Origin of the sequence: Kribbella sp. CA-245084 (genome assembly GCF_050942355.1) — a bacterium.
Lineage (GTDB): Bacteria > Actinomycetota > Actinomycetes > Propionibacteriales > Kribbellaceae > Kribbella.
Window position 1 is genome coordinate 2,762,132 of the sequence record NZ_CP192053.1, and the last position, 57,671, is coordinate 2,819,802.

Below are 57,671 nucleotides of genomic sequence, written 5' to 3' on the forward strand. Positions count from 1 at the left end.
CTTGAAACGCGCATTTCTGATCCCGCAACGATTCCTTTTCAGGCTCAGATTTGTTGCCTTGGTCAACGAGTTGTGTGACCCAGGCCGCATCCCGGACGCCGGTCGACCCCCGCACGCGGGCCCCCGTCACGCTATGTTGTGACAGGAACGTGGGGCCTCCAGAGGGGTGACGTGCTGTGTCGGACACGGATGGCCGGGCTGACGGTCGGCGGGGGTTCGCCGATCTGTTGCTCGACCTCAGGGTCCAGGCCGGCCTCTCCCAGGAGGAGCTGGCCGACCGGGCCGGGCTGAGTGTGCGCTCGATCCGCGAGATCGAGGCCGGCCGGGTCGCGCGGCCGCGGAAGGATTCGGTCCGGCTGCTCGCATCCGCGCTCGGTCTGCAGGACCCTTCGCAGTTCCTCGCTGCGGCCGGCCACGGTACTGCGCGTCGCGTCGTCCAGCCGCCTGTCGTATCGGTCGCCGATGCCGCCCCGACCGGGCTGCGCTGGCGTGGCACGCGACCGATCCCGGACGGGCTTGTCGGCCGCGAGCAAGAGCTGCTCGAGCTTGAGACGCTGCTGCGGCAGAACCGGCTTGTCACGCTCGTCGGCCCCGGTGGGGTTGGCAAGACCGAGCTCGCGCTGGCAGCGGCCGATCGCTTCTCCGGTGCGGACACGACCGTGGTGGTCGTTGATCTGACCACAGTCCAGCGCGATGCCGCCGTACCGTCTGCCATCCTCGACGCCTTCGGCACAGCCCCAGGTACGTCGGACTTGGACGACGTGCTGTCCGGTCGCCAGCCGGGTGATCTGGTGATCGTCGAGGACAACGCCGAGCACGTGCTCGACGGTGTCGCGACGGTCGCCAACCGGATGGTCCGCAGCTTCCCGGGTGTCGGCGTGCTGGTGACGTCGCGGATCCCGCTCGGCCTGCCGGATGAAGTAGTACGCCGGGTGCAGGTGCTCGGCGTACCGGCTAACGACGAGAACTTCGAGGAGATCGCGGCGTCGCCGGCCGTCGAGATGTTCTGCCGCCGGGTGGCCCGGGTACGGCCGGACTTCGTCCTGACTCCTGCGAACGCTCCGACCGTGGCGCGGTTGTGCCGTCGGTTGGATGGTCTGCCGTTGGCGCTGGAGCTGGCGGCTGCGCGGGCTGGGTCGTTGTCGGTGGAGACGATCCTGGCGGCGCTGGACGACCGGTTCCGGTTGCTGTCGGGGCCGCGGCGGTTCGGTGCACCTCATCAGCGGACGTTGGCGGACACGATCGCGTGGAGCGTCGACGCGCTGTCCGATGCGGCGCGGCAGTTGCTGTACCGGTGCTCGGTGCTCGGTTCGCCGTTCACGCTCGAGGCGGTGGCCGGGGTGTGTACGGGCGACCCGATCGACGGTCTCGACGTAGCGATGCTGCTGGCCGAGCTGGTCGACAAGTCGCTGCTGCAGCCGGTGCTCGAGTTCGAGCAGTTGTACGGCGCGCGGTACAAGCTGCTCGAGACGATCCGGGAGCACGCGTACGCCGGTCTGTCGTCGCAGGGCGGCGATCTGGTCGAGTTCCGGGACCGTGCGGTCGCGTGGTGTTCGACGTACGTCGCTGGGCTGGAGGGCGCGTGGTCGTCGCCGGACCGCGACCGGCAGTACCGGGCAGCGCATGCGAACTCTGCGCTCTTTGAGGTGGCGTTGGAGCGTGCGGCCCAGCTGGGGGAGTGGGACGCGGCCGCCCGGATCGTGCTGGGGTTCCGGATCGCGTGGCAGTATCAGGCGAGTGTGGCCGAGAGCGGGATCCGCTGGGCGACGCTGTGCGCTTCGCAGGTGTCCGACAAAGAGGTCAGCGGTCGGCTGCTGGCAATCGCGGGGCGGTTGTCCAGTCTGACCGGTGACATCCGTGGAGCGCGCCTGCACTACGAGGAGGCGCGCACGCTGATCCCGGGCGAGACCGAGATGGGTCTGGTCGCTCGTGGCGGCTGGGTGTCGTCTGGCTCGCACCTGCTCGATACACAGAGCCTGGCCGAGATCCCGGCGCTAGTAGATGACGCTCGCAAGCACGGCGACGTACAGCGGTCTGCGACCGTGCAGGCGACCTGTGGGCTGGCGTTGTTGCGGTGGGGTCGTTTGGTCGAGGCCAAGGAGCTCCTGCTCGCGTGGGAGGCCGCACTGGTCAATCCGGGCGTCTACCCGGACGAGATCGCGTACATGGCGCTCAGCCGGGTCGACCTCGAGCTGGGGAACCTGTCCGAGGCACGTCACTGGGCCGTGCTGGCCCGCGACAGCCAGGCGTCGGACGATCCGGAACGGACCAAGGTCGCCGGCTGTCTGGCGATGGTCGAGTTCCACGACGGCCGATACGACGAGGCACGGGCGCTGCTCGACCAGGCGGACGCCGACATCCGTGGACACCGCGGGTACTTCGACTATCTGGTGATGCTGTACCGGTCCCGGCTGGCGCGTGCCGCCGGAGAGGTCGAGCAGGCACGGGTGGCGATCCGGGACGCCGTGAACCGGCTGCTGCTCGAAGGGCGGGTCGTGTACCTGCTCGAAGTACTGCCGGAGGCTGTGGCGGTGCTGCACGCGTTGGGTCGCTCGGACGCGGGAGACGCGCTGTGCGGGCAGTTGCTGGCGTGGCAGCGGTCGATGGACCCGCCGATGCTTCCGACCGCGTGGGCGATCTTGCAGGAGTCCTGCGAGAGCGCTTCGGTCGCGGACGGATGGCCCGAGCCGGATCCGGCGGCCGCGGTGCAGCGGCTGGCCAACGACGTACTCGCTGCGCTTTCCTGACGCGGATCCGCGGAAGCTGCCGGGTAACTGCCGGTTGATCTGCCTCGTCCTGACATGGCTGCCGGACCAAGAATTACAGCCGTAGGGCAGGTTCCACGAAGCAGAGTCCGACACCGGGCGGCGGCAGCGAAAGGGGTGGTGAACCATGAAGAGGCCATGGGGCACCGCCGGACTGCCGAGGAGCACGGCGAAGGCGACGCGGAGGGCATCCGGCGGCTGTTCGGTGGGGGCGCCGGACGGCTGTCGAGAGCTCCGGGGTGCTGTGGAGTGTGGATCTGTCCTGCCTGTACCGGACGCTGTGCACCGTCAGGGCACCGCTTCCGGGGCGGGGTCCCAGCAGCGGGTCAGGCACACGACACAGGGGACGAGTGCCACGACCCGGCCGGCACGGGTAACCGACGGGTTTGGTCACCCGTCGGCGGGCCGGCCGCTGGGGCCTCCCGGAACCTCGACGAGCTCGCGGTCAAGCCGGTCCTGCGCGGTACCGGACACGGGGAGTAGCTCGTCGAGGCTCCATCAACTTCAGCTGACAACCAGGGGGAGTCAGCAGGACAAGCCGGGCTGATGACGCACGTGGGGACGCCACCAGCCCGGCGTAAGTCCCGAGCGAGGTGAAGGCTTCGGAGGGGTGGCCTTCACCTCGCTACTCTTTCAGCACCGCCGACTTGTCGAAGGCGTAGCCGACCATCCAGTGGGGCTGTAGGCGCAGGTAAACGATGTCGTCTCCCCAGCTCGACGGCGAACTGCCGTAGTGATTGGTGAGGTGCTCCTCGATCTGCGCGAAGTCAGGGTGCTTTGGGGTCAGGAACTCGACATTCCCATGGCTGAACACCCCGATCCGCTCCCCATCGACGTACGAGACGCTCGCCGCCGGCCGCCTCCTCAGCTGCTTGGCCTTCGCCGCCGACCCCGACGTCGTGAACACCCACCGCCCGTGCAGGAAGTGCCCGTCCACCGCACTGATCCGCGGCTCACCCCGCGCTGTCACCGTGGCGAGATTCAGCGTGCACATCCCGGTCAGAACCCGCACCAACTCCCCGGCATCCAGCCGGCGCGGATCCGTGATGATGTTCCGCAGATGCTCAGTCGACTGCGCGTACGCCGCGTCCAGCAGCCCCTGCAACTCGGTCACTTCCGCCTCTGTCTCCTTCATGTTGTGGAGTTTGGCACTGCGCTCGGACAGTTCAGGACGTGTCGCCCGGTCCAGCGCCTACCGCGCGGCACTCGGCGCGGCACCTCGCCGCATCGAGCACCTGCTCGCGGCGGCGCTGGACCGGGCGACACGTCCTGAACTGTCCGGTAACCTCGCTGCATGTCAGCCCGCGTGCAGGTCGTCACCGACTCGACGGCCGGTCTGTCCACGCACGAGGTGCTCCGCCACCCGCTGACCGTCGTACCGCTCCAGGTCGTGATCGGCGGCACGTCGTACGACGACGGCGCGACGTCGGCCGATGCGGTCGCGGAGGCGCTCAAGACCTTCACGCCCGTCTCGACCAGCCGGCCCGCGCCGCAGACGTTCGCCGACACGTACGCCGCCTGCGCTGCCGACGGCGCCGAGGCGGTGGTGTCGATCCACCTGTCCGGCGACATGTCCGGCACGTTCGAGGCCGCGATGATCGGGGCCAAGGAGTCGCCGATCCCGGTCCGCGTGGTCGACTCCCGCTCGCTCGGCATGGGCCTCGGCTTCCCGGTCCTCGCCGCGGCGGCCGCAGCCTCCGCCGGGGAGGACGCCGCCGCTGTCGAGGCAGCGGCACGCGCCACGATGAAGTTCACCTCGGCGTACTTCTACGTCGACACCCTCGAGTACCTCCGCCGCGGCGGCCGCATCGGCGCCGCCCAGGCCCTCTTCGGTACGGCGCTGGCCGTCAAACCGCTCCTCACGATCAGCGGCGGCCGCATCGTCCCCCTGGAAAAGGTCCGAACCTCCAGCCGAGCCATCGCCCGCCTCGCCGACATCGCCGTCAAACGCGCCGGCGACACCCCCGTCCAACTAGCCGTCCACCACCTGTCCAGCCTGGAAAAGGCCCAATCCCTAGCCGACGACCTATCCAACCGCCTCCCCAAGGCCGAAGAGATAGTCCTCCGCGAAGTAGGCGCCGTCATAGGCGCCCACGTAGGCCCCGGCCTCCTAGCAGTAGTAGTAAGCCCCCGCTAACCCGCGCCTACCGCAGGCGGTTCTCCACAGGTTTGAATTCGTGGGTTCACGGGCGTCGCGAACTCGTACTTTCTCTGGGTGTGAAGGTCTTCCGCCGTACCTCGATCCCCGAACCGGGCGCCCGAGAGCGAGCCCTGTCCCGCCTCACCGCCCACCCGCAGCCCCACCCCCGGCCGGCCCCCACGGACCTCTCGCCCGCCCAACCCTCCGTCGTCCGCGACCTCGACCAACCCGCGTACGCCGGCGGGCCCGGTGCTGACCTGCCCGCACACGCCGTCGTCCGCGACGCCGACCGACCCGCGCACACCGCTGTCCGCGACACCGATCAACCCGTGTACGCCGTTGAGCCTGGTGCCGACCAGCCCTCGCACGGCGACGCGTCCGGCTACGGCGAATCCCTTCACAACCTGACCGACCCCCGCCGCGATCACCCTCGCGACGACTACCTGGAGGAGCGTGATGATGAGGTGCGCGGTGGATGGATACCCGAACAGATCCGACCCGAACGACTCCGAGACGCCCGCTGGACCCTCACCCCACGCCACGTCCTGGTCCTACTCGCGGTACTCGCCATCGGCCTGTCCTGGGCCGCCTGGACCTTCCTCCGAGCCCGCCCCGAAACCCTCCCCACCACCCAACCCACCATCGCCACGACCGGCTCACCCGTCGCCCAACCAACCCCCAACCAGCCCCAATCCGGCACGAACCAATCCCCAGGAGCGAACCCGTCACCCGGCCCCACCCAACCGTCAGCCACGAACCAGCCCTCAGCCACGAACCAGCCCTCAGGCACCAATCAGCCCTCAGGCACCAATGAATCGCCGGGCACCAACCAGTCGCCGGGCACCGTCGGCTCGCCCGGCCAACCCCTCGTCGTCGTGTACGTCGCCGGCAAAGTCCGCCGCCCCGGCCTCGTCCGCGCACCCACCGGTTCACGCGTAGCCGACGTACTCGCCCTAGCCGGCGGCCCACTCCCCGGCGTAGACCTCACCACCCTCAACCTCGCCCGCCAGATCACAGACGGCGAACAAATCACCGTCGGTCTACCAACCCAACCCCCACCGACCACCCCACCAGGCGCAACCACCTCATCCACCCCGACCGCAACATCCACCGACCCCGTCAACCTCAACACCGCCACCCTCGCCCAGCTCGACGCCCTCCCCGGCGTCGGCCCCGTCCTGGCCCAACGCATCCTCGACTACCGCACCCAGAACGGCCCCTTCACCACCATCGACCAACTCCAAGAGGTCCCCGGCGTAGGCCCCAAAAAGTTCGACTCCCTAAAACCCCATGTCCACCTCTAACCCCACCTCCGACCCATCCGCCAAGCACCCCGCCACCCAACCGGCCCACGATCCACCCGCCGCCCAACCCGTCTGCGACCGACCCGCCGTCCAACCCGCCGCCGCCCCATCCGCCCCTGACCCCGCCACCCAACCTCCCTTTGACCGATCCGCCTCCCATCCGCAAGCAGCCGAACCCCGCGACCCGCAGACCGCTGAGCCGCACAACCCGTCAGCCGCTGGACCCCAGGACCCGCCAGCCGTGGAACCCCACGATTCGCCGACAGCCGGAACGCATGCCCCGGGGGCTGTCGAACCTCACGCCCCGCCGACTGCTGGATCGCATGCCCCGCCTGCCACCGAACCCGACGCCCCGCCGACCGCTGGACCGCATGCCCCGCCTGCCACCGAACCCGACGCCCCGCCGACCGCTGGACCGCATGCCCCGCCTGCCACCCAACCTGACGCCCTGCGGGCCCTGGAACCTCGCGACTCGACGGCCGCTGAGCTGCACGCGCGCGCCGCTGAAGCGCTGGATGCGAGGCTGTTGATTCCGGCTGCCGCGGGCTGGCTGGCGGCTGTCGTGCTGGTCGGGCAGCGTCCGCTCATCGCCGCTCTCGTCTCTGCCGTCGCGCTTGCCGTTGCCATCACCCTCGGCCTCGTCCTGCGCAACAACCCCACCCACCCGCGACGAACGATCGGCTGGGCAGCAGCCGGCTCCCTCGTCGTCATCGCCGGACTCGGCGTTGCAGCCGCCCTCCAATCCGCCACCCTCCGCAGCGGCCCGATCCGCGACCTCGCCGCCGCCTCCGCGACCGTCAACGTCCGCCTCAAAATCGAAGGAGACCCATCACTCCGCCAAAGCACAACCAGCCGCCGCCCGCCGTACGTAGTCGTCAAAGCAACCATCGAGGAGGTACGCACCCACTCGGGCTCAGCCGGCACAACCACAACCCGCATCCGTACGCCGGTCTTCGTCATCGGCACCACCAAGTGGCAGACCGTCAGATACGGCCAGCACGTCGACGCCACCGGGAGGTTGGAGGGTGTCGAAGACGGCTCGGACGTAGCCGCCATGCTCTCGACCCGCTCACCACCGCGAATCGTCGACGAACCACCTTGGTGGCTGCGCGCCGCCGAGCAGGTCCGCGCCGGCCTCCGCAAAGCCGTAGCCGACGAGCCTGACGACGTCCGCGGTCTCGTGCCCGCACTTGTGATGGGCGACGTCTCCGGGGTCTCCGCCGAACTGAACGCTGACTTCCAGGCCACCGGACTAACTCACCTCTCGGCCGTTTCCGGAACGAACCTCACGCTGTTGCTCGCGTTCGTTCTCCCGTTGGCGCGGCTGGCCGGGGTGCGTGCCCGCGGTCTGACCGTGGTCGGCGTGGTGATGGTCGTGGTCTTCGTCATCCTCGCCAGACCACAGCCGAGCGTTCTGCGAGCCGCCGCGATGGGACTGATCGCGCTGGCCGCGATGACCAGCGGGGGATCCGGGCGCCGCGCCGTACGCAGTCTGTCGGTTGCGGTGATCGTGTTGCTCCTGCTCGATACGTCATTGGCACGATCGGCCGGGTTCGCGTTGTCGGTGCTCGCGACCGCCGGCATTGTCCTGCTCGGACCAGGTTGGCGTGACGCGTTGGCGAGGTGGTTGCCGGGCTGGTTGGCGGATGCGATCTCGTGCCCGCTCGCTGCTCAGCTCGCATGTACGCCGGTCGTCGCGTGGCTCTCGGGACAGGTATCGCTGGTCGCGGTCGCCGCCAACCTGTTGGCCGGACCAGCCGTTGGTCCGGCGACGATCCTCGGCTTCATCGCGGCCGGAGTCGCCTTGCTGAGCACCGAACTGGCTCAACTCGTCGGCTGGGCCGCGGGATGGCCCGCTCGCTGGATCATCCTGGTCGCCCGCGAAGGCGCGGACCTCCCAGGGGCAGCCAACGCCTGGCCGGCAACCGCGGTCGGGATCGTCGTCCTCACCCTGCTCTGCCTGGCACTCGTGCTCGGCCTGCACCGCATCCTGGCCCGTCCGATCGCGATGATCCTGGCGGTCGTCGTACTGGCCGTCGTCGTACTGCGTCCCGTCGGCTCGCTCGGTTGGCCGCCCGACGACTGGCTCTTCGTTGTTTGTGACGTGGGCCAGGGAGACGGCCTTGTGCTCAGAGCAGGTGAAGATACGGCGGTCGTCGTCGACACCGGGCCGGATCCGGCCGCGATGGATCGATGCCTGCGGGACCTGGGGATCAAGCACATCCCGGTGCTCGTACTCAGTCACTTCCATGCCGATCACGTCGGCGGGCTGGCCGGCGTACTGAACGGACGGAAGGTCGACGAGATCGAGGTGACGCCGTACTTCTCGCCACGGGCGGAGTACAACCGGGTGGTCGAGCTCGCGGCTCACCATGGGATCGGCGTTCGGACAGTCACGTTCCACGAGAAGCGGGTGGTTGGTCAGCTGAGTTGGACGACGCTCTGGCCGGCTCGGGTGCCGGCGCTACCTCCGCCCGGTACGTCGTCGGCGACATCGTCGGATGAAGGTTCGCCGGAGAACAACGCCAGCATCGCGATGATGGTCGAGGTCGCCGGTCTCCGCATCCTGCTCACCGGAGACCTCGAACCCGAGTCCCAGCGAGCCGTCCTCGCATCAGGCGTCGATCTGCGGGCAGACGTGCTGAAGGTCCCACACCACGGTTCAGCACAGCAGGAGCCGGAGTTCATCTCGGCGACCCACGCCCGCCTGGCCCTCATCTCCGCCGGCCGCGACAACGACTACGGCCACCCGGCCCCCAGGACCCTGGAACTCCTGTCCCACGACGCCATCCGCACCGCCACCACCAACATCAGCGGCCCCCTCACCGTCACCAACACCGACAACCACCTAGCCCTCACCACAACCCATCCCGCCCCATGACCACACCAGCCGGGCGGTTGGGTCTACGAGAAAGTGACGGCGGAGGTGGGGACTGTGTTTTCGGGTTGGTTGCCGAGGGACCAGGCGGCTACTCGGGAGACTACGTGGGCTGGGATTTGGTCTGAGACTCCTGGGACTGCGGGGATGTTGTAGGTGCCGTGCGCGTCGTGTGGGAGGACTACGCGATAGCCACGGGCCAGTGCCGTCTTCGAGGTTGCGGCTACGCACATCTCGGACATGACGCCGCAGATGGCCAGCGACCGTACGCCGGCCGACACCAGGATCTCCCCGAGTGCCGTCCCATCGAAGCCGTCATCCCGCGGCTTCCGGACCACGTGCTCGCGCGACCCGGGCTTCACCGGCAGGTACAGCTCCCAGCCCGGCGTCTCCGGCTCGTCATCCGCACCAGGAGGCCCGTCGTTCTGCAGATGTACGACGACCGCGCCCGCTTCACGCGCTCGCTCCAACAACTCACCCACCCGCGCCAGCAGTTGCTCCGCTCCAGGTACGGCATCCGGGCCCGAGACGAACGCGGTCTGCAGGTCCACGACGATCAACGCGTCGGCAGGCTGGGTCATGGGGTCATCCTGGTTGATTTGGCGAGGGTGCGCATTCGGATTGTCGGGGCGGCGTGGGATGCTGGCTCGGTGGCTGCTCGTAGGGGTTCTGCGCCGAAGCTTGGTGATGTGTTGCTGGTGACCGGGGCCGAGTCGTTCCTTGCGGATCGGGCGGTGCGGTCGGCGATCGCGGCGGTGTCGAAGGACGCTCCCGGGGTCGAGGCGACCGACGTCGATGCGGCCACGTTGGATATCGGGGTGTTCGCCGAGCTCACCGGGCCGTCGTTGTTCGCGAGCGAGCGGGTGCTGGTGATGCGATCGCTGGAGAACCTGCCGAGCGAGATGGTGCCGCACCTGCTCGAGTACGCCGGGTCGCCGTCGGACGACGTACTCGCGGTGCTCGTGCACTCGGGCGGTCAGAAGGGCAAAGGCGTTCTCGACAAGTTGCGGAAGGCATCGGTCAACGAGGTCGTCGCGACGGCGCCGAAGGCTTGGGAGTTGCCGCAGTTCGTGGCTGGGGAGATCCGGTTGCACGGCGGGACTGTCGACGAGGGCGCGGCGTCGGCGCTGGTGGACGCGGTCGGGCATGACCTGCGGGCCTTGGCCGGGGCGTGTTCGCAGCTGGTGTCAGACTCTGGCGGTCAAGCGGTGACGGCCGAGCTCATCGGGCAGTACTTCGGTGGGCGTGCCGAGGTTACGAGCTTCGCGGTCGCCGACGCGGCGATTGCCGGGCGGACCGAGCCGGCGCTGGAGCAGCTGCGCTGGGCGTTGGACTGCGGGGTCGCGCCGGTGCTCGTCACGAGTGCGATGGCGGGCGGGTTGCGCGGGCTGGCGAAGTACTCGAGTGCGCCGAGTGGGATGCGCGAGGCGGATCTGGCGCGCGAGGTCGGCGTACCGCCGTGGAAGCTCAAGCAACTCAAGCAGCAGTCCCGTGGCTGGACTCCCGGCGGACTCGCGACCGCGATCAAGGCCGTTGCTCAGGCCGACGCCGACGTCAAGGGTGCCTCCGGCGACGCCGGGTACGCCCTGGAGCGCATGGTCCTCACCATCACCCGAGCCCACGGCCGCCGCTAACCGCGACCCCGCCGCCGCCGGGAGACCACCCGTCGGGAGACCGGCACCCGGCGCCCGGGGACTGCTGGCCGGAGGCCGCCGCTAACCGCGCACCCTCCTCGCGGCCGGGAGACCAGCGCCCCGGCGCCGGGGCTGCCGGAGGCCGATGCTAACCGCGCGCCTTCGTTGCCCGGGAGACCACTGCCTGGCGCCAGGCGCCTTGGAGGCTGCTTCCCGGTGGCCGCTGGCTTGAGCTCTGGTCGTGGCGCGGAGGCCGCCGTCGCGGGTGAACTCGCCGCTGGTCGGCGTTCGGAGACCGGGGTTGAGCTGGGGTTGGGCATGCAAAAACGATCGGCCGGTCGTTGGGGACGGGCCGATCGTTCTGGGGGCCGCGCGGCAGGCGCGCGGCCGGGGCCTCAGAGGGAGGCGGCCTTCTTGAAGAGGGCCGACTTCCGGTTGGCAGCCTGGTTGGCGTGGATGACGCCCTTGCTGACGGCCTTGTCGAGCAGGCGGCCGGCCTTGCGGGCGGTCTCCTGAGCCTTGTCGGCCTCACCGGCGTCGACGGCCTCGTGGAAGCGGCGCACAGCCGTCTTGAGGGTCGACTTCACCGACTTGTTGCGAAGTCGCGCAGCCTCGTTCTGGCGGTTGCGCTTGATCTGGGACTTGATGTTCGCCACGAAGAAGAGCCTCGATCAGGTGTGTGCGGTCAATACGGAAGGTGTCGCGGCGCACGGCTATACACCGCCCCGTGGGCGCGCGAACAGCCAGATTACCAACAAGCTGACCCCAGCTCCAAACTCACTCCGCCTGGAGCGCCGACTCGGCGGCGGATTTCAGCCGTACGAGAGTGGTGTGGATCCCGTCCACGTTGCGCGGAGTGCGGTTTCCGAAGACCGGGCGGAAGACCGCTCGAAGGACCCTCGGGCGGTGGTCGGTCCACGATTCGGTGACCTCGCAGCCGCTCGCGGTCGGGGTGAACGAGTAGTCCCAGAGCGAGATCGGGATCGGCCCGAAGTGGATGGAGAACGCGAACCGGCGGCCCGGCTCGGCGGCCACGACCCGCCCGAAGGTGAACCAGCGCACAAAGCCCACCCGGTTGTGGCCGATGAAGCGCTCCCCGGCGACCGTCCAGGTGACGCGGGTGCACTCCGGGCTCCACTCGCCCATCCGAGGTAGATCGGAGACCAATGAATAAAGGGATGCGGGCGTGGCGGCCACCGAGATCGACTCGGTCAGATCAGGCATCGGGTTTTCCCTTGCTGTTGGCATCGGCCTGCTGGAGTGAGGGTGACACTGTCGGCGGCTGACGGCATACTCAGGGCCCCGCGAGCCAACGCTCCACCATCGCGCCGTCCAGCCCTGGAGGATCTCCGTGACCCGCAAACGCCAGGCGATCATCGTCGCCTCAGCGCTGATCGCCGCAACCGCCGGCGTGCCGCTGCTGGTGAACGCCGCCAACGCCAGCCAACCGGCGAGCCAGGCGAGCCGAACCGCCGACCCCGACGTCAAGCGCTCCGAGACCGGTTCGTACATCGTCCAGCTCGACGACTCCCCGGTCGCGGAGTACGACGGCGACATCGCCGGCCTCGCCGCCACCAAGGTCGCGCCCGGCGGCAAGCTGCTGAAGACCGCCGCCCCGGTGATCAACTACGTCAAGCACCTGGCGAGCGAGCGCGACGAGCTGACCAGCAACAGCAACGTCAAGAAGCTCTACGACTACAACTACACGTACGCCGGTTTCTCCGCCGAGATGTCGTACGACGACGCGGTCAAGCTGGCGAAGTCGTCCGGGGTGAAGAGCGTCGAGCCGAGCGAGATCGAGCACGCCGACACCGTCGACACGCCGCGCTTCCTCGGCCTGTCCGGCAAGGGCGGCGCGTGGCAGCAGGCCGGCGGTGTCGACAAGGCCGGTGACGGCGTGATCATCGGCATGATCGACTCCGGGTACACCCCGGAGCGCCCGAGCTTCGCGCCGATCAAGACCACCAAGCAGTCCGACGCGATCATCGCGAAGAAGTGGAAGGGCACCTGCCAGGCCGGCGAGGAAGCGCCCGTCACCTGCAACAACAAGGTGATCGGCGCCCGGTACTTCGACAAGGGCATCGGCACCCGCCCGATCCCCGAGGAGTACAAGTCGCCGCGCGACTACGGCGGCCACGGCACGCACACCGCAAGCACCGCTGCCGGCAACTACGGCGTCGAGATGAGCGTCATGGGCCGCGACTACGGCAAGGGCTCCGGGATGGCGCCGCATGCCCGCCTCGCGATCTACAAGGCCTTGTGGGCGGTCGACGCGACTGGTGGCGGCAGCGGTACGGACGCCGACATCGTGGCCGCGATCGATGCCGCGGTCGCGGACGGCGTGGACGTCATCAACTACTCGATCTCCGGCAGCGGATCGTCGTACGTGAATGCGACCGGGCTCGCTTTCCTCAGGGCCGCCAAGGCGGGGGTGTTCGTCGCGACCAGCGCCGGCAACACCGGTCCGGGCGAGGCGACGGTCGGCAAGACGTACCCGTGGGTGACATCGGTTGCCAACGGCACCCATGATCGCGACATCCAGACCACGGTCACGCTCGGCAACGGCAAGTCCTACACCGGCGCGGGCATCGGCGCCGGCGTGCCGCAAACCCCGGTGATCCTGGCCAAGGACGCAGGCCTCGCAGGCGCCGACCCGACGAACCTGACGCTCTGCCAGGCCGGCACGCTCGACCCGGCGAAGGTCAAGGGCAAGATCGTCGTCTGCGACCGTGGTGTGAACGCCCGCGTCGACAAGAGCCTGCAGGTGAAGAACGCCGGCGGCGTCGGCATGATCCTGCTCAACATCACCCCTGGCACCCTGGACTCCGACCTGCACACGGTCCCCACCGTCCACCTCGACGACACCAAGGCTCCAGAGGTCAAGGCGTACGTCGGCGGCACCGCCGGCCCGACCGCGACCATCAGCGCGGGTACGCCGGTCCGCGTGACCGCACCGATGGTGGCCGCCTCGTCGAGCCGCGGCCCGTCCCCGGCCGGCAACGGCGACCTGCTCAAGCCGGACGTCATGGCACCGGGCACGAACGTCCTGGCCGCGACGACCGCGTTCAGCGCAGCCGGTGGCGAATACGCGTTCATGAGCGGTACGTCGATGTCCACGCCGCACATCGCCGGCATCGCCGCCGTACTGAAGGCCAAGCACCCGACGTGGTCCCCGATGGCGATCAAGTCCGCGATGATGACGACCGCGACCGACAAGGACACGGCAGGCAAGCCGATCAAGAACGACTCCGGCTCGCAGGCCAACCCGTTCGGGTACGGCGCCGGCCTCGTGCAGCCGAAGCTGGGTATGGATCCCGGCCTGGTCTACGACTCGACGTACACCGACTGGACGAAGTTCGTCTGCGGCTCCGGTCAGGTTCCCGCAACACACGAGCTGTGCGCCAACGGCAAGATCGACCTGAGCGACCTCAACTACCCGACGATCGCGATCGGCGACCTGGCCGGCAAGCAGACCGTGACCAGGACCGTGACGAACGTCGGCAAGCTGCCCGAGGTCTACTTCCCGAAGGTCGACGGCCTGAAGGGACTCAAGGTGACGGTCTCGCCGCAGATCCTGATCACGCTCCCCGGCCGCAGTACGACGTACAAGGTGACGTTCGAGAACAGTGGCGCGCCGCTCGAGCAGTACTCGTTCGGCCGCATGGTCTGGAAGTCCGCGAAGCATTCCGTGGCCAGCACGCTGGCGATCAAGCCGCTCACGGTGAAGGCGCCGACGCAGGTCAACGGCACCGGGACCGCAGGGTCCGTCGAGGTCCCGGTCACGGCCGGGTACGCCGGGACGCTCAACACGACCGCTGTCGGGCTGGACGCGGCCACGGTCGGCGAGGCCGCGCTGAAGAACCCGGGTGGCGTGGCGTTCCCGACGACGGCGCCGAAGGCCAACGACCACGTCGCGAAGTTCACGGTCAACGTCCCGGCCGGTACGACGCACGCCAGGTTCTCCACATTCGACGCCGACTACCCGGCGGGCACAGACCTGGATGTGTTCGTCTACCAAGCCGGGACGACCACTCTGCTCGGTAGCAGCACAGGTGGTTCGGCAGAAGAGGAGGTCAACCTCCCACGGCCGGCAGGTGGCCAGGTGGACGTGTACGTCGACCTGTACGCCGGAGCGAACGAGCAGACCGTAAAGCTCAACCACTGGGAGCTCCAGAAGGCTGCAGGCAACCTGACGGCCACACCGGCCACCCAACAGGTGCAGGTGGCCGGTGCGGCAACTGTCACTGCTAACTGGACTGGGCTAACCGCCGGCACTAGGTACCTGGGTCAGCTTCGCTTCACCGACGGCGCAGACGGCTCCGGCTCGACCATCATCCGAGTAGACAGCTAGGGCTGTACTTGGCGGATGGTCTCGTCAGGCTTGGCGGTCGCGACCTGCTTGCATTCGCCAGTTGCGACGGCGCAGCGGAACAGCTTCTGAGCCGGACCGGACTCGTCGACCACGATCAGGTTGGCCGGGTCCTCGAAGATCCCGTTCTCGAACCACTTCGCCGTTGCCGGGAGCCTCAGCTTGGTGACCTTCCCAGTGGCGATGTCGACGGCGACCCCGGTGCTGATGGTCATCGTCGCCCCGTCCGGTGACACCGTCACGTACGGCGCGGCCACGGTGGCCTTGAAGCAGTACTCACGCTTCGCTTCGAGCCCCTTGGCTCCCAGCGTGGCAGCTGTGACGCAGGCCTGGTTGCCCTTGTAGGTGATGCGCGTGACGATGTTGTTGCTGCGCGTCACGTCGAGGGTGTATGCGCTGAATGTCCCGACAGTCCGGACGTCCGTCGATCCGGGCTTCCAGAGCTTCACGGCCACGGGGTTCGGAGAGTGCTCGCTCATCCAGATGCCGTCCTTGTTCCAGCCGATGAGTTCGAGGTTCGGGATCTTGACGGTGAGGCTCGCCACCTCCTTGCCTGTCCTGATGTCGACGACGACCACTCGATTGTCCGTCCGGCCGTACTTCGAGAGCGCGACCGCGATCTGTGTCCCGTCGGGTGAGACCCGTGGGGCGTCGCCCCCGAGCGGTCCGATCGGCCGGACCTTGCCGGTCGGCGAGAGGACGGCGACCTGTGCCTTGTCCGGATCGGGATAACCAGAGGTGACGAGCCAGCCGCCCTCGGTCCGCGCGACGACGTTGCCCTTCAGACCCGGGTTCTTGACCGTCTTGCCGCCATCGTGGAGCAGGGCCCACCAGGTGTCGAGTGGGTTGTCCGGGTTGTTCTGGACGAGGGTCGTGTACGGGATCAGGGGCGCCCCGGTCGAAACCGGGCCTTGGGCCGGCAGACCGGCCACGGACGGTTGGTCGTCGTGCTTGGCCAGGCCGTGCAGGTAAGGCACAGCCAGGGTCAGTACCGCCGCGATGCCGGCCGCAGCGACCGCCATCGGCACCCAGCGACGGCGGGTGGACGTGCCGGTGCTGTCCAGCTCCAGGCCGGGTCCGTTGGCGGAGTCCGGCACGGTGTCGGCCTTGGCGTGCAGGTAGTCGCGCAGGCGGGTCTCGGTGTCGTTCATCGGAGTTCCTCGAGTTTCTTGGTGAGAGCCGTGAGGCCGCGCGACGCGGTTGCCCTGGCGGTGGATGCGCTGATGCCGAGGATCTCGGCGATCTCCTCGAACGGGAGGTCGAGGTAGTAGCGCAGGACGAGCACCTCGCGGGGGCGGGTGGACAGCCCCTGGAGCGCCCGTCGTACCTCCTCGCGTTCCTCTCCGAGGACGGCGGTGCTCTCCGCGGAGTCCTGCGGCGCCTGGTGCGGCGGGGTGTAGAGCCTGGCCACTCGGCGGCGCCGGAGCGCGGACCGGCTCGCGTTGAGCACGGTCGAACGCAGGTACCCGAGCGCCTTGTCGGAGTCCTTGAGCGGCCATCGCCGGTACAGCTGGGCGAAGGCCTCCTGGACTATGTCTTCGGCTGTCTGTCGGTCATCGATCACCAGGACGGCCAGGCGCACGAGACCGCGCCACTCCCGGCCGTACAGCGCTGTCACGGCGTCACGTGCCTCGTCGCCGGCCGCCACCTGGTGAGGATGCTGCTCGATACTCACCACTAGATTCGTCACACCCTGAGAGACGTCCGTCTGCCGGGAACGCTGCATCAGAGCCGGTGGCGTACCCAGTCGAGGTGGGCGAGGGCGCTCTCCCGCTGCCATGACCTCATAGTGGGGATCCCAGGGGGCGCCGGCTGCGCCGAACCCCACCACAGCCCGCCTCCGACGGCCGCGATGAACCCGGTGATCGCCTCGTCGTCAGGCAGGTCCGGCAGTACGACGGAACCCCGCATCTCCGCGTGCAGGATGACTGTGTCCGTCCAGCGGGGTGCCAGCCCCGGATGCGCCCAGTCGATGAACACCACCCGGTCGTCGGTCAGGATGATGTTGTCGGCCCGCAGGTCGTAGTGCGCCAGCGCCTTACCCTCGGCCAGCGCGCGGAGCCCGGTGCGCGCCAGTTCCGCGAACACCTCGGGATCAACCCAGGACGGTACGGCGAGACCGTCCTCCAGCACGTTGTTCCAGCGGCTCAGGAAGTCGTGGCTCCGGACGGCGACCACAGGCGCATCCGGCCACGGCGACGGGTCCAGTACGTCGGTCAGCTCCGCCAGCGCGTCCAGGACCCGGTCTGCGTCGGCCTGCTCCCACGGGTGCGCAGGCAGTCGCCCGGAGATGTCCTCGAACAGCATCCCGACCCAGTCGCCGTCGTCGTACACGTCGTACAGCCGCGGAGCCATCGGGAGCGGGCCGATGGCCTGCATGGCGGTGATCTCCTTGTGGAACAGCTCCGGAGTTTTGGGGTTCAGCGACATACCGACGGCCTTGACGAAGGCGCGGCGGCCGGAGGCGGTCACCAGGCGGGCGGCGACGCCGGGGGAGAATCCGCCCTGCTGTGTGGCGGCCGACACCACCGTTGAGCCGAGCGCGCGCTCGACCCAGTCCCGGACCTGCGCGGGCATCTTCTCGTAGGGCAGCCTGACCCCAGCAGCATGCGCCATACCGAACCACGCTATCGGGCCCTCGCTAGTGATTTTCGAATCTGCTGGACCCGCATGGGATGATTGACCGGATATCACCCAAGACCAGAACTGGATCCCCTCCGTGCCCGTTGGCCCCACGAATGTGCCGCAGCCGGGTCGTACCGACCCGTCGCTGATCCGGAACTTCTGCATCATCGCCCACATCGACCACGGCAAGTCGACGCTGGCCGATCGGATGCTGCAGATCACCGGTGTGGTCGACGACCGCTCGATGCGGGCGCAGTACCTCGATCGGATGGATATCGAGCGTGAGCGCGGCATCACGATCAAGTCGCAGGCGGTCCGGCTCCCGTTCGCACCGGCTGCGGACACCCCGGGCGGTCTGCTGGCGCCGGACGGTACGACGTACATCCTGAACATGATCGACACGCCGGGTCACGTCGACTTCACGTACGAAGTCTCGCGGTCGCTCGAAGCGTGTGAAGGCGCCGTCCTGCTGGTCGACGCGGCGCAGGGGATCGAGGCGCAGACCCTGGCGAACCTGTACCTCGCACTGGGCGCGGACCTGCACATCATCCCGGTGCTGAACAAGATCGACCTGCCCAGCGCCCAGCCGGAGAAGTACGCCGCGGAGCTGGCCCACATCATCGGCTGCGACCCGTCCGACGTACTCAGGGTCTCCGCGAAGACCGGTGAGGGCGTCGAGGACCTGCTGAGCGAGATCGTCGCGCAGATCGAGCCGCCGAAGGGCGTCAAGGACGCTCCGCCGCGGGCACTGATCTTCGACTCGGTCTACGACACCTACCGCGGCGTGGTCACTTACGTCCGGGTCGTGGACGGCGAGCTCACCCACCGGGACCGGATCAAGATGATGTCGACCGGTGCGGTGCACGAGATGCTCGAGGTCGGCGTGATCTCCCCGGAGCCGGCGAAGTCGCGGAGCATCGGCGTCGGCGAGGTCGGCTACCTGATCACCGGCGTGAAGGACGTCCGCCAGTCCCGGGTCGGTGACACGGTCACCGCGGCCGTGCACGGCGCGACCGAGGCGCTCGGCGGCTACAAGCACCCCCAACCGATGGTGTACTCCGGGCTCTTCCCGATCGACGGTGACGACTACCCGACGCTGCGCGACGCCCTCGAACGCCTGCAGCTGAACGACGCCGCCCTGCAGTACGAGCCCGAGACCTCGGGCGCGCTCGGGTTCGGCTTCCGCTGCGGGTTCCTCGGGCTGCTGCACATGGAGATCGTCCGCGAGCGGCTCGAGCGTGAGTTCGACCTGGATCTGATCTCCACCGCGCCGAACGTGGTCTACCGGGTCGAGATGGAGGACGGCAAGGAGTACGTCGTCACCAACCCGAGCGAGTTCCCCGAAGGCAAGATCGCCGATATCTACGAGCCGGTCGTCCGCGCGACGATCCTGAGCCCGAAGGACTTCATCGGCGTCATCATGGAGCTCTGCCAGTCCAAGCGGGGCAACCTGCTCGGCATGGAGTACCTGTCCGAGGACCGGGTCGAGCTGCGCTACACACTGCCGCTGGCCGAGATCGTCTTCGACTTCTTCGACCAGCTGAAGTCGAAGACCAAGGGCTACGCGTCGCTGGACTACGAGCCCACCGGTGAGCAGTCGGCTGCGCTGGTCAAGGTCGACATCCTGCTGCAGGGCGAGACGGTCGACGCGTTCTCCGCGATCGTGCACCGCGACAACGCCTATGCGTACGGCGTCGCGCTGGCCGGCAAGCTGAAGGAACTGATCCCGAGGCAGCAGTTCGAGGTGCCGATCCAGGCCGCGATCGGGTCCCGGATCATCGCCCGCGAGTCGATCCGCGCGATGCGCAAGGACGTGCTGGCGAAGTGCTACGGCGGTGACATCACCCGGAAGCGCAAGCTGCTCGAGAAGCAGAAGGAAGGCAAGAAGCGGATGAAGATGGTCGGCCGCGTAGAGGTCCCGCAAGAGGCCTTCATCGCCGCCCTCCGCACCTCCGAACCAGTTGAGAAAGCAGGCAAGAAGTAGGTGCCGGTCGAGATCCCACCCGGCCTGCTTGCGGTTGCTACGCGTGGGCAGGACTGGGCGGAGTGGCTCGATCGGCTGCCGCGGTTGTTGCGCGACCTGCTCGACGAGTGGTCGTTGCGGGTCGACGGTACGGCGGCGTACGGCAACTGTGCGATCGTCGTACCGGTGCTGGCCGACGGGCAGCGCGCCGTACTCAAGGTGCAGTTCCCGCACTGGGAGGCCGAGACCGAGCATCTCGCCTTGCGAACGTGGGCAGGCAACGGCGCAGTACAGCTGCTGCGTGCGGACCCGCGGCGGTTCGCCTTGCTGCTGGAGCGGTTGGAGTCGCGCGACCTGACCACGATCGGCGCACTGGACGCCTGCGAGATCGTTGGCCAAACCTACAAACGGCTGCATGTCGCCGCGGGCCCGCAGTACCGGCCGTTGTCGGGGGAGCTGAAGCGCTGGGTCGAGGGCTTCCGCAGGTTGCCCGCGTCGGCGCCGGTGCCGCATCGGTACGTCGAGCAGGCGATCTCGTTGGCGGAGGACTTCATCGCCGACCCGGCCACCGACGGCAAGCTGATCCACACCGACCTGCACTACGAGAACATGCTCGCCGCGGAACGTGAGCCGTGGCTGGTGATCGACCCGAAGCCGCTCTCCGGTGACCCGCACTTCGAGGTCGCGCCGCTGATCTGGAACCGCTGGGAGGAAATCGCGGGCGATCTCCGGTTTGCCGTCCGGCAGCGGTTCTACTCGGCGATCGACGCGGCCGGTTTCGACGAGGATCGCGCTCGCGACTGGGTGATCGTCCGGCAGATGCTCAACGTGCTCGGCACGCTCGAGAACAGCGACGGCACGCTGCCGCAGGACTGGCTCACCCGCAATATCGCCATCGTCAAAGCCATCCAGGACTGACAGGCCGAGCGGAGCGTGAGCTAGTAGACACTCTGTTGAAGTTAGTAGTTACTACCTACTAACTTCGTGGCCATGCGGATGACTGGGCGAGAGCGGCGTGAGCAGATTCTCGGGATCGCCGAGGAGGAGTTCGCGGCCGCCGGGTTGTACGGCGCGTCGACCGAGACGATCGCGCGGCGGGCGGGGATTACGCAGGCGTACGTGTTCCGGCTGTTCGGGACGAAGAAGCAGCTGTTCCTGGCGTGCGTGGATTCCGCGTTCGGGCGGATGGCGCTGGCGATGCTGGCGGCCGCGGGCGGGTCGACCGGGATCGAGGCGCTGACGGCGATGGGGCAGGAGTACAACGACATGCTCGCCGATCGCACGACGCTGCTGCTCCAGCTCCAGGGCACCGCTGCCGCCGCGGCCGGTGACGGCGAGGTGCGCGACGCCGTACGGGCAAGCTTCGCGCGGTTGTGGCAGGCCGTTGCCGACACCGCGCAACTGGATCCGGTCACGATCAAGTCGTTCCTCGCCTTCGGCATGCTTCTCAACACCAACGCCGCGCTCGACCTGCCACAGGTCGACGAACCGTGGTCCCACCAGGCCAGAACCCGAATAAAACCAGGGCTTTTCGCGCACATCACCACCGAGACGAACCAATGACCATCGCGACCAAGCATGCCCCGGCGCCTGGGTTGCTCGCGGGGTTCCTGGTCTCCGTCGGTCTGGCCGGTGCGGTGATCGGCAGCCTCGGCGCACCTTTGATCACGGCGGTCGCCGAGGAGTACGACGTCTCACTCGCGGCCTCGCAGTGGACGCTGACGATCGCGCTGCTGGCGGGAGCCGTCGCGACACCCGTGTTCGGCCGGCTCGGGGCCGGGCCGCGGCGGCGCACCGTCGTACTCGGGATGCTCGGGGCCGAGGTCGTCGGCAGCCTGTTGACGGTTCTGTCCCTGCCGTTCGCGTTCCTGCTGATCGGTCGCGCGTTGCAGGGATCCGGGCTCGGGTTGGTGGTGCTGATGATGGCCGTCGCGCGGGACCATCTCGACGACCAGCGATCCGCGCGGACGATCGCCTTGCTGTCGGTCGCTTCGACGGCGGGGATCGGGATCGGCTACCCGTTGTCCGGTCTGCTCACCGACCTTGCCGGCGTACGTGCGGCGTACGGGCTCGGTCTCGTGATCACCGCGGCCGCCTTCGTCGCCGCGGTGTTCGCGCTCCCGCACGCGCCGGATCGCCCGGCGTCACGGCTCGATGTCCGCGGCGCGATCCTGCTGGCGATCGCGCTGCCCGCCCTGCTGCTGGTGATCGGCGACACCAGCCTCTGGCGGCACCACGCCGGCCTCGCGATCGGCATTCTCGCGGCTGCGCTGCTGCTGCTCATCGGTTGGACCTTTCTCGAGGCCCACACCGAGAAGCCGCTGGTCGACGTACGCCTCCTCCGTCACCCCGCGGTCGCCGCGGCCAACCTGGTGATGTTGACCGGCGGCGTCGGGATGTACTTGCTCTTCAGCCTGATCACCCGCTTCGTGCAGACCCCCGCGGAGGCCGGCTACGGCTTCGGGCTGAACACCTTCGAAGCCGGTCTGGTGCTCGTCCCGTTCTCGATCCTCGGCTTCGTCGCAGGCCGTCTCGTCCCCAGTTGGCGGGACCGCCTCGGCGCCCGATGGTTGCTGGCGGCAAGTACTGCGGTGGTCCTCGCGGCGTTCGTACTCTTCGCGATCGCCCGCTCACACCTCGTCGAACCGATCCTGGCCATCGGCATCCTCGGATTCGGCGTCGGCGCCTTCTCCGCCGCGATGCCCGCCGTCATCCTCGCGGTGACACCCAAGGCCGAGACGGCGAGCGCGATGAGCGTGAACGCCGTCGTACGCAGCGTCGGCTTCTCCACCGGCAGCGCCCTCGGCGGCCTCATCCTCGCCGCCCACACCACGGGCGACTTCCCCAGCGAATCCGGGTACGGCGCTGCCGCCTGGATCGGCGCCGCCGCAACCGCCGCGACCCTGGTGATCATCGCCATACTCCCGCTCAAGCAGCAATAAACCGGTGGATCGCGGCCACCCGGCCGGAGAGGATGCTGATATGCGGCTGCTGACGGTGAATGTGGTGGAGAAGCTGATCCCGGGTCCGAAGGAGACGGGATTGACCGCCATCGACAAGCGGCCGCAGCCCGGCCGGATCCGGGTCGGTGAGCTCGGACTGGCTGGCGACCGCGTTTGCGACACCAAGAACCACGGCGGCCCGGATCTCGCCCTCTACGCGTACGCCGAAGAGGATGCGAGCTGGTGGGCCGCCCAACTCGATCGCGACATCCCGACCGGCCTGTTCGGCGAGAACCTCCGCACCGAAGGGCTCGACGTCAACGGCGCGCTGCTCGGTGAGGTGTGGCGCATCGGCGACGAGGTCGAGGTCATGGTGCGTGCGCCCCGCATCCCGTGCATCACGTTCCAGCACCGCATGCAGGAGCCCCGCTGGGTCAAGCGCTTCCACCAGGCCGGCCGCCCCGGCGCGTACCTGAAGGTGCTCCGCGAAGGCACGATCGGCGCCGGCGACCCGATCGAGATCATCAGCCGCCCGGACCACGAGGTCACCGTCGCGCTGATGTTCGCAGAGCAGGATGCGCTCAAGATGCAGCAGATGCTCGGCTCTGGCGTCGATCTCATGGAGGAGCTCCGCGACACCGCGCAGCGCGTCGTGGCGCGCGGATGAGCGCCCCGCAGTCGTCGGTACGCCGGGGAATCCTGCCCGAGCCGGGTCCGTTGCGGCCGCTTGCCCTCGCCACCCTGCTGAGCCGCGTCGGCAACGGCCTGCTGATGACGGTCAGCGTCCTGTACTTCAACCGGATCGTCGGCCTGTCGATCGCGCAGGTCGGCCTCGGTCTCACCGTCGCGGGGTTGTTCGGGCTGCTGTCCGCCGTACCGCTCGGGCATCTGGCGGATCGGCGTGGACCGCGCGGCCTGTTCGTCGTCCTGAGCCTGATGGTGTGCGGGTTGTCGCTTCTCTACCTCGTGGTGCACAACTTCTGGCAGTTCCTCGTCGTGAGCATCGTGCTGACGATGATCGATCGCGGCGCGGGTGCGGTCCGGGCCGCGTTGATCGCCGCGGTGACTGTCGGCGCGGGTCGCGTCGCGGCTCGTGCGTACCTGCGGGCCGTCACGAACATCGGCATCATGGCCGGCGCCGCGATCGGTGCCTTCGCGCTGCACTTCGACACGGCTACGGCGTACCGCGTGATGTTCGTCCTCGACGCGGTGTTGAGTAGCATCGCGGCCTTCGTCGTACTGGCGATTCCGCGCGTGGCACCGCAACATCGCGATGACGACGGGCCGGTGTGGATCGCGCTGCGGGACCGTGGGTACCTCGCGGTCGCGGCGCTCAACGCGGGTATGAGCATCCACTTCGCCGTACTGGATGTCGCGATTCCGCTGTGGGTCGTCGACCATACCGACGCCCCGCGCTGGACGGTCGCGTTGCTGCTGATCATCAACACGGTGGTGGTCTCGCTGTTCCAGGTCCGGTCGTCGCGTGGCATCGCCGATCCGACGACTGCGGCGCGTGCGACCCGCACGGCCGGGTGGTTGCTGCTGGCATCGATGGTGCTGCTTGCCGGCGCGACCTGGGGCAACGCGCTGATCGCGGTCGCGCTCCTTGCGGCGGGCGCGCTGGTTCAGGTGATCGCCGAGCTGATGCAGTCCTCGGGATCGTTCCTGCTCAGCTTCGACCTGGCGCCCAACCACGCCCAGGGTCAGTACCAGGGCGTCTGGAACACCAGCATGTCGATCAGCACGATGATCGCGCCGACCGTCCTGGCCCTGTTGCCGCTCGGGCTCGGCGTTCCCGGCTGGATCATCCTCGGCGTGTGGTTCGCGCTGACCGGCGCGCTGTTCGTCCCAGTGGTTCGGTGGGCGGAGAGTCGTCGCCCAGCAGCTGTGCCGGCGTAGCGCTCAGTTGGTGGGTTCGCGGTAGCCGAGGGCGGCGGAGATCTTGCGGGCGGCCTCGATCGCGGCCGGAGCCATCAGCGCGACCTGGGCGATCGACTGCTCCAAGGACAACGTGGAGATGCTGACGGCGGCGACGGCCGCGCCGGTGTGGTCGTGGATGACTGCGGCGACACAGCGGATCCCGGGCTCGTTCTCCTCGTCGTCCAGCGCGTACCCGCGAGCACGCACCTGCGTGAGATCGGTTTTCAAAGCGGCAGCGGTCGTGTGCGTGAGCGGCGTACGTGCCGGAAGACCGGTCCGCGTGATGTGGACGTCGAGGTCCTCTTCGTCCTTCTCGGCGAGGAGCGCCTTGCCGATGCCGGTGCAGTGCAGCCAGATCGCCTTGCCGACGCGCGACGGCATCCGGTACGGCTTCGGGCCGTCGAGGCGGGCGACGTAGATCGCCTCGTCGCCGTTGAGCAGTCCGACGTGCACCGTGCAGCGCGTCTGTGCGACGAGATCCGCGAGGACCGGGCGGGCGACCGTTGCCAGGTCGACGTTGGTCAACGCATGACCAGCCAGCCGGAGCGCCTTCGGGCCGGGGTGGTACGAGCCGTCGTCGGCCTGCGTGACGAACTCGTGCTCGACCAGCGACGCCATGATCCGGTGCACGGTCGACTTGGCCAGACCGGTCGCGTTCACGACGTCGGTGAACCGCGAGTGCTCCAGTACGGCGTCCAGCACCATCAACGTCTTGTCGATGGCCGAGGGCGAACTCATGTCGCTCATCCTGCCACTCCTATCTGGCCAGCCAGCCGCCGTCGACCGCGAGAACGTGGCCGTTCACGTAGTCGGCCGCCGTGGAAGCGAGGAACACCGCCGCGCCGACGACGTCCTCCGGCCGCCCCCAGCGACCGGCCGGGATGCGCTGCCGGATGGCGGCCTCGCGAGCCGGGTCCGCGCGCAGCTCGGTGGTGTTGTCGGTACTGATGTACCCGGGCGCGATCGCGTTCACCTGAACCCCGGCCGGACCCCACTCGTTGGCCAGCGCCCGGGTCAGTCCCGCTACCGCATGCTTGCTGGCAGTGTAGGCCGGAACCGTGATCCCGCCCTGGAAGCTCAGCAGCGAGGCGATCGTGATGATCTTCCCGGTACGCCGTTCCGCCATCGCGGCCCCGACCGGGCGGGTGACTGCCCAGGTGGAGTTGAGGTTGACGTCGATCACGTGCTGCCAGTCCGCGATCGTGGTTTCGGCCGCCGGCGCTCGCCGGATCGTACCGGCGTTGTTGACCAGGATGTCGATGTTCCTGGACCTGGCCAGCTCTGAGGCCGTCTGTTCCACCGCGGCGGGATCCGCGAAGTCGGCGATCACCACGGTCGCTTCGCCGCCGCCGTTCTGCTTGATCGCCTCGAGGGTGTCCTCGAGCGCTGCGTCCCGGGCCATCAGAATCAGCTCGGCGCCGGCCGCGGCGTACCCCGCTGCGATGGCGGCACCGATGCCGCGGCGGGCTCCGGTGACGAGCGCAGTACGCCCTTCGAGGCTGAACGTCACCGCAGGTCCTGTACGTCGACACCGTCCATGTCGCCGAACGCCTGGTTCTCGCCGGCCATCGCCCAGACGAAGCTGTACGACGACGTGCCGCAGCCGGAGTGGATCGACCAGCTCGGCGAGATGATCGCCTGCCGATCCGCGACGAGCACATGCCGGGTCTCATCGGGCTCGCCGAGGAGGTGGACGATCCGCTCGGTCTCCGGGAGGCCGAAGTACAGATAGCACTCGGTACGGCGGTCGTGGGTGTGGGCGGGCATGGTGTTCCAGGTGCTGCCCGCATGCAGTGTGGTCACACCGAGCACGACCTGGCAGCTCTGTACGCCGTCCGCGTGGATGTACTGGTCGATCGTGCGACGGTTCGCGGTCTGCTGGTCGCCGAGCTCGAGCCGGTTCCCCTCGCCGGGGTTGACCTGCGCGGTCGGGAAGGCGGTGTGCGCCGGCGCGGAGAAGATGTAGAACGCTGCATCGGCCCCCTCGAAAACGACCTCGCGTACGCCGCGGCCGACGTACAGGCAGGCGCCGGCGGTGAGCTCGTACTTCGTGCCGTCCGCGGTGACCGTGCCGGGTCCGCCGACGTTGACGATGCCGGCCTCGCGGCGTTCGAGGAAGTACTCGCTGCGCAACGGTGGATACGTATCCAACGTCAGCGGCCCGTTCGCGGGGCGGGCGCCGGCGAGCACGATCCGGTCGTGGTGGGTGAGCACCGCGGTGATCGCGTCCGGGACGAAGAGGTCGTCCACCAGGTAGTGGCGGCGCAGCGCGGCGGTGTCGAAACCGGGCAGCTGCTCGGGATGGGTGGCGTGCCTGATCTGCAGAGTCACAGAACAAGGTTCTACATGACGGAACCTCCCTGTCAATCATCGAAGCCTCTGGAACCCAGCAGCGAATTGTTCCAGGTTCCGTGACTTGACACCGAGTTCTGGTCAATGGAACCTTCCAGTCAATCGCCCATCGCCCCTGGGAGGATCCTCATGACCACTTTGGACTGGACGGTCCTGGTCGCGTACTTCGTGTTGATGGTGCTGATCGGGCTCTGGTCGCGCACCAAGATCAAGACAGTCGTGGACTACTTCACGACCGGCGGCCGGATTCCCTGGTGGTTGTCCGGCATCTCGCATCACATGTCCGGCTACAGCGCGGTCATGTTCGTCGCGTTCGCGGCAGTTGCCTACAGCTACGGCATCACGGTCTACGTCTGGTGGGCCATGACGATCGGCATCGGCGTCGGCATCGGCGCGTTCCTGTTCGCCGCCCGCTGGAATCGTCTTCGCGCCAAACACGGGGTTGTGTCGCCACTGGAGTACCTCGCACGCAGGTACAACCTGCCGACGCAGCAGGCGCTCGCGTACTCCGGTGCCGCGCTGAAGGTCGTCGACATCGCGTCCAAGTGGGTCGCGATCGCCGTACTGCTGAACGGATTCACCGGTGTGCCGATGCGGTGGGGGATCCTGCTGACGGGTGTGGTGACGATGCTGTACGCGACGCTCGGCGGGCTGTGGGCCGACGTACTCACCGACTTCGGCCAGTTCGTGATCCAGTTCGGCGCCGGCATCGCGATGTTCATCGGCGTGCTCGCACATCTGGACGGCGTACCGACGTTGTGGAAGATGTGGGATCAGTTGCCGGCCGGGCACGGTGACGCGCTGAACGGGCCGTACACGCCGATCTTCCTGATCGCGTTCCTGTTCATCAAAACCTTTGAGTACAACGGCGGCATGTGGAACCTGGCACAGCGCTACATGGCCGCGCCGACGGGATCCGCGGCGAAGAAGTCCGCGCTGCTGTCGTCGGCACTCTGGCTCGTGTGGCCGCTGGTGCTCTTCATCCCGATGTGCGCCGCGCCGCTGCTCGTACATCCCGGCAAGCCGGAGCAGTCATACGTCGAACTGTCGCAACTGCTCCTGCCGAGCGGGCTGATCGGGCTGGTGCTGGCTGGGTTCTTCTCGCACACGATGGCGATGGTCGCGTCCGACGCGAACGCGATCTCGTCGGTGATCACGCGGGATCTCGCGCCGGTGCTGGTGCCGAAGGTTCGCCGGTTGACCGATGCGGCGACGTTGAAGATGGCGCGGATCGTGACGTTCACGTTCGTCACGGTGAGCATGCTGATCGCGATCGCCACGAACGGCGAAGGCGTCGTACTGAAGATCGTCGTCGACCTGGTCGCCGCGACGATGGGACCGATCGCGATCCCGCTGATGCTCGGCCTGCTGCCGTGGTTCCGGCGGAGCGGATCGCGCGCCGCGCTGGCGTCGTGGGCGATCGGCCTGATCGCGTGGGCGATCGTCAAGTACGGCATCGGCTCGACCGACCAGACCCTGGTCGTCGCGTTGCCGCTGGCAACTTCCCTGGTGGTGTACGTCGGCCTCGGCCTGCTGCTGCCGGAGAACCGCCCGGAGGTCGACGACCTGGTCGACTCGCTGAACACCGACCCGGACGAGACCGCCGCCCGCCCCGCGGCGGTCCCGTCCTGAAACACTGGCCCAACCCAACCCTCAGGAGAACAACCCCATGCCGAACATCACCGTCGAACTCCTCTCCGGCCGCACCCTCGACCAGCGCCGCGAGTTCGTCGCCGCCGTCACGGACTCCGCCATCGCCATCCTCGGCGCGAAGCGCGAGGCCGTCCGCATCGTCTTCCAGGAAATCGAAAAGACCGACGTGGCCAACGGCGGCACGCTGGTTGCGGACGTCTGACACTGACCAACCTCCGCCTGCGCTCGTGTGCGCACGTCGCGTAGGCGGTGGCGCTGGCTGGCGCGGGCGGTTGATCAGTGGCAGAAGTCCGGTCTCTGAAACTGCCGGACGTCCACGCCGCCGACCTACTACTCTGCGATGCATGCGAGTAGGCGTTTTCGGTGCAACAGGTCAGGTCGGCGGCGTGATGCGGGAGTTGCTGGTTGAGCGCAACTTCCCGGTGGACGAGGTGAGGTTCTTCGCCTCGGCTCGGTCGGCGGGGAAGACGTTGGCGTTCGGGGACCGGGAAGTCGTGGTCGAGGATTCCGCTACGGCGGACTTCGCCGGGCTCGAGCTTGCGCTGTTCTCCAACGGGAAAACGGCCTCGAAGGAGCTCGCCCCGAAGGTTGCTGCGGCGGGGGCAGTTGTCGTGGACAACTCGTCCGCCTGGCGGATGGATCCCGACGTACCGCTCGTCGTCTCCGAGGTGAACCCGGGCGACCTCGACAACCTGCCCAAGGGCATCGTCGCCAACCCGAACTGCACGACGATGGCCGCGATGCCGGTCCTCGCCCCGCTGCACCGGTCGGCGGGATTGACGCGACTGGTGGTCTCGACGTACCAGGCCGTCTCCGGCTCCGGTGGTGTCGGCGTGAGTGAGCTCGAGGACCAGGCCCGCGCCCTCGCCGTACCGGGCGGGAAGCTTGCCCGCGGCACCGAAGGCATCACGCTCCCGGAGCCCAAGGTGTACGCCGGACCGATCGCGTTCAACGTGCTCCCGCTCGCCGGATCGATCGTTGCCGATGGCACCGGTGAGACCGACGAGGAGCAGAAGCTCCGCAACGAGAGCCGCAAGATCCTGCACATCCCGGACCTCCCGGTCGCCGGCACCTGCGTCCGGGTGCCCGTCTTCACCGGCCACTCGCTCAGCATCAACGCCGAGTTCGCCGAGTCGATCACTCCGGAGCGCGCGACCGAGATCCTCGGATCCGCGCCGGGCGTGGCCGTCACGGACCTCCCGACCCCGCTGCTCGCCGCCGGCCAGGACCCGTCGTACGTCGGCCGCATCCGCCAGGACCAGTCCGTGCCGGGCAACCGCGGGCTCGTCCTGTTCGTCTCGAACGACAACCTCCGCAAGGGCGCCGCGCTCAACGCCGTACAGATCGCGGAGCTCCTCGCCCAGCGATAATCTCTCGACGTCAAGAAGGCTGATCGGTAGCGGTGGGACTCCGGGGCGCGACGGATCAGGGTATGTTGCGGAAACGTGATGGAGAACGCGCGAGCAGGCGCGCGAGTGCCATGGTCAGGACCAGCTGCTTGCGATTACCCTCCAGTCACTTGACCCCCATTGGAGGCCAGTTATGAAGCCTGTCGCCGATTCCGGCCAGCTCGCTCTCCTGAGCAACCGCAAGGGCACGATGGCCCAGATGTTCCTGGAGCGGGTGGAGGCGACCCCTGCCCGGGAGGCGTTCCGGTTCCCGCGCGGCGAGCAATGGAAGTCGGTGAGCTGGCGCGAGACCGAGGAGCTGACGCGCCGGCGTGCGGCCGGGCTGATCGCGCTCGGCGTCGAGCCGGAGCAGCGGGTCGCGATCGCGTCCAGCACCCGGATCGAGTGGATCGAGTGCTACCTGGCCGCCGTACTCGCGGCCGCCGCGACGACCACGATCTACCCGACGACGATCTCGTCCGACGTGGCGTTCATCGTGGCCGATGCCGACGTGCAGCTGGTGTTCGCCGAGGACGAGGAGCAGGTGGACAAGCTCCGCGCGCACCGGTCCGAGACACCGTCGCTGCGCAAGGTCGTGCTGATCGACGGTACGCCGGTGGAGGGCGACGGCGACTGGGTCATCTCGCTGGGGGACCTCGACGCGCTGGGCGACGAGTACCTGGCTGGGCACCCGCCCGTGGTCGACGAGCGGATCGCGGCGATCAAGCCGGACGATCTGTGCACGCTGATCTACACCTCCGGTACGACGGGGCGGCCGAAGGGCGTGCGGTTGGCGCACTCGGCGTGGACGTACGAAGGCGCCGCGGTCGAGGGGATGCGGGTGCTGTCCCCGGACGACCTGCAGTTCCTGTGGCTGCCGTTGTCCCATGTGTTCGGCCAGGTGCTGCTCGCCGTGCAGTGCCAGATCGGGTTCGCAACCGCGGTGGACGGGCGGATCGACAAGATCGTCGAGAACGCGGCCGTCGTACAGCCGACGTTCATGGCGGCGGCGCCGCGGATCTTCGAGAAGGCGCACGCGCGGATCCGGACGATGATCCAGTCCGAGGGCGGCGCGCGGGCGAAGATGTTCGACTGGGCGTTCGGGGTTGGTTCGCGGGTCTCGGCTTTGCGGCAGGCGGGGCGGGAGCCGTCCGGTCTGCTGGCGGCGCAGTTCGCGGCGGCCGATCGGTTGGTGCTGTCGAAGATCCGGGCTCGCTTCGGCGGGCGGATCCGGTTCTTCGTGTCCGGTTCGGCGGCGCTGGACAAGACGCTGGCCGAGTGGTTCCACGCGGCCGGGTTGCTGATCCTCGAGGGGTACGGGCTGTCCGAGACGTCGGCGGGGTCGACGTTGAACCGGCCTTCGCAGTACCGGCTCGGGAGCGTCGGGCCGGCGTTCCCGGGGACGCAGTTCAAGATCGCCGAGGACGGGGAGATCCTGATCAAGGGCGACGGGGTGATGAGCGGGTACCACAACCAACCCGCGCAGACGGCCGAGGTCCTGGACGCGGACGGGTGGTTCCACACCGGCGACATCGGGCACTTCGAGGACGAGTTCCTGTTCATCACCGACCGGAAGAAGGACCTGTTCAAGACGTCCGGCGGCAAGTACGTCGCGCCGCAGGTGATCGAGGGCCGCTTCAAGACGATCTGCCCGTATGCGAGCCAGTTCATCGTCCACGGAAACAAGCGCAACTTCGTATCGGCGCTTGTCACGCTGGACCCTGATGCTGTTGTGGGTTGGGCCGCCGCGAACGGCATGAGCGGGAAGCCGTACGCCGAGATCGTGACGTCCGACGCCGCGCAGACGATGGTCCAGGGCTACGTCGACGAACTCAACGCGACCCTCAACCGCTGGGAAACCATCAAGAAGTTCACGATCCTCGACCGCGACCTCACGGTCGAGTCCGGCGAGATGACCCCCAGCCTGAAACTCAAACGAAAGTACGTCGAGGTCGAGTACGCCGCCGTCCTCGACAAGATGTACGAATAGCAACTGAGGCAACCCACGCACCGCTACGCTCACTCCTTCGTCGCGCGCTACGAGCTGACCTGCCCACGGGCTATCCGAGCGCTACCGCCCGACTGCACCGCCCTGGGTTGACCTACGTGCGAGCAGCATGTCGCGAGGCCGGCTCCGTCGCAACGGACGAGCAGGACCAACGAGCCCTGGCCATTGACCGCGTCAAACTTGCTGCGGGAGGGTTCGCACCATGAGTGCGTGGAATGAGCATGACGTTGAAGCCAAGGTCTGGGATGTGCTGTCGGCTGTGCCGGTGGTCAATGCGGACGGCCACCATTACGGGCGAGCTTGGGTAACGACGTATCAGCTGGCCATCAAGGTTGCTGAGACGTTTCCGAAGTTGGCCGACGATCTGGGGCTCAAACTGGGTGGTGCTGGGACCGGAGAGCAGGTCAGCCTCTCGCAGTACCTCGCGAAACAGTTGTCGGCGCAGATCAAGAAGCACGGCGACAACTACCGGATCGAGGGAGCCTTCCTGTCAGGGCTGGCTCTGACTGAGCTGAAGTTCAAGCGCTCGGACGGCGAGGAACTCAAGAGCAGTGTCACCGGAAGCGGGTACGACCTGTCTCTCTTCCGCGTTCGCCCGAAACAGTTCAGTGCCGACGTCAGCGGCTGAGGAACTTGCGGATGACCTCGACGTACTTTGTTGGTTCCTCGTCGGCGATGGAGTGGGCCGACTTGGTGAAGATCTCGAGGGTGGCTCGGGGGAGGCGGGTGGCGAGGTCGCGGGGGGTGTCGAAGCCGACGTGGCGGTCCCAGAGGGCGGCGAGGATGAGGGTCGGGATCTCGACGGCGGCCAGGTCGTCGGCGAGATCGGGGCGTTCGGTGCCCACGAGCGCCATCGCCATTTCCAGGTTGGATTCCGGCGCCGCGGGATCGTCGGCGGGGATGTTGGCCGGGTCGTAGTAGAAGAAGTTCGCCGCGTTCTCGCTCTGGGCGATCGCGCCGATGGCGGCAACTGTGCGCTCGATCTGGTCGGTGAGGGGCTCGAGTTGATGGCGAAGGGCGGTGCGCTCGTCCGGCGTCAGGATCGGGTCGACCGCGGCCGGGCGCATCGTCCACAGGCCGGGGTGGAGGGGATCGACGATCGGGGGAGCGTGCAGGATCAGACCGGCCACATAGTTGCTGTGAGCAACGGCGTACTCCGCGGCCAGCAGGCACCCGAACGACACACCCCACGGCACGATCCGCTCGACGCCCAGCGCCGTACGCAACTCATCTAAATCGGCGACAAGCTGGGTCATCGTGTACGTGCTTGTGTCAGAAGGACGCGCCGACCGCCCGCACCCTCGCTGGTCGTAGAAGATGACCGGCGCGAGCTTCGCGATCTCGTCACCGACGGACTGCTCGATCGAGTACGAGCTCTCGCCCGGCCCGCCGTGCACCAGCACCAGCGGTTCTCCGTCGTTGTCGGCGCCCGCGATCCGGACCCAATGATCGACCCCACCTGCGGCGATTGTCCGCACTCCGTCACTCAACATGGGTGCGAGGATACGGGTCAGCGGTTGAGGTACGCGAGGACGGCCAGCACGCGACGGTTGTCGTCGTCGGACGCCGGCAGGTCGAGCTTGGCGAAGATGCTGGCGATGTGTTTGGTGATGGCGCTGATGGAGAGCGTCAACTGTTGCCCGATCGCGGCGTTCGAGCGACCGGCGGCCATAAGTTCCAGTACGTCGCGTTCGCGCGGAGTCAGGTCCGCCGTACGCCCGCGTGCATCCCCTCGGCTGAGGAGCTTGGCGACGACCTGTGGATCCATCGCCGTACCGCCGCCGGCCACCGACCGTACGGCCTCGACGAACTGGTCGGTGTTGAAAACCCTGTCCTTCAACAGGTAGCCGACCGAGCCGTTGCCATCGGCAAGAAGCTCGCGAGCGTACAGCTGCTCGACGTACTGCGACAACACGAGCACCGGGAAGCCGGGTCGATGCCGTCGCGCCTCGATCGCGACCTGCAGGCCCTCGTCCGTGAACGACGGTGGGAGCCGTACGTCGACCACCGCGATATCGGGCTGTTGATCGACAATTGCCTTCCGCAACGACGGGCCGGTGTCGACCGCGGCAACCACAGTGAACCCATGATCGGTCAGCGTCCGGACGAGCCCGTCGCGGAGCAGGAACAGGTCCTCGGCGACCACTACACGGATCGGATCGCGCACGGCACCTCCAGCTGGACGCGGGTCGGACCGCCGAGAGGACTGTCGACCTCGACCGTACCGTCGAAGATCGCGAGCCGACTCTCGATGCCACGCAGACCGGTCCCGTTCATCGGCTCCGCTCCGCCCGGGCCGTCGTCGGTGACATCGCAGCGCAGTACGCCGTTCTCATGGTGCAGCGAGATCGCCACGGCGGTCGCAGTACGGGCATGCTTGGCGGCGTTGGCGAGCAGCTCATTGGCGGCGAAGTACACCGCCGACTCGACTGGCAGCGACGGACGGCCCGGGAGGTCAGACGTGACCTCGACCTCGAGTAGCGAGTCCAGGGCCAGCGCGCGGATCGCGTCGGCGAGACCGCGGTCCGCGAGTACGGGCGGATGTACGCCGCGGACCAGATCGCGCAACTGATCGAGCGCCTGGGAAGACGCCTCGCGAGCGGCGATCACCAGGTTGCGTGCGGCCTCGGGGTCCTCGTCGAACAGACGCTCAGCGTTGCTGAGGCTCATGCCGAGCGCTACCAGCCGGGCCTGCGCGCCGTCGTGCAGATCGCGTTCGATCCGGCGCAGCTCAGCGGCCTGGGCGCCGGCGCTGTCGGCGCGGGTCTCGACCAGCGTGTCGACGCGTTCCTCCAGCGCGGCCGTCCGCGAGGGCCCGAGCAGGTCGGCCGACCAGCTGGCGCGCAGGGTGAGCAACGGCGGCCCGATGTACAGTCCGGCCGCGATCATCGCGAGGCCGACCGGGATCGCGGCGAGCGCGGTCGCGGTCGAGGTCACGTGGATCGGGCCGAACGAGTTGATACCGCCCGCCCGTTCGTTGGCCCGCCAAACGAACGGCTGGACGACGGCGCCGTACACCCCGAACAGCGGCATCGCGACCGCGAGCGCCGTCGCCCACGTCCCGATCACCGGGTCGATAATCGCCCACAGCACATCTCGCCAGGTACTGCGCGCCTTCAGCAGCGCGATCGCACCGGTCTCATGCCCGTACGGTCGCTTCACGCCGACACCGGCCATCCGCACCAGACCACGCCCCGCATCCGCCACCCGGCGCATGAACCAGACCGCAGGCGGCACGGCGTACCGCCCGATCCCGACCAGAACCAGCGCGCTGCTGACGAGCACAAGCACCGCCGCGACAACCCCCGCGACAGACAGCAACATCGTCACCAACGCCCGCACCGGCGTGAACACCCTCGCCCTCAGTCCCGTCAACATACCCCGAGCCTGTCGCCTCCCACGCCCGATCCCACTGCGGCTGCCTACCGAACCACCCTGTACTTATCCCCACCTCAGCATCGCTATCCGATGGGTCACTGCTCGAGGAGTTGCTTCAGTGCGGTGAGGTTTGCGGCGACCGCGGACTTGATGCGGGCGAGGGCGATCGGGGCCAAGAGCTTCAGTGGACCGGGCGGCTGGAGGTCGACCGTATTGGTGAGGAGCGCGCCGCCGTCGACCGCGTCGAGGGTGTAGGTGAGGACGGCTGGAAAGGAGTTGAGGGTGCCCTGAACTGTGAGCTTCTGGTCAGGGATGAGCTCGACGATCTCCAAGGATTCCGACGTGTGGACGGGGATGGTGCGGGTCTGCACATAGCGGGTGCCCACGCGAGGTGGGCCGGGGGTGAGCTGGCGGGTTTCGGAGAGGGCGTAGTTCCAGTGCGGGAGGTTCTCGAGGTTTGCCAGGTAGGTGAAGACCGTGGTCGGTGGACGGTCGATGGTGATCGTGTTGGTGAATTTCATTGCGGCCGCCGGGAGCTGTCGACGAGGCGCTGCGCCGCGGTCGGGTCGTGGGCGGGGAGGATGACGAGGCCGGGTAGTTGCTCGGCGAGCGCCAGGACGTTGTCGGTCGTACGGGCGAGCTCGCTCCGGACGCCAACGCCTGGCAGTTGACGGCGTTCGAGCAGGCCGGCCTCGTACGTGAGGTCGCCGACCATCAGCAGTGGCGGCAGCTCGCGCCGGCGTACGAGCATCGACATCGACCCAGGCGTGTGACCAGGCGTCGGGAACAAGAGGATCGATCCGTCGCCCATGACGTCGAACGCTCGCGGGAAGGACACGAGATCGACATCGGTGCTGAAGTCGACGTGTTTCCAGCGCGCGCCGGGTACGTCGATATGCGCCCGCAGGAAGCCGCGAGCCTCGGGGGAGAACCCGGACAGCTGGTCCCACTCCGACGACGTGATCAGCAGTTCACTGCCGCCGAGCTGAGGGATCCCGCCGATGTGGTCCTGGTGCAGGTGCGAGATGACCGCCTTGTCGACGTCAGCGGTCGAGTACCCGAGCGTGCCCAGTTGTGCGTCAAGCGTCTCGTGCTCGGCGATGTGGAATTTGGCCAACCGGTCGTAGACGACCCCGTTGAACCCGCCCGGGAAGTACGACGGATCGGTCACCGAGGCGCGATCCTGACCGGTGTCGAACAACACCAGTCCGTTCGCGTGCTCGACGACGTACACGTTGATCGGGCGGGCCGGCAGCCAGCGGCGGGACGTGAGCAGCCACCAGTACAGCGGCTTCCGCGAGCCGTACGCGTGTTCGGGGTGGATCTCGACGCTGCCGGTGCTGATCACCGACACCGCCTTGACCGGGTCGCCGGTGCCACTGCGCGCCGGCAATCTGGTTGCTTCCGTGGACATCTGAACTCCCTTCGGGCCCCGACGGATTCGGGGCCGAGGGCATCAGTCTTCGCCCGGGTCGGCGGCCGCGTCTGTGACTTTTGTAGTGCGTGGGAGTAACCGAGGTCACGCGTCGTCGGGGTTCCAGGTCTGGTCGTGGAGACCGGTGGCATCGAGGATGTGGACCTTGTCGGCGGAGGTCGCGACCAGCCCGGCCAGCCGGAACTCTCGCAGTACGCGCGCCACCACCTCGCGGACCGATCCGACGGAATCCGCGAGGTCCTGCTGGGACACCCGGGCGACGAGTTCGCCGCGTGGACCCTGCTGGGTCGACGCGAGGTCCAGCAAGTGCGAGGCGACCCGCTGTCGCACGGTGCCAAAAGTGTTGATCGCGGTCTGCTGCAGGTTCTCGTACAGCCGGCGACTGAGCTCCTCCGCCACCGCCCACGCGACCCGGCTGTCGGTACGCGCGGCAGTCGTCAGCAACCCGGCATCGATCCGGAAGAGCGTGCACTCCGAGAGCGTCTGGACGCCGACATCGGCCGGTCCCGCGACGAGCACGGCGATCCCGAGTACGTCGCGACCTCGCGCGTACCGGACCGTCACCTGACGCCCTTCCGGCGAGGACATGTAGACACGCAGCAACCCGCGAACCACCAGCAGTGCGCGCGGAGAGGAGCGCTCACGGTACAGCGTGCTGCCGGCGGGGTAATCGATCCGATCACCCGTCGCCAGCAGCCGCTCGATCAGCTCACCCGGCAGCCCACCGAGGAAGCTGCCGGCCAGAGCCGTCGCCACGTCCCCATCAGCCACCCCGCAAGCATGATCCAACTACTCCGCCGACGCTACTGACTACCGACCAGGGCGGCGGCGTGTTTGCCGGTGGTGAGGGATTGGCCTTGGTCGATCATTTGTTCGGCGATCCGGTCTACGGCGTGGGAGAAGGCTTCGGAGTTCTCGGGGTCCCAGTCGGTGAGGCGGTCGAGCATCCAGATCCGGAAGGCGCCGACGAAGCGCTGGAACATCTCCATGCCGAGCTGGGTGAAGCGGTACTGGCCGAGAGTCTCGGAAAGGTAGCCGCCGGCAACCAGTTGGCTGGCGAGGGGTTCCAGCGCGCCGGGTGGCATGCGGAGGTCGCCGGTCATCTCGGCCAGGGTCGCGGAGCCCTTCTCGGCGCCGCCGCGGAAGACGCGCATGATCATCCAGGCCTGGGCGTTGCTGAGCGGGATACCGGACTCGGCCAGGACCTCGGGCGCGGGGTTGCGCTTGTGGTGCTGTACGACGAGGGCCGCGAGCTTCTGGAGTTCGTGCTCGGAATCGAACGACGACGGCGCCGCGAAGTTCTCGCCGACGTCGGACGCAGCCATGCGCGCGCTGTCGCGGAGCGGAACTTCCTTCAGCATCAGCGCGGTCAGGAACCCGAGCGCCGCCACCGGGACGGCCCACAAGAACACGGTGTGCAAGGAGTCGGCGTACGCCGCCGTCACCGCCGACCGCATCGACTCGGGGAGGTTGCGCACGCCGTCGACCGTCGTCACCACCCGCGGATCCGCGCCCGTGGCCCGGACGGCTTCCTCCAAGTGAACCGGCAGTTGGTGGGAGTAGATCGACCCGAACACTGCCACCCCGAACGAGCTGCCCATCGTGCGCAGGAAGCTCACCCCGGACGTCGCGACCCCGAGGTCCGCGTAGTCGACGGTGCTCTGAACGACGACCGTGGGGACCGGCATGCACAGGCCAACACCCACTCCGAGTACGACCATGTACCCGGCCGTCACGACGTACGACGTGGAGTTGTCGAGCAGAGAGAGCAGGAACAGCCCGACACCGATCAGGATCGTGCCGACGATCGGGAACAGCCGGTAGCGGCCGGTCTTGCTGATGGTCTGACCGGTCACGACCGACGCGACTAGCAGCCCGCCGACGAGGGGCAGCATCTGCAGGCCGGACTCCGTCGCCGAGGCGCCGTGCACGAACTGCAGGTACGTCGGCAGGTACGTGACCCCGCCGAGCATCGCGAACCCGATGATGAAGCTCATCACCGCGCACACTGTGAACACCCCGGACCGGAACAAGCGCAACGGCAGCAACGGTTCCGCGGCCCGCTGTTCGACCAGGATAAAGAGGCCCAGGGCAACGAGTGAGCCGATCGCCATCGAGATGATGACTGGCGAGGTCCAGTCGTACTCGTTGCCGCCCCACGTCGTCACCAGCGTCAGCCCGGTCGCGGCGAGCGCGATGAACAGGATGCCGAGATAGTCGATCTTCGGCCGTTCCGGCGCCTTCACCGACGGCAACGAGATCGAGGCGACGATCAGGACGACGATGCCGAGCGGGATGTTCACGTAGAACGCCCACCGCCAGCTCAGGTGGTCGACGAACAGCCCGCCGAGCAGCGGACCGGCGACCGTCGAGACGCCGAAGACCGAGCCCATCACGCCCTGGTACTTCCCGCGTTCGCTCAGCGGTACGACGTCCGCGATCACGGCCATCGCGGTCACCATCAGACCGCCGGCGCCGAGGCCCTGGATCGCGCGGGAGCCGACCAGCCACAGCATCGAGTCGGCCATCCCGCACAGGGCCGAGCCGGCGAGGAACAGCACGACGCTGATCAGGAACATCCGCTTACGCCCGTACAGGTCGCCGAACTTGCCGATCAGCGCGGTCATGATCGTCTCGGCGAGCAGGTACGACGTGACCACCCAGGACAGGTGGTTGGCGCCGCCGAGGTCACTGACGATGGTGGGCAGCGCGGTCGCGACAATCGTTTGATCGAGGGCCGCGAGCAACATTCCGAGCATGATCGCGACGATGACCGCGTTCCGGGTGCCGCGTCCGACAGGCTGAGCCTCGGTCTCCATAAGCCGAATGTAGCTATTTCAGGACATCCTGTTACCACGAAACGACGGAGATCCGGTCAAGAATGAGGCCCTGCCCGAGGTCCGTAGGATGGGTGGGTGCCGTCAACATTGCCCGAGGGGGAGGTTGCGCCCCTGGACGGGGCGTTGCCGGAGTCCGCCGTACGCGAAGCCGCGAGCCGGCCGTTGGGGTTCTACCTGCACGTGCCGTTCTGTGCGTCGCGGTGCGGGTACTGCGACTTCAACACCTACACCGCGCGCGAGCTCGGCGGCGGTGGCTCGCAGGCGTCGTACGCCGAGACCGCGGTCCGTGAGGTGCTTCTGGCGCGTCGCGTGCTGGGGGAGCTCGACCGGCCGGTCGACACCGTGTTCTTCGGGGGAGGTACGCCGACGTTGCTGCCGGCGGCCGATCTCGGGAAGATGCTGGCCGCCGTACGCGACGAGTTCGGGCTGGCTCCTGACGCGGAGGTGACGACCGAGGCCAACCCCGAGTCGGTCGACCCCGCGTACCTCGAGGAGCTGCGCGCGGTTGGCTTCAACCGGGTCAGCTTCGGCATGCAGAGTGCGTCGTCGCATGTGCTCAAGATCCTCGATCGCCAGCACACTCCGGGGCGAGCGTTGCAGGCGGTCAAGGAGGCGACCGCGGCCGGCTTCGAGCACGTCAACCTCGATCTGATCTACGGGACGCCGGGCGAGTCGCTGGATGACTGGCGCGCTTCGCTCGAGTCGGCGTTGTCCGCTCAGCCCGATCACGTGAGCGCTTATGCGTTGATCGTCGAGGATGGGACGCAGTTGGCGCGGCGGATCCGGCGCGGTGAACTGCCGATGCCGGACGACGACGATCTCGCCGACAAGTACGTCCTGGCCGACGAGCTGCTGTCGGCCGAAGGCCTGCGCTGGTACGAGGTCTCCAACTGGGCCCGCAGTACGGCGGCCCGCTGCCGTCACAACGAGCTCTACTGGCGCGGCGACACCTGGTGGGGCATCGGCCCCGGCGCCCACAGCCACGTAGCCGGCACCCGCTGGTGGAACGTCAAGCACCCCACCGCGTACGCCGAACGCCTGAACGCCGGCGAAAGCCCGGCCCACGCGCGCGAAACCCTCGACCCCGACACCCGCCGGGTCGAACGAGTGCTGCTCGAGGTCCGGCTGTCGGAAGGCCTCCCACTCGACGTTCTCGACGAGCCGGGCCAAGCCGCAGTGGACCAGCTGGTCGCCGACGGATTGGTAGTGATCGCCGACACCTCCCGCACGAATCTCGGCAAGCGCGGGGTAAGCCAGCGGCTTGTGCTGACTGATCGGGGGCGGTTGTTGGCTGATGCTGTGGTGAGGGATCTGCTTCCGTGAGAAGTGATCAGAAGTGATCGTAGCTGGCTGTTGACGACTGTTGTGCGCAGGCGGCAGGATCTGCGGTAAGCGTTTACTACCTCTCGAGGAGTCGCGATGCCGCCCAGTTTTCGTCGTCGACTGTTGCTTCAGGCCGGGGTTGCCGCCGGCGCGATCAGTGCGATAGGTCTGCCCACCCGAGCTTTCGCGGACGACGAGTACGACGTACTCCGAGCCCGCTGGACCGAGCTCAACACCGGTGGAGCGATCGACACCACCGACCCGGCGTACGCCGACGCGCTCGGCAAGCTGACCGCGCAGGCGCAGCAATACACCAGCACGATGATCACCACGGCCGACCGGACCGCGCTCTGGCCGGATCTGCCGTTGAGCCCGACCAGCGGGAACTTTTCGATCAGCTACACGCGCCTGAAGACGATCGCGTTGGCCCGCGCGACCACCCAGAGCACCGACTGGGGCGACGAGCTGAGCGGCGCTCTCGACTTCCTCAACGCGACCGCCTACAACGAGACCCTCAAAGAGACCGGCAACTGGTGGTTCTGGGAGATCGGCGCCCCCCGCGCCCTCCTCGACACCTGCATCCTCGCGTACGACGCCCTCGAAGCGGCCCAACTCACCGCGTACGTGAAGGCCGTCGACCACTTCGTCCCCGACCCGAACCGCCGGACCAACTCGCCGACCCTCCGCGAGACGGGTGCGAACCGCGTCGACAAGGCGCTGATCACCGCCCTCCGCGGCATCGTCGGCAGGTCTGCCGACAAGCTCGCCGCCGGCCGCGACGCGCTGAGCGACGTCGCCGAGTCCGGCAAGAACAGCATCTTCACGTACGTCACCAGCGGCGACGGCTTCTACCGCGACGGCTCGTTCATCCAGCACGGCAACCTCGCGTACATCGGCACCTACGGCAACGTCGCGCTCGGCGGAGTCGCGAACCTCACCGCCCTCCTCGGCGGCTCCACCTGGGAGATCGCCGACCCGAACCGCGCCGTCCTCCTCGACGCGGTCGAGGCGAGCTTCGCACCGTTCATGACCGACGGCCTGATGATGGACTGCGTCTCCGGCCGCGCGATCTCCCGCGAGGCCGCCGGCGACCACCGCAACGGTCACGCCACCACGTCGACCGTGCTACTCCTGGCGAGCGGCGTCGCCGAGCCGTACGCCTCCCGCTTCAAGGCCCTCGCCAAGGGCTGGATCACCCGGGACCGCCTGAACGACTACCTCCCCGGCGCGTCGATCCCCGAGATCTCCCGGGCCAAGGCTCTCCTCGCCGACACCGCCGTCGAACCCGCGCCCGCGGTCCCGCGACACTTCCAGTTCTACAACCAGGACCGCGTCATCCATCGCCGCCCCGGCTGGACCTTCGCGATCGCGATGTCGTCGAAACGGATGGCCCGCTACGAGTGGGGCAACGGCGAGAACCTCCGCGGCTGGTACGTCGGCGACGGCATGACCTACCTGTACACCGACGACCAATCGCAGTACTACGACGCCTACTGGCCGACGGTCGACGCACAACGCATGCCAGGTACGACGGTCAGCACGCAACCACGCCAACCCGGCGGCACCGGTGCAGGCACTGGCACCGTCGCGGCGTACGCGGACTGGGTCGGCGGAGCGTCGTACAAGGACCTCGCCGGCGCAGTCGGCATGCACCTGATCAACTACGACAAGACGTTGCAGGCAAGGAAGTCGTGGTTCTGCCTGCGCGACTCGGTTGTTGCCCTGGGCGCCGGTATCACCGGAACCGACGGCTACCCGGTCGAGACGATCGTCGAGAACCGCAACCTGCACGAGAACGGCACGGCGGCGATCCTGGTCAGCGGTCGACCAGCAGCCGGCACGTACGACGACCCGAGGTGGGCGCATGTGGACGGCGTCGCCGGCTACATCTTCCCGAGCGGCGGCCGCCTCAGGACGGAGCGCGAGAACCGCACCGGGTCCTGGTCGGAGATCAACATCGGCAACGACACGGCCGGCTCGACCACGCCGCGCACCCGCCGCTACGCCAAGCTCGTCCTCGAGCACGGCACCACAACAGGCGAGTACGCCTACATTCTGTTGCCTAAAGCATCCAGTCGGCAGACGGCCGAGCGCGCGCATGACCCAGGGCTGACTGTCCTTGCCAACACCGCGAACGTTCAGGCCATCCGGTCTCACATCGAGAGTCTGACGCTCATCAACTTCTGGGCAGCCGGCACGGTAGCTGAGATCACGAGTGATGGACCTGCGTCGGTGGTGGTGGGGAAGGACGGACGGACGACCACTGTCGCCGTGTCTGATCCGAGCCGGACCGTGCAGATCCTCAGGCTGACGATCAAGAAGCCGATCCGCAGCATCGTCACGAAGGACGACAGCGTGACCGTGGTCGAGACCGGCAGTCAGCTGGTGCTCGATGTCGCCGTTGGTGGCACCAACGGCAAGACGCACACCGCATCGTTCCACTGAGTTCCACTGAGTTCCACTGAGTTCCACTAGGTTTCCGAAAAGCAACCGGGGTCGGCAATCCGTGCCGGCCGGGTCGCCGGTGGCTGGCAGTTCAACCAGGAGGTTGTTCGATCATGCCGCAGTACACGAGGCGACGTGTCCTTCAGGTAGCAGGAGCAGGCTTGGCATTGGCCGCCGTACCAACGATGGCCCGAGCCGAATCCGGTCACACGTTCACCATCCGCGCGCTCCCGTCGGCGCGCACGACCGAGCTCGACCGCACCCAGGACTCGCTCAGCGCCACCGAACTCCGCTCGACCGGCTTCTACTTGCCCGCAGCAACAGCTCTCAACGTAGTCGTCCACGATGGCCCACCCCCGACGCTCGTGATCGGCGCACCCGATGCCGACGCGCGACCTGAGTTCAAGGCGTCCCGCGAGTACCCGCTCCAGCCCGGCCGCAACACGATCACCGACGCCGGCGGTGGTGTCGTCTACCTCAAGCTGATCGGCGACACCGGTCAGGCCAAGGTCACCATCGGCGACCAAGTCCAACCGATGCCGTACTTCGTCCTCGGCTGCACCGGCGAAGCGGACTTCCAACGCCAGCTCGACGCCCACACCACGCCGTACGTCGAACTTGTCAGCCCGCACGCGATCCTCACCGTCGAACGCGCGTCGGCCCTCACCTACCGCACCGAGAACCACACCGACCTGCTCTCCACCTACGGGGACATCATCCGGATCGAGGACGCCACCAGCGGGTACGACGGATCCGCGCCGGTGCACGCTCGTCTCGTACACACGTACCACTTCGTCGGCTACCCGTCCGCGATCACCGGCGTCGGCGCGTACGCGACCCACGGCCACATGTCCTTCCCGCCGCCGATCCAGGACCGGATGCTGACCGTGGAAGGCCTGCGGATGCGCGGCTGGGGCATCTATCACGAACTCGGCCACCAGCATCAGCAGATCACCTACAAGCCCAACTCGTTGACCGAGGTCACGGTCAACATCTACTCGCTCGCCGTCAACGCGGTCTTCGCCACGAAGTACGGCCAGCAGCCGCGCCTGCACGCACCCGACGCGAAGACCGGCCTCACCCCGTGGCAGAGCGCGCCCGGCAAGCTGCGATCACCGGGCGTCAGCTACGGCACGACGTTCGACCCGTACGAGAAGCTGGTCATGTTCGAGCAGCTGAGACTTGCCTTCGGCAACGACTTCTGGCCGAACCTGCACAAGCTCGTCCGGGTAGAGCGCCCGTACGCCAGCGACTACACCGACGAGGTGCTCCGCCTCCGCAACCTCGTCGTACTCTGCAGCCGCACGGCGGGTCACGACCTGAGCGACTTCTTCCGTGCCTGGGGCGTTCCGGTCGACGCCGAAGCAACCGCCCAGCTCGCCGCACTCAACCTGACCCCGCCGCCGACCGACCCGACCGCCATCCGGGAGTGAGCCAACGCTGAGGGCGCCCCAAAGCCGGGGGTGCCCTCAGCGCCCGAGTTCGGCCAACCGGCGCTCCGGCGCAGGAGACGCCTCGGCGAGCAGTTGCGTGTACTCATGCTGGGGATTCAGGATCACGTCATCAGCCGGGCCGTGCTCGACAACCGCGCCGTGGTACAGAACCATGATCTCGTCGCTGAAATGCCGCGCGGTCGCGAGGTCGTGGGTGATGTAGAGGACCCCGAGATTCTCCTCCCGCTGCAGGGCGGCGAGCAGGTTGAGCACCCCCAACCGGATCGACACGTCGAGCATCGACACCGGCTCGTCCGCGACCAGGATCGCCGGCTCCGGTGCGAGCGCTCGCGCGATCGCAACTCGTTGCCGCTGGCCACCAGACAACTCGTGCGGCTTCCGGGTGACATAGTCCTCGTCCAGCCGGACCCGCCGCAGGAGCTCCGCCACGCGATCGGTCACCTGCTCGCGCGTGAAATCCGGATGATGCAGCTTCACCGGCCGGGCCAGGTGATGTCCGATCGTGTGGTACGGATTCAGCGACCCGAACGGATCCTGGAACACCATCTGCACGGCCTTCCGGTACGCCGCCGCGCGCGCACCGCGATACTGCATCGGCTCGCCGTCCACCAGGATCGATCCGGACGTCGGCCGCTCGAGCTGCATCAGCAGCTTGGCGATCGTCGACTTGCCCGAGCCGGACTGACCGACGAGCGCGATCGTGCGCCCCGGCTGCAACTCGAAGCTGACCTTGTCGACGGCACGTAGCCGCGTGGTCCGCAGGCCTTCGCGGAGCCGGTACTCCTTGACCACCTCACGCATTTCGAGGACGCTCATCGGCTCTCCATCTCGACGGCCTCAACGGTTTGCTCCGTCTCATCGAGCTCCACGGAAGTCAGGTCCCCGCTGCGGACGAATCCGCCGCGCTCGCCCGTCAGACTGGGGAACGACGAGAGCAGCCGCCGCGTGTAAGGGTGCTTGGGTTTCGTGTAGAGCGTTAGGGCATCGTCCAACTCGACGATCAGCCCGGCCCGCATCACAGCGATCCGGTCGCTGATCTCCAGCAGCAGCGGCAGGTCATGGGTAATGAAGATGACCGCGAACCCGAGCTCGGCCCGCAGCCGGGTGATCTCGAGCAGAATCTCCCGCTGTACGACGACGTCGAGCGCGGTCGTCGGCTCGTCCATGATCAGCACCTGCGGCTCGAGCGCGAGCGCCATCGCGATCATCACGCGCTGCCGCATCCCGCCGGACAGCTCGTGCGGATACGCGCGGAGCCGGTTCCGCTCGACGCCGACCCGCTCGAGTAGCTCGCCGCAACGGATCCGGCGTTCCGCTTTGGTCAGCTCGGGCCGGTGCGTGATGTACACGTCCTCGAGCTGCTCGGAGATCCGCAGTACCGGGTTGAGCGAGTTCATCGCGCCCTGGAAGACCATCGCGATCTTGTCCCAGCGGAACGCCCGCAGATCGTCCCCGGCCAGACCCGACAGGTCGACGTCGTACCCTTCCCGCGACGAGAACACGACGCGTCCCGAGGTGATCCGCGCCGGCGGCTTGAGCAGCCGGGTGATCGCGTACGCGAGCGTCGACTTCCCGCAGCCGCTCTCGCCGGCCAGGCCGAGGATCTCGCCGCGTTCCAACGTCAGCGAGACCTCGCGCACCGCATGCACGGTGGTCTCGGCGAGGTAGTCGATGCTGAGATTCTCGATGCTGAGCACGGGACTACTCATGCCTTCACGCTCCACTTGTTGCGCTCGGCGCGCGTCTGCGAGCGCAGCTTCGGGTTGATGATCTCGTCGATCGAGAAGTTGATCAGCGACAGCGCCGCACCGAACAACGCGATCGCCAGGCCTGGCGGCGCGAACCACCACCAGGCTCCGAGCCGGAGCGCGAGCCCGTTCTGTGCGTAGAACAGCATCGTGCCCCAGGTGAACGACCCGGACGCGCCGAGGCCGAGGAACGACAGCCCCGCCTCGCCGAGGATCGCGAAGATCACCGCGAACACCACCTGCGACGCGAGCAGCGGGATCAGGTTCGGCAGGATCTCGACGAACAGGATCCGCCAGCGTTTCTCGCCGCTGATCTTTGCTGCGAGCACGTAGTCGCGGCTGCGCACGCTCAGGGTGAAGCCGCGCAGGACGCGCGCGGACCCCGCCCAGCTGGTGATCGCGAGGACCGCGGCCACCAGCCAGATCGACTTGTTCGGTACATAGCTGGAGATCAGGATCACCAGCGGCAGGCCGGGGATGACGAGCATGATGTTGGTGAACAGCGAGAACGCCTCGTCCGCCCAGCCGCCGACGAACGCCCCGACGATGCCGAAGAACGACGACAGCAGCAGCGTGAGTGCGCCGACCACGAGGCCGATGATCAGCGAGCCGCGGGTCGCGTAGGCGAGCTGGGCGAAGACGTCCTGACCGGTCTGGGTGGTGCCGAGCAGGAAGCCGTTGCCCGGAGCGGTCAGTCCCATGTCGCGGACGGTCGACGGGTTGCCGACGACGAGCGGTCCGATCACGCCGAACAGGACGATCACGCCGGCGATGCTCAGCCCGACGCCCAGCTTCAGCGTCATCGGCGGCAGCCTGCGCCGGGCCGGCGCCGCCTCCGAGGTCGCGGCCTGCGCTGCTCCTTCAGTGGTGATGGCCAAATCAGTTCACCCCGTTCAGGATCGCGCGCGGGTGCGCGGGTCGATGACGCCGTACAGCAGGTCGACGAGCAGGTTGGCGCCGAGGACCGCGAGCGTGATGATCAGGAAGACGCCTTGCATCAGCGCGTAGTCGTTGTTGCCGACGGCAAGCAGCAGCGCGGAGCCGATCCCGGGGTACGTGAACACCGCCTCGGTGACGATCGAGCCCGCGACCACGAAGCCGAGCGAGATCGCGAACCCGGAGATCGACGGCAGGATCGCGTTCCGGGCGACGTAGCGCGAACGGATCCGCCTCGGGGTCAGGCCCTTCGCCTCGGCGGTGACGACGAAGTCCTCGGACAGCGTCGAGACCATCATGTTGCGCATCCCGAGCATCCAGCCGCCGATCGACGAGATGACGATGGTCAGCGCCGGGAGCGTGCCGTGGTACACGATCGACTGCGCGAACGGCAGGTTCCACCCCGGCGTCACGGAGTACACGTCGTACCCGCCGTTGAGGGGGAAGACCGGCCACGTGCTGCCGAGCAGGAACAGCAACAGCAGCGCCAGCCAGAAGTACGGCACCGACTGCAGCATCGTGGTGACGGGGATCAGGTTGTCGATCCACGACCCGCGGCGCCAGCCGGCGGCCCGGCCGAGCAGGATGCCGACGGCGAACGAGATCACCGTCGCCAGCCCGATCAGGCCGACGGTCCAGGGCAGCGTCTGGCCGATGACCTGGGAGACCGGCTCCGGGAAGTACGCGATCGAGGTCCCGAGGTTCCCGGACACCAGTTGGTGCAGGTACGTCCAGTACTGCGCCCACAGGGACGAGTGTGTGTCCGTCCCGAGCAGCGCCTCGATGGCTGCCCGGGTCGTCGGTGTGACCGGACCTTTCGTCGCCAGCTTGGACAGCATGAGGTCGACCGGGTTCCCCGGCATCAGCCGGGGAATCAGGAAGTTCAGCGTCAGTGCTGCCCAGAGAGCGGCGACGTAGAAGACGAGCTTTCGCAGCAGATAGCGCACAGTCAGCCGCTACTTGGCGGGGGTGATGGTCTTGAGCACGATCCCGGCGTCCCATGCCTTCCAGGCCGCGGGCAGGACGTAGGTGTTGTCCTTGGTCGGCCAGCCGGTCGCACGCGAGGTGTTGAACTCGGTGAGCATCGAGTTCACGTAGACCGGGATGTAGGGCAGCTGATCCGCGATGACGCCCTGGATCTTCGCGTACGCCGCCTTCTGCGCGGCCGGATCCGTCGTACCGGCCGCCGCCGTGAGGGCCGCGTCGACGGTCGGGTTCGAGAACCGGGACTGGTTGCCGGCCGACGCGCTCTTGCCGACCGCGGCGGTGTTCGTCGAGGCGAGCTTGCTGTCGTACGTGAAGTACGGGTTCGTGGAGGCGCCGAGGCCGACGGAGTCGAGCGACAGCTGGAACTTCCCGTTCGTCTGGGCGGCGTTCCACTCGTTCCACGAGACCTGGCTGGGCTTCAGCTCGATGCCGACCGCGGCCAGCTGCTGCTTGAGCGTGTCGTTGATCGAGATGTAGTCGCTCCAGCCCGTCACGGTCTGGACGGTCAGCGTCAGCCGCTTACCGGCCTTCGTCCGTACGCCGTCACTGCCCTTGGTCCAGCCGGCCGCGTCGAGGAGCTTGCCCGCCTCGTCGCCGTTCGCGCTCTGCGGAAGCTTGGCCGAGCCGGCGTCCGCGATCCAGCCGTCGTCGCGGCCGGGGAGCAGCAGCGTGGGTGATCCGACGCCCGCGACTCCACCGCCGGCCAGCTTGGCGAGCTGCTCGCGGTTCATGGCCAGGTAGATGGCCTTGCGTACTGCGGGATCGGTCTGCGGGCCGGCGCACCCGAGCTGGGCGTTGGAACACGTCACGATCACCGTCGTCATCACGGGAGTGTTGACGTAGGTCAGGTCCTTGTTGGACTTCATGATGTTGTCGATCCCGGGCAGGTACGCGCTCGCCCAGTCGACCTTGCCCGCGACGAGGGCGGCGCTGGCCGCGTCCGCCGACTGCACCGGCAGGTAGCGGACCTCCTTGATCGTGGGCTTGCCCGTCTCCCAGTACTGGTCGTTCTTCGTCAGCACGTAGCTCTGCGGTGTGAACGACTTCAGCTTGAACGGACCGGTGCCGACCGGGTTCTCGTTGAGGTTCGTGGTCGGGTCCTTGATGTCCTTCCAGATGTGCTCCGGCACGATCGCCTGGTTCGCGAGGACGGCGGGCTCCTGCATCAGGGACTTCGACTTGAACGTCAGTACGGCGGTGTCGTCCGCGGTGGCCTTGGCCGTCGCGGCGAGGCCGGAGGGGTTGAGCGCGGGGGTCTTCGCGACCAGGTTGAACGTGTAGGCGACGTCCGTCGCGGTGAACGGCTGGCCGTCGTTCCACTTGACGCCGTGGCGGAGCTTGATCGTGAGCTCGGTGCCGGCCGCGTTCCAGGAGTAACCGGTCGCAAGCACCGGGGTCGCCTCGGACTGCTTCGCGAAGTTGTACCAGTACAGCGGCTCGTAGATGACGCCGAGCGTCGGCTGCAACGCCGTGGAGCTGAACGGGTTGAAGTTCTTCGCCGTGATGTCGCCCGCCGCGACCGTGATCGAGGCGTCCTTCGCGGTCGCCTGGCCACCGCCGGTGGCGGCGCCGGAGCAGGCGCCGAGCGTGAGGGCCGTTGCGGTCACGGCGGCAACGGCGCTCACCAGGCGTCGAAGCCGGGGGCGGTTCGTGGAGTTCCGGAGCATGGGGGATTCCTTTCCGGGCATGCATGGTCCGCACCAACGCGGTCCTTGGAACGCGTCACCCGGCAGCCGGCCAGGGAAGCTGGGCGGTAACTTAGTTGGCCTAATAAACTTGGCGCAAGGGTTCGGGCGGGTAACGATTTGACCGCGCAGGGTCGCGAGCGCGCGCCGACAGGCGTGGGAGGGCCGGGCGACGGGGCGGCGCGGAGGGGCGGCGCCGGGGCGGCAGCTAGGCGGAGATCGCGTGCTCGGACTTGAGCATCATCAGCGCGGCGCCGATCGCCGCCGCGTCGTGCCCGCGCTCGTCCAGCACCACTTCGGTGCCGACGCTGCGCCCGAAGACCGAGCTCAGGATCCGCTCCTGCAGGATCGGCAGGTAGATCGTCCCGGCGACGGCGAAGGCCGGCCCGGTGAGGACCAGGAGTTGTACGTCGTACATGTTGGCGATCGTCTGCGCGCCGATGGCGATCCACGCGGCGCTGTCCCGGATGATCGCCTCCGCGCGGGAGTCCCCGCTCAAGGCCAGCCGGGCGATGGCGGCGAAGGCGGCGACACCGGAATGCCGGTGCGAGCCGAGATCGAGCCCGGCCGCGCGCGCCTTCTCGACGACGGCGGCCGGCCCGGCGAGCGCCTCCAGGCAGCCGGTGCCTCCACACCAGCAGCGCGGACCGCCGATCTGGACGCAGATGTGCCCGACCTCGCCGGCGTTGCCGTGCGCGCCCTGGTAGACGTTGCCGTTGAGTCGCAGGCCGGAACCGATGCCTTCGCTCATGAACAGCGCCGCCATCACCGAGACGTCGTGGCTGGTGGTGAGGCGGGTGCCTGCCGCGGCCGCGGTCGCGTCGTTCTCGAGCAGTGCGGGCATCCCGAGCAGTTCTTCGAGGCGGCTGCGGATCGGGAAGCCGACCCAGCGCGTCATCGACGGCGGCGCCGACGTGACTCCGCGGTTGCGGATCAGCGGGCCGGGGCAGACGAAGCCGAGGCCGAGGACGAGCGCCGGATCGACGCCGGAGCGCGCGATCAGCTCGCGGGTCTCGTTCGCTACCCGCTCGACGACCTGCTCGGGGTCGCTCTCGTCTCCCGGACCGTCCCGCCGCCAGCGCGCGACGACGCCGCCGGCGTAGTCGACCAGCACGTACGTCAGGTGGTCCTCGCTGAGGTGTACGCCGACGACGTACCGCGCCGCCGCCCGGATCTGCAGCAGCGTGCGTGGCTTGCCGCCGATGGAGGTCGACGTACCGCGACCGGTCTCGGCGACCAGGCCGTCGTCGATCAGCCGGCGGACGACCGCGGTGACCGATGGTGCCTTCAGGCCGGTGAGCTGGGTAAGTTCGACCCGGCTGAGGGTGCCGGCGGAGCGGATGCGGTCGACGATCAGGGCGCGACTGCTCGTCGGCGCCGGATCGTAGCCCGGCGACTGCGAGGAGTCGCTGACCTGCTGCATCGGTCCATCCGCCTTCTGTCCGGTTAGTTAGATCTGTGAATATAGTGGGAACGGCCGCCTAGGAGGGCAGTTTATGCAGGACGTGACGCCCCGGGATCGCATTGCCGGGCTGGTGCTGGCGCGTCCTGACCGGGTCCTCGGGATGGAACCGTTCATGGCCGACGTCGTCCAGGGCATCGAGGAGTACTTCGCCGGGCGGCGCTGCAGCCTGCTGATCGAGTTCACCGCGGACGTCGCCGGCGAGATCGAGATCTGGCGCCGCTGGGTGGCTCAGGAGTACGTCGACGGGATCGTCATGGTCGATCTCCGCAGTGACGACCCCCGGCTGGACGAGCTGGTGCGCCTGCGGACACCGGGGGTGCTGCTCGGCGGGCCTGAGCTGCAGGCGCCGATCACGAACGTGCTGGTCGACAACGCCGAAGGCGCGCGGGCGGCGGTTCGTGCGCTCGCCGACCTCGGGCACCGCGACATCGCCAGGGTGAGCGGTCCACGCGACATGGTGCATTGCCAGGCCCGGGACGAGGCGTTCATCGCGACCTGCGCCGAGCGCGACGTGCGGGGGCAGCTGATCGAGGGTGACTACTCCGAGGAGTCCGGCCGCGAGGCGACCCGGCAGTTGCTGACCGGCGGCCGGGTCCCCAGTGCGGTTGTCTATGACAACGACCTGATGGCGATCGGTGGTCTCACCATCGCGAAGGAACTGGACGTCGCGGTCCCCGAGGAGCTGTCCATCATCGCGTGGGACGACACCGCCGTCGCCCGGCTCGCGCATCCGCCGTTGAGCGTGGTCACCGTCGACGTCCACGGGCTCGGCACGATCGTGGGCGAGGCGATCCTCGCGGCGATGGACGGCGCCGACGTGACGACGTACCACGTCCCGAAGCCAACAATCCGGCTAACACCCTCGACAACCAGCCGAAAATAGAGGGCTATCCAGAGGCGAGGGTTATTCAGGAGTCTTGGATGAAGCCGCGGGGAAACGGATTCGGCGGAGTGGCTGACGCCGGCGGCCACCCGGTCGGCTGGTTCGCCGAGTCGTGGAGAATGGCGCCGGGCCGGTACGCCGAGTCGTGGACAGCGGCTGCAAAATATCGCCAGAACCCACGACTCGGCGAACCCGACACCGGATCCGGTTGGTGTCTGGGCAGGCTCGGCGGTGCAAGCGAACCCGGACCGGACATCGAAGCATTTCGTCTTCTCTGGTCTTCAAGCTCTTCCCACGGTCCCACCGCGCTTCCACGGCGGCGGACTGACCGAGGACTTCTGAATAGCCTCTCTTCTTGGTCTTTCCCTGCAGGTCTCATGGGACGAAGGCACCCGCCGGGTCGAGGTGGGTGCCTTCGTCGTACTGGGGGTTACTTGTCGAGGAAGAGTTCGATCACGCAGGTGTCGACGGCGGGGGCGCGGTTCGGCAGTTTCAGCGTGAGGGTGTTGTCCGGTAGGCCGGCGAGATGGGTGTGGCCGGGTGCTGACGGGTCGACGGTGACGCGCCGGACCTCGGACGCGTCGTGCAGGAACTGTGCGTACGAGACCTTGTCGCCGAGGCCGGGTAGGTGGAGGTGCCCCATCGGCCACGCGAAGATGTGCAGGTAGAGCCGGCGGCCGTTCTGGGTGTAGCGGCAGTCGGCGGGCGGGACGTACGTGCTCGGGCCGCAGCCGCGGATCGAGCGTTCGTGGAGTCGCATCCAGTCGCCGATGCCCTCGAGGACCTTCGTAGCGCGTGATTCCCAGGCGCCGCGGCCGTTCGGGCCGACGTTGAGCAGCATGTTGCCGCCCTTCGAGACAGCGTCGACCAGCATCCGGATCAGCAGCGCCGGCGACTTCCAGTCGTGGTTGTCGCGGTGGTAGCCCCAGCTGCCGTTCAGCGTGTGGCACGCCTCCCACGGCACCTGCGTACCGTTGCCAGCAGCAACCTCACTCCCCGGCGGCTGCACCTGCTCGGGCGTGGTGAAGTCGCCTGAGCCGAGGCCTAGCCGATTGTTGACCAGGATCCCCGGCTGCAGCTCGCGCACCATCTGCAGCAGCTCGGCCGACCGCCACTCGTCCGGCCCCTTCGCGTTGAACCCGCGATCGGCGTACGAGAAGTCGAACCACATCACGTCGATCTTCCCGTACTCCGTCAGCAGCTCGCGGACCTGTCCGTGCAGGTAGTCCGCGTACTTCGAGACGTCGCGATCCGCCGTACGGTCGATGAAGTCGACGTCCTTGCGCTGCGGGTGGTACAGGTCGACCGGGAACTCGGGATGGTGCCAGTCGAGCAGCGAGTGGTACAGCCCGATCTTGAACCCGCGCTCGCGGAACGCCTCGACCATCGGCGCGAGCAGATCCTTGCCCCACGGCGTGTTCGGGGCCGAGTAGTCAGTCAGCTTGGAGTCCCAGAGGCAGAACCCGTCGTGATGCTTCGTGGTGATCACGAGGTACCGCATGCCGGCGTTCCAGGCGTCCTCGGCCCATCGCTCCGGGTCGTAGAGATCCGGCGAGAAGTGGTCGAAGTACGGCTGGTAGTCCGCGTCGGTGAGCTGCTCGTACGACTTGACCCACTCGTGCCGCGCGGCGGCCGCGTAGATGCCCCAATGGACGAACAGCCCGAACCTTGCCTCGGTCAACCAACTCATCGCGGGCTCGCACCGCCCCCGAGCGCCGACTCGAACTCGCCGCGGATCTTGTCGCCGCCGTCCTTCGCCCACTTCTTCACCGCCGCGTCGAACGCGCTGATCGGCTTCCGGCCGGCGATGACATCGTTGCGTACGTCGGTCAGCGGCTGGCCGATGTCGCCACCCGACTTGTCGTTGGTCGGCGAGATCAGCGACGCCGTCGGGTCCTTGACGACCATGCCGATCAGCTTGGTCAGGTCCTCGTGCGCGCGGTCGACGTACGTCGTCGAGTCGGTGTTGTAGAGGGCCTGCGGCGCGGCGGTGATGTACTTCCACGGCACGGTCAGCTCGGCCTCGCCCTTGCTGGTCAGCTTCGGGTTGCCCTTCGCGTCGCGGGTGAAGTCGACACCCTCGACGCCGTACGTGAGCAGCAGGTTCTCGGTGCTGCCGAACGGGGCGGCGAAGAAGTTCGCGACCGCGAGCAGCTCCCTGGCGCGGGTGTCGTCGGCCTTCTTCATCAGCGTGTACGCGAACAGGATGTTGTCCGACCAGGTGTTCGCCTTGCCGCCCTTCGGCGCCATCGGGACGAACGCGCGCGGGTCGTTCTTCGGGTCCAGGCGGGACATGTCCTTGACGTAACCCGAGTAGCCCGGGAAGCCGTCGTACACCAGCGCGCCCTTGCCGGAGCGGAACGCGTTCTTGCGGGCCGTGCCGTCGATGCCGTCGGAGCCCGGGACGAGCACCTTGGCCTTGACCAGTTCGATCGCGAACTCGAGCGCCGCCTTGTACTCCGGGGTCTCGAAGCTGCGGACCAGCTTGCCGCCGTCGAGCTGCCAGCCGTTCGGTACGCCGAACATCTGCTGGATCATCGTGAAGAACGTGTTGCCCTTCGAGTTCACGATCGCCCAGCGACCTTGCTGCGGCTTGGTCAACTCCTTGCACGCGGCAAGGAAGTCTTCTGCGGTGGCCGGGTAGTCGACGCCGGCCTCGTCGAACATCCGCTGGTTGTAGAAGCCGGCGCCGCCGGTGATGCTGCGCGGGATCGGCAGCCCGTAGATCTTGTCCTGGACCACGCACGCCTGCCAGATCACCGCGGGGATGTTGGCCAGGTTCGGATAGTCCTTGACCTTGTCGCCGGACAGGTACGGCGTCAGATCCGTGCACTTGGCCGCGAGGAACGCGGGCAGGTTGTTGACCGCGGTCGGGTCGGTGAGCAGCACCAGGTCCGGAAGCTGGTTCGCGGCCAGCATGGTCTGGAACTTGGTCGCCCAGTCGCTGTCCGGAACGATGGTCAGATCGAGGGTGCCGCCCAGCTTCTGCTCGACGGCCTGCCAGGCGGCGTTCTTGTCGCGCGCCGGCGGCAGCGGGTCGAAGATGTCGGTCATCACGCTGACCTTGCCGCCGTTGAGCGGCGGCTTGGGCACCGTGGTGACGAGGTCCTTCGGGTACGTCCGGTACCCCGGCGGCACGCCGTCCGCCGTACCGGGGAGATCCGGCTTCGGGCCGGTGAAGGCGACGTACGTCGGGAGCGTCACCGAGGAGGCGCGGGCGGTGCCGGCCGCCGTACTGCCGTTGCTGCAGGCAACCAGCGTGGGTACGCCGGTAGCGCTCATCACGGCGACGCCTACTGCGCTCCGCAGGAAGCTTCTGCGACTGAGCGATGGGGTGGTCACGGTCTTTCTCCTAACCCTTGATGGCGCCGGTGAGTACGCCCTTGGTGAAGTAGCGCTGCAGGAACGGATAGACGCAGAGGATCGGGACGAGCGCCACGACGACGACCGCCATCTGCACGGCCTGGATCGACGCGACCGCCTCGCCGGGCGATTCGGTTCCGCCGCCGACAGGTTGTCCCTGCAGGACGTAGAGACGAAGTACGAGCGGCAACGGCCATTTGTTGGTGTCGTTGAGGTAGAGCAAGGCGTTGAAGAACGCGTTCCAGTGGCCGACCGCGTAGAACAGTGCGACGACGGCGAGGACGGCCTTCGAGAGTGGGAGCACGATGCGGATCAGGATCGCGAGGTCGCCGGCGCCGTCGATCCGGGCGCTGTCCAGCAGCTCGGACGGGATGTTCTGGAAGAAGTTGCGCAGGATCAGGAAGTTGAAGGCGCTGACCAGGCCGGGCACGATCAGCGCCGCGTACGAGTCGTAGAGGCCGAGCGCCTTGATCAGCAGGAAGTTCGGGATGATGCCGGCGCCGAACAGCATCGTGAACAGTACGGCGGTGAGCACGAACCGCCCGCCGACGATCGGCCGGCTCAACCCGTACGCGAGCGCGATCGTGACGACCAGATTGAGCGCCGTACCGATGATCGTGATGCCGGCGCTGACCAGCAACGCGTGGCTGACGACGCCGCCCGCGAAGATCGTCCGGTACGCCGCCAGCGTCGGCTCGCTCGGGAACAACGGGATGATGCCGCCGCGCTTCGTGATCTCGGACTCGCCGGCCAGGCTGGTCGCGACGATGTTCACGAACGGGTAGAGGACGAGCAGGCAGACGATCGCGATCACGACGCCCTTGATCGCCAGGCCGAGTCTGCTCGGTGCCTCCATCCACGGGGGCCGTTGCGAAGTCGTCATTTGCTGTAGATCCCTTCGTGGCCGAAGCGGTGGGCGAGCTTGTTCGCGCCGAGGATCAGGACCAGGCCGATCAGGCCCTTGACCAGGCCGACCGCGGCGGCCGGACCCCATTGGCCGTCGAGGACGCCGTGGAAGTAGACGTACGTGTCGAGTACCTCGGCGGCGTCCGCGCCGACCGCGTCGCGCTGGAGCAGGATCTGCTCGAAGCCGACCGAGAGGATGCTGCCCAGGTTGAGAATCAGCAGCAGCAAGGTGACGGGCACTATGCCCGGCAATGTCACGTGCCACAGCCGTTTCCACCGGTCGGCGCCGTCGATCGCGGCCGCTTCGTAGTGCTCGGTGTCGATGTTGAGGAGCGCGGCGAGGTAGATGATCGTGCCCCAGCCGGCGTCCTTCCAGATCAGCTGCAGCGTCACGAGCCACGGGAAGAAGCCGGAGCTGGTCATCAGGTCGACGCGCGGCAGGCCGAGGTCGCCGAGGAGCTGGGGGAGCAGCCCGGTGCCGCCGATGAGCTGCTGGCTGATCGAGATCAGGATCACCCAGCCGATGAAGTGCGGCAGGTAGACGACGCTCTGCACGAACCGTCTGATCTTCGGGCTGAGGATGCTGTTGAGCAGGAGGGCCAGGCCCAGCGGTGCGGGGAAGAACAGGACCAGCTGGAGTACGGCGAACTTCAGCGTGTTGAGCAGTGCGCGGTAGAAGTCCGGCTCGGCGAACACCGAGAAGTTGCCGAAGCCGACCCACGGGCTGCCCTTGAAGCCGAGGTACGGCTGGTAGTCCTGGAAGACGATCACGTTGCCGAGCAGCGGCACGTAGTGGAACACCACGAAGAACAGGAAGCCGGGCAGCACCAGCAGCAGCATCGTGCGGTCGCGGCGGAGCCGCTGACGCAGTCCTGGACCGGG

General features: G+C 67.9%; 49 protein-coding genes (2 of these 49 running past the window's edge). 22 read left to right on the forward strand and 27 right to left on the reverse strand.

Features of this window, described 5'->3' with window-relative positions; translation table 11 throughout:
* Positions 1-5, forward strand: partial view of a hypothetical protein gene (locus ACQPYH_RS13425; protein ID WP_432890756.1) — the 3' end only. The gene continues 190 nt to the left of window position 1, outside the view; only the last 5 of its 195 coding nucleotides appear in the window; its start codon lies off the left edge, out of view; it ends in the stop codon at positions 3-5.
* A 171-nt stretch (positions 6-176) separates the two neighbouring features.
* Positions 177-2,747, forward strand: coding sequence for an ATP-binding protein (locus ACQPYH_RS13430; protein WP_432890759.1), 2,571 nt, complete (start codon positions 177-179; stop codon positions 2,745-2,747).
* Between the two features lie 643 nt (positions 2,748-3,390).
* On the opposite strand, the gene ACQPYH_RS13435 is transcribed toward ACQPYH_RS13430, so the two are convergent.
* Complete coding sequence (locus ACQPYH_RS13435) at positions 3,391-3,900, reverse strand: pyridoxamine 5'-phosphate oxidase family protein (protein ID WP_432890762.1); 510 nt, start codon at positions 3,898-3,900, stop codon at positions 3,391-3,393.
* Positions 3,901-4,059: 159 nt separating this feature from the next.
* On the opposite strand from ACQPYH_RS13435, the gene ACQPYH_RS13440 reads away from it, so the two are divergent.
* From ACQPYH_RS13440 to ACQPYH_RS13450, 3 genes are all read left to right on the forward strand, one after another.
* Positions 4,060-4,902, forward strand: coding sequence for a DegV family protein (locus tag ACQPYH_RS13440; RefSeq protein WP_432890765.1), 843 nt, complete (start codon positions 4,060-4,062; stop codon positions 4,900-4,902).
* A gap of 80 nt (positions 4,903-4,982) precedes the next feature.
* The gene (locus tag ACQPYH_RS13445; RefSeq protein ID WP_432890768.1) at positions 4,983-6,209 is read left to right on the forward strand and encodes a helix-hairpin-helix domain-containing protein; all 1,227 of its coding nucleotides are present in this window, start codon (positions 4,983-4,985) and stop codon (positions 6,207-6,209) included.
* A gap of 526 nt (positions 6,210-6,735) precedes the next feature.
* On the forward strand, positions 6,736-9,090 hold the full coding sequence (locus ACQPYH_RS13450) for a ComEC/Rec2 family competence protein (RefSeq protein WP_432890771.1): 2,355 nt from the start codon (positions 6,736-6,738) through the stop codon (positions 9,088-9,090).
* Between the two features lie 23 nt (positions 9,091-9,113).
* On the opposite strand, the gene ACQPYH_RS13455 is transcribed toward ACQPYH_RS13450, so the two are convergent.
* Complete coding sequence (locus ACQPYH_RS13455) at positions 9,114-9,668, reverse strand: isochorismatase family protein (RefSeq protein ID WP_432890774.1); 555 nt, start codon at positions 9,666-9,668, stop codon at positions 9,114-9,116.
* 69 nt (positions 9,669-9,737) lie between these two features.
* Here ACQPYH_RS13455 and holA point away from each other — a divergent pair, with 69 nt between their 5' ends.
* On the forward strand, positions 9,738-10,721 hold the full coding sequence (gene holA / locus ACQPYH_RS13460; RefSeq protein ID WP_432890777.1) for a DNA polymerase III subunit delta: 984 nt from the start codon (positions 9,738-9,740) through the stop codon (positions 10,719-10,721).
* A gap of 395 nt (positions 10,722-11,116) precedes the next feature.
* Here holA and rpsT read toward each other — a convergent pair whose 3' ends face one another.
* Both rpsT and ACQPYH_RS13470 read right to left on the reverse strand, forming a co-directional pair.
* Positions 11,117-11,377, reverse strand: a complete 261-nt coding sequence (gene rpsT / locus ACQPYH_RS13465) for a 30S ribosomal protein S20 (protein WP_130447203.1) — start codon at positions 11,375-11,377, stop codon at positions 11,117-11,119.
* Positions 11,378-11,498: 121 nt separating this feature from the next.
* Positions 11,499-11,945 carry an SRPBCC family protein gene (locus ACQPYH_RS13470; RefSeq protein WP_432890781.1) on the reverse strand — a complete coding sequence of 149 codons (447 nt, stop codon included), beginning with the start codon at positions 11,943-11,945 and terminating at the stop codon, positions 11,499-11,501.
* 127 nt (positions 11,946-12,072) lie between these two features.
* Here ACQPYH_RS13470 and ACQPYH_RS13475 point away from each other — a divergent pair, with 127 nt between their 5' ends.
* The gene (locus ACQPYH_RS13475; RefSeq protein WP_432890784.1) at positions 12,073-15,072 is read left to right on the forward strand and encodes a S8 family serine peptidase; all 3,000 of its coding nucleotides are present in this window, start codon (positions 12,073-12,075) and stop codon (positions 15,070-15,072) included.
* Here ACQPYH_RS13475 and ACQPYH_RS13480 read toward each other — a convergent pair.
* From ACQPYH_RS13480 to ACQPYH_RS13490, 3 genes are read right to left on the reverse strand one after another with little or no spacing between them, the layout of a single operon-like run.
* Positions 15,069-16,241, reverse strand: a complete 1,173-nt coding sequence (locus tag ACQPYH_RS13480) for a hypothetical protein (protein ID WP_432890787.1) — start codon at positions 16,239-16,241, stop codon at positions 15,069-15,071. The genes ACQPYH_RS13475 and ACQPYH_RS13480 overlap by 4 nt on opposite strands.
* Positions 16,238-16,780 (reverse strand): sigma-70 family RNA polymerase sigma factor, encoded by a 543-nt coding sequence (locus ACQPYH_RS13485; protein WP_432890790.1) that lies wholly within the window; start codon positions 16,778-16,780, stop codon positions 16,238-16,240. Before ACQPYH_RS13485 ends, ACQPYH_RS13480 begins: the two co-directional genes overlap by 4 nt.
* Positions 16,781-16,815: 35 nt before the next feature.
* Positions 16,816-17,706, reverse strand: coding sequence for a hypothetical protein (locus tag ACQPYH_RS13490; RefSeq protein ID WP_432890793.1), 891 nt, complete (start codon positions 17,704-17,706; stop codon positions 16,816-16,818).
* Between the two features lie 103 nt (positions 17,707-17,809).
* Between ACQPYH_RS13490 and lepA the strand changes: the two genes are divergently transcribed.
* From lepA to ACQPYH_RS13520, 6 genes are all read left to right on the forward strand, one after another.
* The gene (gene lepA, locus ACQPYH_RS13495) at positions 17,810-19,699 is read left to right on the forward strand and encodes a translation elongation factor 4 (RefSeq protein WP_432890796.1); all 1,890 of its coding nucleotides are present in this window, start codon (positions 17,810-17,812) and stop codon (positions 19,697-19,699) included.
* On the forward strand, positions 19,700-20,596 hold the full coding sequence (locus ACQPYH_RS13500) for an aminoglycoside phosphotransferase family protein (protein ID WP_432890799.1): 897 nt from the start codon (positions 19,700-19,702) through the stop codon (positions 20,594-20,596). It begins immediately after the preceding gene.
* 72 nt (positions 20,597-20,668) lie between these two features.
* A complete protein-coding gene (locus ACQPYH_RS13505) occupies positions 20,669-21,241 on the forward strand; it encodes a TetR/AcrR family transcriptional regulator (protein ID WP_432890802.1) in 573 nt (190 codons plus the stop codon).
* Positions 21,238-22,620 carry an MFS transporter gene (locus ACQPYH_RS13510; RefSeq protein WP_432890804.1) on the forward strand — a complete coding sequence of 461 codons (1,383 nt, stop codon included), beginning with the start codon at positions 21,238-21,240 and terminating at the stop codon, positions 22,618-22,620. Before ACQPYH_RS13505 ends, ACQPYH_RS13510 begins: the two co-directional genes overlap by 4 nt.
* A gap of 40 nt (positions 22,621-22,660) precedes the next feature.
* Positions 22,661-23,287, forward strand: coding sequence for an MOSC domain-containing protein (locus ACQPYH_RS13515; RefSeq protein WP_432890807.1), 627 nt, complete (start codon positions 22,661-22,663; stop codon positions 23,285-23,287).
* Positions 23,284-24,519: an MFS transporter gene (locus ACQPYH_RS13520; protein WP_432890810.1), complete on the forward strand. Its 1,236-nt coding sequence runs from the start codon at positions 23,284-23,286 to the stop codon at positions 24,517-24,519. Before ACQPYH_RS13515 ends, ACQPYH_RS13520 begins: the two co-directional genes overlap by 4 nt.
* A 3-nt stretch (positions 24,520-24,522) precedes the next feature.
* Here the strand turns inward: ACQPYH_RS13520 and ACQPYH_RS13525 are convergent, their stop codons facing one another.
* The 3 genes from ACQPYH_RS13525 to kduI are packed head-to-tail and all read right to left on the reverse strand — an operon-like array spanning position 24,523 to position 26,871.
* Positions 24,523-25,287, reverse strand: coding sequence for an IclR family transcriptional regulator (locus ACQPYH_RS13525; protein ID WP_432890811.1), 765 nt, complete (start codon positions 25,285-25,287; stop codon positions 24,523-24,525).
* 10 nt (positions 25,288-25,297) lie between these two features.
* Positions 25,298-26,050, reverse strand: a complete 753-nt coding sequence (locus tag ACQPYH_RS13530) for an SDR family oxidoreductase (protein ID WP_432890813.1) — start codon at positions 26,048-26,050, stop codon at positions 25,298-25,300.
* Positions 26,047-26,871 carry a 5-dehydro-4-deoxy-D-glucuronate isomerase gene (kduI, locus tag ACQPYH_RS13535; RefSeq protein ID WP_432890816.1) on the reverse strand — a complete coding sequence of 275 codons (825 nt, stop codon included), beginning with the start codon at positions 26,869-26,871 and terminating at the stop codon, positions 26,047-26,049. Before kduI ends, ACQPYH_RS13530 begins: the two co-directional genes overlap by 4 nt.
* A gap of 150 nt (positions 26,872-27,021) precedes the next feature.
* Between kduI and ACQPYH_RS13540 the strand changes: the two genes are divergently transcribed.
* From ACQPYH_RS13540 to ACQPYH_RS13560, 5 genes are all read left to right on the forward strand, one after another.
* Positions 27,022-28,524, forward strand: a complete 1,503-nt coding sequence (locus ACQPYH_RS13540) for a sodium:solute symporter family protein (RefSeq protein ID WP_432890819.1) — start codon at positions 27,022-27,024, stop codon at positions 28,522-28,524.
* Between the two features lie 37 nt (positions 28,525-28,561).
* Positions 28,562-28,747: a tautomerase family protein gene (locus ACQPYH_RS13545; protein WP_432890822.1), complete on the forward strand. Its 186-nt coding sequence runs from the start codon at positions 28,562-28,564 to the stop codon at positions 28,745-28,747.
* Positions 28,748-28,880: 133 nt separating this feature from the next.
* Positions 28,881-29,915: an aspartate-semialdehyde dehydrogenase gene (locus tag ACQPYH_RS13550; protein WP_432894390.1), complete on the forward strand. Its 1,035-nt coding sequence runs from the start codon at positions 28,881-28,883 to the stop codon at positions 29,913-29,915.
* A 172-nt stretch (positions 29,916-30,087) separates the two neighbouring features.
* Complete coding sequence (locus tag ACQPYH_RS13555) at positions 30,088-31,923, forward strand: AMP-dependent synthetase/ligase (protein ID WP_432890825.1); 1,836 nt, start codon at positions 30,088-30,090, stop codon at positions 31,921-31,923.
* Positions 31,924-32,188: 265 nt separating this feature from the next.
* Entirely contained in the window at positions 32,189-32,569 is a 381-nt protein-coding gene (locus tag ACQPYH_RS13560) for a hypothetical protein (protein WP_432890828.1), read from the forward strand.
* On the opposite strand, the gene ACQPYH_RS13565 is transcribed toward ACQPYH_RS13560, so the two are convergent.
* The 7 genes from ACQPYH_RS13565 to ACQPYH_RS13595 all read right to left on the reverse strand — a co-directional run bounded on the left by ACQPYH_RS13565 (position 32,559) and on the right by ACQPYH_RS13595 (position 39,573).
* Positions 32,559-33,434: an alpha/beta fold hydrolase gene (locus ACQPYH_RS13565; RefSeq protein ID WP_432890831.1), complete on the reverse strand. Its 876-nt coding sequence runs from the start codon at positions 33,432-33,434 to the stop codon at positions 32,559-32,561. The two genes, ACQPYH_RS13560 and ACQPYH_RS13565, sit on opposite strands and share 11 nt — an antisense overlap.
* Positions 33,435-33,451: 17 nt before the next feature.
* Positions 33,452-34,096, reverse strand: a complete 645-nt coding sequence (locus tag ACQPYH_RS13570; protein ID WP_432894392.1) for a response regulator — start codon at positions 34,094-34,096, stop codon at positions 33,452-33,454.
* Complete coding sequence (locus ACQPYH_RS13575) at positions 34,087-35,319, reverse strand: histidine kinase (RefSeq protein ID WP_432890834.1); 1,233 nt, start codon at positions 35,317-35,319, stop codon at positions 34,087-34,089. The genes ACQPYH_RS13570 and ACQPYH_RS13575 overlap by 10 nt, the downstream gene beginning before the upstream one ends.
* Before the next feature lie 95 nt (positions 35,320-35,414).
* Positions 35,415-35,840: an SRPBCC family protein gene (locus tag ACQPYH_RS13580; RefSeq protein ID WP_432890837.1), complete on the reverse strand. Its 426-nt coding sequence runs from the start codon at positions 35,838-35,840 to the stop codon at positions 35,415-35,417.
* A complete protein-coding gene (locus tag ACQPYH_RS13585) occupies positions 35,837-36,733 on the reverse strand; it encodes an N-acyl homoserine lactonase family protein (protein WP_432890840.1) in 897 nt (298 codons plus the stop codon). Before ACQPYH_RS13585 ends, ACQPYH_RS13580 begins: the two co-directional genes overlap by 4 nt.
* Positions 36,734-36,838: 105 nt before the next feature.
* Complete coding sequence (locus ACQPYH_RS13590; protein WP_432890843.1) at positions 36,839-37,525, reverse strand: Crp/Fnr family transcriptional regulator; 687 nt, start codon at positions 37,523-37,525, stop codon at positions 36,839-36,841.
* Positions 37,526-37,557: 32 nt separating this feature from the next.
* The gene (locus tag ACQPYH_RS13595) at positions 37,558-39,573 is read right to left on the reverse strand and encodes an MDR family MFS transporter (protein WP_432890846.1); all 2,016 of its coding nucleotides are present in this window, start codon (positions 39,571-39,573) and stop codon (positions 37,558-37,560) included.
* 96 nt (positions 39,574-39,669) lie between these two features.
* On the opposite strand from ACQPYH_RS13595, the gene hemW reads away from it, so the two are divergent.
* From hemW to ACQPYH_RS13610, 3 genes are all read left to right on the forward strand, one after another.
* Positions 39,670-40,917 carry a radical SAM family heme chaperone HemW gene (gene hemW, locus ACQPYH_RS13600; RefSeq protein ID WP_432890849.1) on the forward strand — a complete coding sequence of 416 codons (1,248 nt, stop codon included), beginning with the start codon at positions 39,670-39,672 and terminating at the stop codon, positions 40,915-40,917.
* A 96-nt stretch (positions 40,918-41,013) separates the two neighbouring features.
* Complete coding sequence (locus tag ACQPYH_RS13605; RefSeq protein WP_432890852.1) at positions 41,014-43,362, forward strand: polysaccharide lyase 8 family protein; 2,349 nt, start codon at positions 41,014-41,016, stop codon at positions 43,360-43,362.
* A gap of 113 nt (positions 43,363-43,475) precedes the next feature.
* Positions 43,476-44,795 carry a M60 family metallopeptidase gene (locus ACQPYH_RS13610; RefSeq protein WP_432890855.1) on the forward strand — a complete coding sequence of 440 codons (1,320 nt, stop codon included), beginning with the start codon at positions 43,476-43,478 and terminating at the stop codon, positions 44,793-44,795.
* Positions 44,796-44,831: 36 nt separating this feature from the next.
* On the opposite strand, the gene ACQPYH_RS13615 is transcribed toward ACQPYH_RS13610, so the two are convergent.
* From ACQPYH_RS13615 to ACQPYH_RS13640, 6 genes are all read right to left on the reverse strand, one after another.
* Positions 44,832-45,632, reverse strand: coding sequence for an ABC transporter ATP-binding protein (locus ACQPYH_RS13615; protein WP_432890858.1), 801 nt, complete (start codon positions 45,630-45,632; stop codon positions 44,832-44,834).
* Complete coding sequence (locus tag ACQPYH_RS13620) at positions 45,629-46,525, reverse strand: ABC transporter ATP-binding protein (protein ID WP_432890861.1); 897 nt, start codon at positions 46,523-46,525, stop codon at positions 45,629-45,631. The genes ACQPYH_RS13615 and ACQPYH_RS13620 overlap by 4 nt, the downstream gene beginning before the upstream one ends.
* Complete coding sequence (locus ACQPYH_RS13625; RefSeq protein ID WP_432890863.1) at positions 46,522-47,367, reverse strand: ABC transporter permease; 846 nt, start codon at positions 47,365-47,367, stop codon at positions 46,522-46,524. Before ACQPYH_RS13625 ends, ACQPYH_RS13620 begins: the two co-directional genes overlap by 4 nt.
* A 90-nt stretch (positions 47,368-47,457) precedes the next feature.
* Entirely contained in the window at positions 47,458-48,447 is a 990-nt protein-coding gene (locus ACQPYH_RS13630; RefSeq protein WP_432890866.1) for an ABC transporter permease, read from the reverse strand.
* Positions 48,448-48,456: 9 nt separating this feature from the next.
* Positions 48,457-50,154, reverse strand: a complete 1,698-nt coding sequence (locus ACQPYH_RS13635) for an ABC transporter substrate-binding protein (protein WP_432890869.1) — start codon at positions 50,152-50,154, stop codon at positions 48,457-48,459.
* Between the two features lie 226 nt (positions 50,155-50,380).
* A complete protein-coding gene (locus ACQPYH_RS13640) occupies positions 50,381-51,595 on the reverse strand; it encodes an ROK family transcriptional regulator (RefSeq protein ID WP_432890871.1) in 1,215 nt (404 codons plus the stop codon).
* Between the two features lie 73 nt (positions 51,596-51,668).
* On the opposite strand from ACQPYH_RS13640, the gene ACQPYH_RS13645 reads away from it, so the two are divergent.
* Positions 51,669-52,520, forward strand: coding sequence for a LacI family DNA-binding transcriptional regulator (locus ACQPYH_RS13645; RefSeq protein WP_432890874.1), 852 nt, complete (start codon positions 51,669-51,671; stop codon positions 52,518-52,520).
* A 430-nt stretch (positions 52,521-52,950) separates the two neighbouring features.
* Here ACQPYH_RS13645 and ACQPYH_RS13650 read toward each other — a convergent pair whose 3' ends face one another.
* The 4 genes in view from ACQPYH_RS13650 to ACQPYH_RS13665 are tightly spaced (at most 10 nt apart) and all read right to left on the reverse strand, a layout consistent with a single transcriptional unit that may run on beyond the window.
* Positions 52,951-54,210 (reverse strand): alpha-L-fucosidase, encoded by a 1,260-nt coding sequence (locus ACQPYH_RS13650; protein ID WP_432890877.1) that lies wholly within the window; start codon positions 54,208-54,210, stop codon positions 52,951-52,953.
* Positions 54,207-55,862: an extracellular solute-binding protein gene (locus tag ACQPYH_RS13655; protein ID WP_432890879.1), complete on the reverse strand. Its 1,656-nt coding sequence runs from the start codon at positions 55,860-55,862 to the stop codon at positions 54,207-54,209. The genes ACQPYH_RS13650 and ACQPYH_RS13655 overlap by 4 nt, the downstream gene beginning before the upstream one ends.
* 10 nt (positions 55,863-55,872) lie before the next feature.
* Positions 55,873-56,766 carry a carbohydrate ABC transporter permease gene (locus ACQPYH_RS13660; protein ID WP_432890882.1) on the reverse strand — a complete coding sequence of 298 codons (894 nt, stop codon included), beginning with the start codon at positions 56,764-56,766 and terminating at the stop codon, positions 55,873-55,875.
* Positions 56,763-57,671 carry the 3' portion of an ABC transporter permease gene (locus tag ACQPYH_RS13665; protein WP_432890884.1) on the reverse strand. It continues 42 nt past the right edge of the window, so only the last 909 of its 951 coding nucleotides appear in the window; its start codon lies beyond the right edge, outside the window; the stop codon is at positions 56,763-56,765. Before ACQPYH_RS13665 ends, ACQPYH_RS13660 begins: the two co-directional genes overlap by 4 nt.

What these genes read in the sequence shown, in the direction of transcription:
- ACQPYH_RS13440 (WP_432890765.1), top strand. Translation starts at nt 4,060, where the DNA reads ATGTCAGCCCGCGTGCAGGTCGTCACCGACTCGACGGCCGGTCTGTCC.
- ACQPYH_RS13520 (WP_432890810.1), top strand. Translation starts at nt 23,284, where the DNA reads ATGAGCGCCCCGCAGTCGTCGGTACGCCGGGGAATCCTGCCCGAGCCG.
- ACQPYH_RS13580 (WP_432890837.1), bottom strand. Translation starts at nt 35,840, where the DNA reads ATGAAATTCACCAACACGATCACCATCGACCGTCCACCGACCACGGTC.
- ACQPYH_RS13480 (WP_432890787.1), bottom strand. Translation starts at nt 16,241, where the DNA reads ATGAACGACACCGAGACCCGCCTGCGCGACTACCTGCACGCCAAGGCC.
- ACQPYH_RS13585 (WP_432890840.1), bottom strand. Translation starts at nt 36,733, where the DNA reads ATGTCCACGGAAGCAACCAGATTGCCGGCGCGCAGTGGCACCGGCGAC.
- ACQPYH_RS13525 (WP_432890811.1), bottom strand. Translation starts at nt 25,287, where the DNA reads ATGAGCGACATGAGTTCGCCCTCGGCCATCGACAAGACGTTGATGGTG.
- ACQPYH_RS13635 (WP_432890869.1), bottom strand. Translation starts at nt 50,154, where the DNA reads ATGCTCCGGAACTCCACGAACCGCCCCCGGCTTCGACGCCTGGTGAGC.
- ACQPYH_RS13435 (WP_432890762.1), bottom strand. Translation starts at nt 3,900, where the DNA reads ATGAAGGAGACAGAGGCGGAAGTGACCGAGTTGCAGGGGCTGCTGGAC.
- ACQPYH_RS13540 (WP_432890819.1), top strand. Translation starts at nt 27,022, where the DNA reads ATGACCACTTTGGACTGGACGGTCCTGGTCGCGTACTTCGTGTTGATG.
- ACQPYH_RS13515 (WP_432890807.1), top strand. Translation starts at nt 22,661, where the DNA reads ATGCGGCTGCTGACGGTGAATGTGGTGGAGAAGCTGATCCCGGGTCCG.
- ACQPYH_RS13640 (WP_432890871.1), bottom strand. Translation starts at nt 51,595, where the DNA reads ATGCAGCAGGTCAGCGACTCCTCGCAGTCGCCGGGCTACGATCCGGCG.
- ACQPYH_RS13615 (WP_432890858.1), bottom strand. Translation starts at nt 45,632, where the DNA reads ATGAGCGTCCTCGAAATGCGTGAGGTGGTCAAGGAGTACCGGCTCCGC.
- ACQPYH_RS13605 (WP_432890852.1), top strand. Translation starts at nt 41,014, where the DNA reads ATGCCGCCCAGTTTTCGTCGTCGACTGTTGCTTCAGGCCGGGGTTGCC.
- ACQPYH_RS13645 (WP_432890874.1), top strand. Translation starts at nt 51,669, where the DNA reads ATGCAGGACGTGACGCCCCGGGATCGCATTGCCGGGCTGGTGCTGGCG.
- ACQPYH_RS13610 (WP_432890855.1), top strand. Translation starts at nt 43,476, where the DNA reads ATGCCGCAGTACACGAGGCGACGTGTCCTTCAGGTAGCAGGAGCAGGC.
- ACQPYH_RS13650 (WP_432890877.1), bottom strand. Translation starts at nt 54,210, where the DNA reads ATGAGTTGGTTGACCGAGGCAAGGTTCGGGCTGTTCGTCCATTGGGGC.
- ACQPYH_RS13545 (WP_432890822.1), top strand. Translation starts at nt 28,562, where the DNA reads ATGCCGAACATCACCGTCGAACTCCTCTCCGGCCGCACCCTCGACCAG.
- ACQPYH_RS13470 (WP_432890781.1), bottom strand. Translation starts at nt 11,945, where the DNA reads ATGCCTGATCTGACCGAGTCGATCTCGGTGGCCGCCACGCCCGCATCC.
- ACQPYH_RS13555 (WP_432890825.1), top strand. Translation starts at nt 30,088, where the DNA reads ATGAAGCCTGTCGCCGATTCCGGCCAGCTCGCTCTCCTGAGCAACCGC.
- ACQPYH_RS13625 (WP_432890863.1), bottom strand. Translation starts at nt 47,367, where the DNA reads ATGACGCTGAAGCTGGGCGTCGGGCTGAGCATCGCCGGCGTGATCGTC.
- ACQPYH_RS13620 (WP_432890861.1), bottom strand. Translation starts at nt 46,525, where the DNA reads ATGAGTAGTCCCGTGCTCAGCATCGAGAATCTCAGCATCGACTACCTC.
- ACQPYH_RS13565 (WP_432890831.1), bottom strand. Translation starts at nt 33,434, where the DNA reads ATGTTGAGTGACGGAGTGCGGACAATCGCCGCAGGTGGGGTCGATCAT.
- ACQPYH_RS13510 (WP_432890804.1), top strand. Translation starts at nt 21,238, where the DNA reads ATGACCATCGCGACCAAGCATGCCCCGGCGCCTGGGTTGCTCGCGGGG.
- ACQPYH_RS13660 (WP_432890882.1), bottom strand. Translation starts at nt 56,766, where the DNA reads ATGACGACTTCGCAACGGCCCCCGTGGATGGAGGCACCGAGCAGACTC.
- ACQPYH_RS13455 (WP_432890774.1), bottom strand. Translation starts at nt 9,668, where the DNA reads ATGACCCAGCCTGCCGACGCGTTGATCGTCGTGGACCTGCAGACCGCG.
- ACQPYH_RS13575 (WP_432890834.1), bottom strand. Translation starts at nt 35,319, where the DNA reads ATGTTGACGGGACTGAGGGCGAGGGTGTTCACGCCGGTGCGGGCGTTG.
- ACQPYH_RS13490 (WP_432890793.1), bottom strand. Translation starts at nt 17,706, where the DNA reads ATGGCGCATGCTGCTGGGGTCAGGCTGCCCTACGAGAAGATGCCCGCG.
- ACQPYH_RS13595 (WP_432890846.1), bottom strand. Translation starts at nt 39,573, where the DNA reads ATGGAGACCGAGGCTCAGCCTGTCGGACGCGGCACCCGGAACGCGGTC.
- ACQPYH_RS13505 (WP_432890802.1), top strand. Translation starts at nt 20,669, where the DNA reads ATGCGGATGACTGGGCGAGAGCGGCGTGAGCAGATTCTCGGGATCGCC.